Source organism: Brevundimonas sp. AVps4, from assembly GCF_058681525.1.
This window is the reverse complement of sequence record NZ_CM178741.1, coordinates 2,043,364-2,101,034: the sequence shown is the minus strand read 5'-3', so window position 1 is coordinate 2,101,034 and position 57,671 is coordinate 2,043,364. Positions and strand designations below refer to the sequence as shown.

At 67.3% G+C, this 57,671-nt stretch carries 49 protein-coding genes (2 of these 49 only partly in view); 19 read left to right on the top strand and 30 right to left on the bottom strand.

All coding sequences use genetic code 11. From position 1 onward, the window contains the following. The 3 genes in view from ACW178_RS10380 to ACW178_RS10370 are tightly spaced (at most 33 nt apart) and all read right to left on the bottom strand, a layout consistent with a single transcriptional unit that may run on beyond the window. Positions 1-1,162 carry the start of an LPS-assembly protein LptD gene (locus ACW178_RS10380; protein ID WP_492024535.1) on the bottom strand. Its footprint begins 1,289 nt before the window's first position, so 1,162 of the gene's 2,451 nt are visible here — the first part of the coding sequence; the start codon lies at positions 1,160-1,162; the stop codon falls past the left edge of the window. Positions 1,163-1,195: 33 nt separating this feature from the next. After that, positions 1,196-2,338 (bottom strand): LPS export ABC transporter permease LptG, encoded by a 1,143-nt coding sequence (gene lptG, locus ACW178_RS10375; protein ID WP_152950288.1) that lies wholly within the window; start codon positions 2,336-2,338, stop codon positions 1,196-1,198. A gap of 2 nt (positions 2,339-2,340) precedes the next feature. Next, positions 2,341-3,489, bottom strand: coding sequence for an LptF/LptG family permease (locus ACW178_RS10370; RefSeq protein ID WP_152950287.1), 1,149 nt, complete (start codon positions 3,487-3,489; stop codon positions 2,341-2,343). Positions 3,490-3,633: 144 nt separating this feature from the next. Between ACW178_RS10370 and ACW178_RS10365 the strand changes: the two genes are divergently transcribed. The 4 genes from ACW178_RS10365 (at position 3,634) to ACW178_RS10350 (ending at position 6,232) form a co-directional block, all read left to right on the top strand. Then, positions 3,634-5,109 (top strand): leucyl aminopeptidase, encoded by a 1,476-nt coding sequence (locus tag ACW178_RS10365; RefSeq protein ID WP_182714740.1) that lies wholly within the window; start codon positions 3,634-3,636, stop codon positions 5,107-5,109. A 20-nt stretch (positions 5,110-5,129) separates the two neighbouring features. Continuing rightward, complete coding sequence (locus ACW178_RS10360; RefSeq protein ID WP_191557841.1) at positions 5,130-5,588, top strand: DNA polymerase III subunit chi; 459 nt, start codon at positions 5,130-5,132, stop codon at positions 5,586-5,588. A 101-nt stretch (positions 5,589-5,689) separates the two neighbouring features. After that, the gene (locus ACW178_RS10355; protein ID WP_054766951.1) at positions 5,690-5,902 is read left to right on the top strand and encodes a hypothetical protein; all 213 of its coding nucleotides are present in this window, start codon (positions 5,690-5,692) and stop codon (positions 5,900-5,902) included. 24 nt (positions 5,903-5,926) lie between these two features. Next, positions 5,927-6,232: a hemolysin gene (locus ACW178_RS10350; RefSeq protein ID WP_287104963.1), complete on the top strand. Its 306-nt coding sequence runs from the start codon at positions 5,927-5,929 to the stop codon at positions 6,230-6,232. Positions 6,233-6,235: 3 nt separating this feature from the next. On the opposite strand, the gene ACW178_RS10345 is transcribed toward ACW178_RS10350, so the two are convergent. Beyond that, positions 6,236-7,162 (bottom strand): LysR family transcriptional regulator, encoded by a 927-nt coding sequence (locus tag ACW178_RS10345; protein ID WP_492024534.1) that lies wholly within the window; start codon positions 7,160-7,162, stop codon positions 6,236-6,238. A gap of 117 nt (positions 7,163-7,279) precedes the next feature. Between ACW178_RS10345 and ACW178_RS10340 the strand changes: the two genes are divergently transcribed. Then, positions 7,280-7,993 (top strand): pirin family protein, encoded by a 714-nt coding sequence (locus ACW178_RS10340; protein WP_054765807.1) that lies wholly within the window; start codon positions 7,280-7,282, stop codon positions 7,991-7,993. Between the two features lie 44 nt (positions 7,994-8,037). On the opposite strand, the gene pip is transcribed toward ACW178_RS10340, so the two are convergent. From pip to ACW178_RS10315, 5 genes are all read right to left on the bottom strand, one after another. Further along, positions 8,038-9,012, bottom strand: coding sequence for a prolyl aminopeptidase (pip, locus tag ACW178_RS10335; RefSeq protein WP_191557838.1), 975 nt, complete (start codon positions 9,010-9,012; stop codon positions 8,038-8,040). Between the two features lie 44 nt (positions 9,013-9,056). Beyond that, positions 9,057-9,413 (bottom strand): DUF423 domain-containing protein, encoded by a 357-nt coding sequence (locus tag ACW178_RS10330; protein WP_007445956.1) that lies wholly within the window; start codon positions 9,411-9,413, stop codon positions 9,057-9,059. Positions 9,414-9,509: 96 nt separating this feature from the next. Next, on the bottom strand, positions 9,510-10,130 hold the full coding sequence (locus ACW178_RS10325) for a C15 family peptidase (protein ID WP_224762049.1): 621 nt from the start codon (positions 10,128-10,130) through the stop codon (positions 9,510-9,512). 52 nt (positions 10,131-10,182) lie between these two features. After that, positions 10,183-12,900, bottom strand: coding sequence for a coiled-coil domain-containing protein (locus ACW178_RS10320; RefSeq protein ID WP_492024533.1), 2,718 nt, complete (start codon positions 12,898-12,900; stop codon positions 10,183-10,185). A 114-nt stretch (positions 12,901-13,014) separates the two neighbouring features. Further along, positions 13,015-13,194, bottom strand: a complete 180-nt coding sequence (locus tag ACW178_RS10315; protein ID WP_054765804.1) for a hypothetical protein — start codon at positions 13,192-13,194, stop codon at positions 13,015-13,017. Between the two features lie 155 nt (positions 13,195-13,349). Between ACW178_RS10315 and ACW178_RS10310 the strand changes: the two genes are divergently transcribed. Further along, on the top strand, positions 13,350-14,828 hold the full coding sequence (locus ACW178_RS10310; RefSeq protein ID WP_492024532.1) for a phospholipase D-like domain-containing protein: 1,479 nt from the start codon (positions 13,350-13,352) through the stop codon (positions 14,826-14,828). 56 nt (positions 14,829-14,884) lie between these two features. Here ACW178_RS10310 and ACW178_RS10305 read toward each other — a convergent pair whose 3' ends face one another. The 5 genes from ACW178_RS10305 to folD all read right to left on the bottom strand — a co-directional run bounded on the left by ACW178_RS10305 (position 14,885) and on the right by folD (position 18,871). Further along, positions 14,885-15,619, bottom strand: coding sequence for an endonuclease/exonuclease/phosphatase family protein (locus ACW178_RS10305; RefSeq protein WP_287105716.1), 735 nt, complete (start codon positions 15,617-15,619; stop codon positions 14,885-14,887). A 73-nt stretch (positions 15,620-15,692) separates the two neighbouring features. After that, a complete protein-coding gene (locus ACW178_RS10300) occupies positions 15,693-16,379 on the bottom strand; it encodes a TPM domain-containing protein (protein ID WP_492024531.1) in 687 nt (228 codons plus the stop codon). Continuing rightward, positions 16,379-17,203: a TPM domain-containing protein gene (locus tag ACW178_RS10295; protein WP_492024530.1), complete on the bottom strand. Its 825-nt coding sequence runs from the start codon at positions 17,201-17,203 to the stop codon at positions 16,379-16,381. Before ACW178_RS10295 ends, ACW178_RS10300 begins: the two co-directional genes overlap by 1 nt. A 7-nt stretch (positions 17,204-17,210) precedes the next feature. Next, complete coding sequence (locus ACW178_RS10290; protein WP_492024529.1) at positions 17,211-17,885, bottom strand: LemA family protein; 675 nt, start codon at positions 17,883-17,885, stop codon at positions 17,211-17,213. A 62-nt stretch (positions 17,886-17,947) separates the two neighbouring features. After that, positions 17,948-18,871, bottom strand: coding sequence for a bifunctional methylenetetrahydrofolate dehydrogenase/methenyltetrahydrofolate cyclohydrolase FolD (folD, locus tag ACW178_RS10285; RefSeq protein WP_287106521.1), 924 nt, complete (start codon positions 18,869-18,871; stop codon positions 17,948-17,950). Positions 18,872-18,971: 100 nt separating this feature from the next. Here folD and ACW178_RS10280 point away from each other — a divergent pair, with 100 nt between their 5' ends. After that, complete coding sequence (locus ACW178_RS10280; RefSeq protein WP_492024528.1) at positions 18,972-20,795, top strand: PPC domain-containing protein; 1,824 nt, start codon at positions 18,972-18,974, stop codon at positions 20,793-20,795. Between the two features lie 18 nt (positions 20,796-20,813). Here ACW178_RS10280 and hutH read toward each other — a convergent pair whose 3' ends face one another. The 3 genes from hutH to hutG are packed head-to-tail and all read right to left on the bottom strand — an operon-like array spanning position 20,814 to position 24,825. Further along, the gene (hutH, locus tag ACW178_RS10275; RefSeq protein ID WP_287106524.1) at positions 20,814-22,343 is read right to left on the bottom strand and encodes a histidine ammonia-lyase; all 1,530 of its coding nucleotides are present in this window, start codon (positions 22,341-22,343) and stop codon (positions 20,814-20,816) included. Between the two features lie 2 nt (positions 22,344-22,345). After that, positions 22,346-24,007, bottom strand: coding sequence for a urocanate hydratase (gene hutU, locus ACW178_RS10270; protein ID WP_191557835.1), 1,662 nt, complete (start codon positions 24,005-24,007; stop codon positions 22,346-22,348). Continuing rightward, complete coding sequence (gene hutG / locus ACW178_RS10265; protein ID WP_191557834.1) at positions 24,004-24,825, bottom strand: N-formylglutamate deformylase; 822 nt, start codon at positions 24,823-24,825, stop codon at positions 24,004-24,006. The genes hutU and hutG overlap by 4 nt, the downstream gene beginning before the upstream one ends. Positions 24,826-24,899: 74 nt before the next feature. On the opposite strand from hutG, the gene ACW178_RS10260 reads away from it, so the two are divergent. From ACW178_RS10260 to ACW178_RS10245, 4 genes are read left to right on the top strand one after another with little or no spacing between them, the layout of a single operon-like run. After that, on the top strand, positions 24,900-26,276 hold the full coding sequence (locus ACW178_RS10260; RefSeq protein ID WP_191557833.1) for a formimidoylglutamate deiminase: 1,377 nt from the start codon (positions 24,900-24,902) through the stop codon (positions 26,274-26,276). Beyond that, on the top strand, positions 26,273-27,007 hold the full coding sequence (hutC, locus tag ACW178_RS10255; protein ID WP_191557832.1) for a histidine utilization transcriptional repressor HutC: 735 nt from the start codon (positions 26,273-26,275) through the stop codon (positions 27,005-27,007). The genes ACW178_RS10260 and hutC overlap by 4 nt, the downstream gene beginning before the upstream one ends. Then, positions 27,004-28,215, top strand: coding sequence for an imidazolonepropionase (hutI, locus tag ACW178_RS10250; protein WP_191557831.1), 1,212 nt, complete (start codon positions 27,004-27,006; stop codon positions 28,213-28,215). Before hutC ends, hutI begins: the two co-directional genes overlap by 4 nt. A gap of 55 nt (positions 28,216-28,270) precedes the next feature. Next, positions 28,271-31,675 carry a class I SAM-dependent DNA methyltransferase gene (locus ACW178_RS10245; RefSeq protein WP_492024527.1) on the top strand — a complete coding sequence of 1,135 codons (3,405 nt, stop codon included), beginning with the start codon at positions 28,271-28,273 and terminating at the stop codon, positions 31,673-31,675. An 8-nt stretch (positions 31,676-31,683) separates the two neighbouring features. Here the strand turns inward: ACW178_RS10245 and ACW178_RS10240 are convergent, their stop codons facing one another. Together ACW178_RS10240 and ACW178_RS10235 are read right to left on the bottom strand one after the other, a co-directional pair. Then, complete coding sequence (locus tag ACW178_RS10240) at positions 31,684-32,061, bottom strand: response regulator (RefSeq protein WP_492024526.1); 378 nt, start codon at positions 32,059-32,061, stop codon at positions 31,684-31,686. Next, a complete protein-coding gene (locus ACW178_RS10235) occupies positions 32,058-33,566 on the bottom strand; it encodes a sensor histidine kinase (protein ID WP_492024525.1) in 1,509 nt (502 codons plus the stop codon). The genes ACW178_RS10240 and ACW178_RS10235 overlap by 4 nt, the downstream gene beginning before the upstream one ends. A gap of 114 nt (positions 33,567-33,680) precedes the next feature. Here ACW178_RS10235 and ACW178_RS10230 point away from each other — a divergent pair, with 114 nt between their 5' ends. Then, complete coding sequence (locus ACW178_RS10230; protein ID WP_287104080.1) at positions 33,681-35,270, top strand: carboxylesterase/lipase family protein; 1,590 nt, start codon at positions 33,681-33,683, stop codon at positions 35,268-35,270. Between the two features lie 25 nt (positions 35,271-35,295). On the opposite strand, the gene gor is transcribed toward ACW178_RS10230, so the two are convergent. The 7 genes from gor to metC form a co-directional block, all read right to left on the bottom strand. Next, the gene (gor, locus tag ACW178_RS10225; RefSeq protein WP_287104081.1) at positions 35,296-36,678 is read right to left on the bottom strand and encodes a glutathione-disulfide reductase; all 1,383 of its coding nucleotides are present in this window, start codon (positions 36,676-36,678) and stop codon (positions 35,296-35,298) included. Positions 36,679-36,795: 117 nt separating this feature from the next. Next, complete coding sequence (locus tag ACW178_RS10220) at positions 36,796-37,128, bottom strand: hypothetical protein (RefSeq protein ID WP_287104082.1); 333 nt, start codon at positions 37,126-37,128, stop codon at positions 36,796-36,798. Positions 37,129-37,190: 62 nt separating this feature from the next. Beyond that, entirely contained in the window at positions 37,191-37,874 is a 684-nt protein-coding gene (gene rpiA / locus ACW178_RS10215) for a ribose-5-phosphate isomerase RpiA (RefSeq protein WP_287104083.1), read from the bottom strand. Further along, positions 37,871-39,232, bottom strand: a complete 1,362-nt coding sequence (glmU, locus tag ACW178_RS10210) for a bifunctional UDP-N-acetylglucosamine diphosphorylase/glucosamine-1-phosphate N-acetyltransferase GlmU (protein ID WP_054765786.1) — start codon at positions 39,230-39,232, stop codon at positions 37,871-37,873. The genes rpiA and glmU overlap by 4 nt, the downstream gene beginning before the upstream one ends. 81 nt (positions 39,233-39,313) lie before the next feature. Continuing rightward, positions 39,314-41,377 (bottom strand): DNA topoisomerase IV subunit B, encoded by a 2,064-nt coding sequence (locus ACW178_RS10205; RefSeq protein ID WP_492024524.1) that lies wholly within the window; start codon positions 41,375-41,377, stop codon positions 39,314-39,316. Further along, positions 41,352-42,701, bottom strand: a complete 1,350-nt coding sequence (locus tag ACW178_RS10200; protein ID WP_228184157.1) for an O-antigen ligase family protein — start codon at positions 42,699-42,701, stop codon at positions 41,352-41,354. Before ACW178_RS10200 ends, ACW178_RS10205 begins: the two co-directional genes overlap by 26 nt. Positions 42,702-42,723: 22 nt before the next feature. Next, the gene (gene metC / locus ACW178_RS10195; RefSeq protein ID WP_182714450.1) at positions 42,724-43,902 is read right to left on the bottom strand and encodes a cystathionine beta-lyase; all 1,179 of its coding nucleotides are present in this window, start codon (positions 43,900-43,902) and stop codon (positions 42,724-42,726) included. Between the two features lie 86 nt (positions 43,903-43,988). Here metC and ACW178_RS10190 point away from each other — a divergent pair, with 86 nt between their 5' ends. Both ACW178_RS10190 and ACW178_RS10185 read left to right on the top strand, forming a co-directional pair. Next, positions 43,989-45,077 (top strand): amino acid ABC transporter substrate-binding protein, encoded by a 1,089-nt coding sequence (locus tag ACW178_RS10190; protein ID WP_224762040.1) that lies wholly within the window; start codon positions 43,989-43,991, stop codon positions 45,075-45,077. Positions 45,078-45,110: 33 nt separating this feature from the next. Continuing rightward, a complete protein-coding gene (locus ACW178_RS10185; protein WP_191557828.1) occupies positions 45,111-46,439 on the top strand; it encodes a dicarboxylate/amino acid:cation symporter in 1,329 nt (442 codons plus the stop codon). Between the two features lie 6 nt (positions 46,440-46,445). On the opposite strand, the gene sseA is transcribed toward ACW178_RS10185, so the two are convergent. The 3 genes from sseA to ACW178_RS10170 are packed head-to-tail and all read right to left on the bottom strand — an operon-like array spanning position 46,446 to position 49,944. Continuing rightward, a complete protein-coding gene (sseA, locus tag ACW178_RS10180; protein ID WP_492024523.1) occupies positions 46,446-47,294 on the bottom strand; it encodes a 3-mercaptopyruvate sulfurtransferase in 849 nt (282 codons plus the stop codon). Positions 47,295-47,309: 15 nt separating this feature from the next. Further along, positions 47,310-48,530 (bottom strand): class I SAM-dependent methyltransferase, encoded by a 1,221-nt coding sequence (locus ACW178_RS10175; protein WP_492024522.1) that lies wholly within the window; start codon positions 48,528-48,530, stop codon positions 47,310-47,312. Between the two features lie 22 nt (positions 48,531-48,552). Then, complete coding sequence (locus tag ACW178_RS10170) at positions 48,553-49,944, bottom strand: cryptochrome/photolyase family protein (protein ID WP_492024521.1); 1,392 nt, start codon at positions 49,942-49,944, stop codon at positions 48,553-48,555. Between the two features lie 160 nt (positions 49,945-50,104). Between ACW178_RS10170 and kdsA the strand changes: the two genes are divergently transcribed. The 5 genes from kdsA (at position 50,105) to ACW178_RS10145 (ending at position 54,605) form a co-directional block, all read left to right on the top strand. Next, positions 50,105-50,974: a 3-deoxy-8-phosphooctulonate synthase gene (gene kdsA / locus ACW178_RS10165; RefSeq protein WP_224764268.1), complete on the top strand. Its 870-nt coding sequence runs from the start codon at positions 50,105-50,107 to the stop codon at positions 50,972-50,974. A 1-nt stretch (position 50,975) separates the two neighbouring features. Next, on the top strand, positions 50,976-51,977 hold the full coding sequence (gene rfaD / locus ACW178_RS10160; RefSeq protein ID WP_287105804.1) for an ADP-glyceromanno-heptose 6-epimerase: 1,002 nt from the start codon (positions 50,976-50,978) through the stop codon (positions 51,975-51,977). Next, positions 51,974-53,071, top strand: coding sequence for a DUF3089 domain-containing protein (locus tag ACW178_RS10155; RefSeq protein ID WP_228184149.1), 1,098 nt, complete (start codon positions 51,974-51,976; stop codon positions 53,069-53,071). Before rfaD ends, ACW178_RS10155 begins: the two co-directional genes overlap by 4 nt. 77 nt (positions 53,072-53,148) lie before the next feature. Next, entirely contained in the window at positions 53,149-54,132 is a 984-nt protein-coding gene (locus ACW178_RS10150) for an SPFH domain-containing protein (RefSeq protein WP_054765777.1), read from the top strand. A 14-nt stretch (positions 54,133-54,146) separates the two neighbouring features. Then, entirely contained in the window at positions 54,147-54,605 is a 459-nt protein-coding gene (locus ACW178_RS10145) for an NfeD family protein (protein ID WP_183215529.1), read from the top strand. 15 nt (positions 54,606-54,620) lie between these two features. Here ACW178_RS10145 and ACW178_RS10140 read toward each other — a convergent pair whose 3' ends face one another. Then, a protein-coding gene (locus tag ACW178_RS10140; RefSeq protein WP_492024520.1) for a hybrid sensor histidine kinase/response regulator crosses the window boundary here: on the bottom strand, positions 54,621-57,671 show its 3' portion. Its footprint extends 324 nt past the window's final position; the window shows 3,051 of its 3,375 coding nt (coding positions 325-3,375); the start codon falls outside the window, past its right edge; the stop codon is at positions 54,621-54,623.

The window sequence follows — 57,671 nt, the reverse complement described above, 5'->3', positions numbered from 1 at the left end:
AGGAACGGTCGGTCTGACGCTCGGCGTAAACTTGGCTGATCAGACGACGACGGTCGCCGTAATAGAGGCCGTTGTCCTGATAGGGGTTCTGAATGTCATAGCGGTCGAACAGGGTCTTGTCGGACGTCCGCTCGGCCGTGAAGCCGAGGCGCCAGGGGCCCCAGAGGTCGAACTCGCCATGGGACAGCACATAGCTGCGATGTTCCTTGTCGCCGAAACGGATGTTGCTCTCATAATCCCCGTCGCCGTCCCGATCGAAGTCGCCGAAGGTCCGTTCGTAGGTGTAGCCGCCGCGGGCGACGATCGTTCCGTTGACGAAGCGGCGGCGCCACTGAAGGTTCAGCAGGGGCGACACCCGCGTGTTGAACTGCGGGCTGATCAGCCAGTCTTCCGACGGCGAAACGACATGCAGATAGGGGGTTTCGATCGAGACGCCGCGGCCTTCGTCATAGTTGACGATCGGCACCAGGAAGCCGGACGCGCGTTCGACGGTGGGATCCGGGTGGGCGAAAAAGGGGGTGTAGAAGACGGGCACCCCGCCGATGCGGAACATCGCATTGCGGTAGATGACGGCGCGCAGGGCCTCATCCTGAACCACCTTCTCGGCCTGGATCGAGAGGCTGGGGGTCTTGGGGCCCTTGTCGTCGCAGATGGGGCAGGGGGTGAAGACGGCGTAGTTCAGCTCATTGACCCGTTCGCTTCGGCGAACCGCCGTCGCGGCCATCAGGCTGGCGCCGTTGCTGAAACGGGTGGCGAAATCGACGGCGACGGCCGCCTTCAGTTCGCCGTCGGCCTCCAGATGGCTGGCGTAGACGACCGTGCCGTCCGGCGCGATCGCCTCCACCCGGCCGTCGGCCGCGGCCGCGCCGGTGGACAGATCATAGGTCAGGTTCTCGCCCCGAAGCACATGACCGTCAGCGCGCAGATAGACCCGGCGCGCGCCGTCGCTCTGGGCGACGATCGTGTCGCCGACACGGCCGGCGCTGTCGGCGTCCACATAGACGGCGCCCTGGGGCAGGACGTCGGGAACCGCCGATTGACCCGCCACTGGCTGAGCCTGGGCGAGCGCCTCGTCCGCGAAGGGCAGACACGCCAGGAGCGCCGCGCCGGCCAGAAGCTTGGCCCGTAAGGCCCTTGAACCCCGATCGCGATCACCTTGCATGAAGCATCCGTCTGTCTTGAGCGAGGCGCTCGCTTAGCCGTCTTCGGTATAGAACAGCAAGGTGAAGGCGGCGAGGGCCGTCAACAAGGGCGGCAGCCATGCCGCCACCAGGGGCGGCACCACCTCGGCCGAACCCATGGCCGAGCTGAATTGGTTCAGGAAGAAGAAGGCGAAGCCCAGGACGACGGCGGCCACGCTCATCCTCGCCAGGTCCCCAAGACGCATCAGACGTAGAGAGAAAGCCGCCGCCAGTATGGACATGGCCGCAAAGACCAGGGGCGTCGCCAGCAGCTGCTGAAGCCGAAGGCGATAGGCGGTTGAGGCGAAGCCGGCGTCCTCGATCCGCTGGATCTGATTCGGCAGGGACCAGAAGGGCGTCGATTGGGGACGGGCGAATCGCTCGAACGCCTCTTCGTCCGCCAGGCTGGAGAGCAGATCGAGGCTTGAATAGGCGACGGCCCTCTGGCCGATGCTGGCGCCGACGGCGTTGGTCAGACGCCAGCGGCCGGCGCTGAGCGCGGCCGACTGGGCGTCGATCCGTTCGGAAAAGTCGCGATTTCCTTCCGCATCCGTGACGTAGATGAAGAAGGTGACGTCCAGAAGCCGGGCGTTGGCGCGGTCCTGACGTCCCGCTCGGATGATCATCTGACGCTGATCGTCGCCTTCGCGCAGCCAAATGGGGGCGTCCGTCCGGTCATCGTTGGCGGCGCCGGAAATGCGGGCGCGTTCGCGCTGCCACAGACCGTCGCCGGCTGAGGCCAAGGGCCCCAGAACGGTCACGGTAAGAACGCCCAGGGCGAAGGCCATCCCGGCCGCCGGAAGGACGAAACGCCAGGCCGACACCCCCGCCGCCCGCATGGCGACCAGTTCGCTGCGTCGGTTCAGGCCGATATAGGCGCCCAAGGTGCCGAACAGGAAGACGAAGGGCAGCAGCTGGACGATCACCGCCGGCGACTTCAGCGCCACCAGACCCAGGATGCGCAGGGCCGAGAGATCCTGATCCGATCCTACGCCGCGCGACACCTCGACGAAGTCGATCAGCATGACCAGGGCGGAGATCACCGCCAGGGCCACGCCCAAGGCGCGCAACTGTTGAATCAGTACATAGATTTCGATGCGGCCCAGACGGGGAAGGCGCGAACGCAAGGACCGGGCGGGAAGGGACAGAGACCTCATGGTCACCCCGTCCTAGCCGGAGACAGGGGCCGCAGCCGCTCAACGATCGCCCAGGACCGGCGCTTTCGCGGCTTAAGTGCGCGAAACAGAAGCCGGAGCGCCAAGGCGGTCGCGGCGAGGGGCGCGATATATTGGAGCAGGTTCATCCAGGGGTTCCAGGCGCTGGCCGCGACCAGGCCATAGCCGATCACCCGCACGAGCAGAAACAGACCGGCCGCCTTAGCGATGCGAAGCGAATAGCCGGTGCGGCTGAAGGCGCCGCCCAGGATCGCCGCCAGGGCCATGGCCATGGCGGTCAAGGCGTAAAGCGGCGCTGATATCCGCGCATGGGCCTCCGCCAGAAGTTCTCCCCGCGAGCCCGCCGTTTCGAGCACGCGCGGGGTCGGGTTGAGCAGTTGACGCAGATAGAGGTCGGCCGGCTTGTAGCGAATCTGCTCGGTCACGGCCGAGAACTGTCCCAGCGGAAAGTCGTAGCGGTCGAAAGACAGGGTTTCGAGTACGCCGCGCGAGGAATATTTCTGCCAGGAGCCGTCGATCATGGTCAGGACCGGCTCATTGGCGGCGTCACGCCCGAAGCGGGCCTCGGCCGCGCTCCAGTTCTGGCTGGACTTGCCGTCGTCCAGATAGACGAAAAGGTTCTTCAGAAGGCCGTTCTGCTCGATCTGCTGGACATAGACGGTCAGCCCGTCCGGCCCCTGGACGAACTGGCCTTCCTCGACGAGCAGGGCCGCCAGGTCGGTGCGGATGGCGAAGGCCTGGTTGCGCGCCTCCCGCTGGGCCCAGGGCTGGGCGAACAGGGTCATGATCAGGTTCAGGATCAGGACGAGGACGGCGAGCCGGGCCGCCGGCGATATGACCTGCCAGCGGGTCATGCCCCCGGCGAAGGCGGCGGTCAGTTCCTGCTCGCGCTGCAGCCGGGTCAGGGCGATCAGGGCGCCGACGAACAGGCCTATGGGCAGGATGACGGCCAGCAACTGAGGCAGGGCCAAAAGCGTCAGCTTGACCATCACCCAGACGCTCTGACCCCGTTCCACGATCACCTCGAGCTGGTCGAGGCTCTGACTCAAAATTCCGATTCCAGCCAAGGACGCGCACGCTGCGACCACGGGTAGGGAGAGCTGGCGAAAAAGGTATCTTTGGATCAGGGTCATGGGCGGATGGACTTCGCCCGGTTGCAGGCGGCGGCGATGAGGCGCATCTAGTAGCACAGGAGGGCGCGTCCGCGACATGCAGACGCGCCGTTTGTCTTTTTCTTCTGTTGTGAGCGCCGGGTGGGGCCCGGCTGGAGTCGTTGAATGAAGATCGAGTTCGTCGCTGCCGTTGACGCCGCTGAAATCCTGGCCGTGCCTGTTCATGAAGATCGCGTCCTCGCCGGCTCCGGGTCGGAGCTGGACGAACAGTCCGGCGGCGCCCTGACCCGCGCGATGAGCAAGGGGCGGTTCGTCGGCAAGGCTGGCCAGACCCTGATGGTTGCGGCCGTCTCGGGCGCAAAGGCGGAGTCCATCCTGCTGGTCGGCGCTGGGTCGGCGGACAAAATCGACGACCTGGCGGTCGAGGCGTTCGGCGGCAACGCCTATGCGGCGGTGAAACTGTCGGGCGCCGAGGTTCTGACCATCGACGCCTCCAACCTGAGCCCCGAACAGGCCGCGCGCGTCGGCTTCGCGGTGCGACTGGCCGCCTACCGGTTCGACAAATACCGGACGACCCAGAAGCCGGACAAGATTCCGTCGATCAACACGGTGCGCGTCGTGACGTCCGACCTGCGCGCCGCCGAGGCCGCCCTGGAGCCGCTGACCGCTGTGGCTGACGGCGTGATCTTCGCCCGCGATCTGGTGTCCGAGCCCGCCAACGTCCTCTATCCCGCCGAGTTCGCGCGCCGCGTCAAGGCGCTCGAGAGCCTGGGCCTGGAGGTCGAAATCCTCGGCGAGGCCGAGATGGAGAAGCTGGGCATGCGCACCCTGCTGGGCGTCGGCCAGGGCAGCCGTCGCGAAAGCCAGCTGGCGATCATGAAGTGGAACGGCGGCGAGGCGGGCGCCCAACCCCTGGCCTTCGTCGGCAAGGGCGTCTGCTTCGACACCGGCGGCATCTCGATCAAGCCGGCCGAAGGCATGGAGGACATGAAGTGGGACATGGGCGGCGCCGCCGCCGTGACCGGAACCATGATCGCCCTGGCCGGCCGCAAGGCCAAGGTCAACGCCGTGGGCGTGCTGGGCCTGGTCGAGAACATGCCGGACGGCAACGCCCAGCGTCCGGGCGACGTGGTCGTGTCCATGTCGGGCCAGACGGTCGAGGTGATCAACACCGACGCCGAGGGCCGGCTCGTCCTGGCTGACGCCCTTTGGTACACGCAGGAGCGGTTCAAGCCGAAGTTCATGATCGACCTGGCCACCCTGACCGGCGCCATGATCGTGGCCCTGGGCCTGGACTACGCCGGCGTCTTCTCGAACTCGGACGAGGTCGCCGAGCCGATCCTGGCCGCCTCTAAGAAGGTGGGCGAGAACTTCTGGCGCATGCCGATCCCGGCCATCTACGAACAGCACATTGATTCGAAGATCGCCGATGTGAAGAACACCGGCAACGGCCGCGCCGGCGGCTCGATCACCGCGGCCCTGTTCCTGCAGCGCTTCACCAACGGCGTGCCGTGGGCGCACCTGGACATCGCCCCGACCGCCTGGGCCAATAAGAGCCCCAGCCCCACCGTGCCGGAAGGCGGCGTCGGCTTCGCCGTTCGCACCCTGGACCGGATGGTGGCCGACACCTACGAAGCCTGAGCCCTGGACGGTAGAGCCGGATGAGCGGCAAGCCCGAAATCTGGTTCTACCACCTGGAACGGTCCAGCCTGTACCAGGTGCTGCCGACCCTGCTCGAGAAGACGCTCGAGCGGGGCTGGCGCGCCCTGATCAAGTCCTCCCACGCCCATCGGCTGGATGAGCTGGACGAACGGCTGTGGACCTTCGATGAGGAGAGTTTTCTGCCGCACGGCCGGGCGGACCAGCCCCATGCGGATCGCCAGCCGGTGCTTCTGAGCGAATCGGGCGAGAACCTGAACGGCGCTCAGGCGCTGTTCATCGTCGATGACGCAGAACTGGGCGCCACGGAAGGGATCGAACGATGCTTCATCATTTTCGACGGTCGGGACGAAACGGCGCTTCAGCAGGCGCGCGCCCGCTGGAAGACGCTGAAGACGGACGGCGCCAATCTGGCCTATTGGCGCCAGACGGACGAAGGGCGCTGGGAAAAGGCGGCCTGATCGCCTTGGCGGCCTTGGCCGGCTGTTCCACGCCCGTCGCAGAAAAGCCGGCCCCGCGAACCGTGGAACAGGCGCAAGTCACGCCGCCCGTGGGCAGTCGCATGCCGACCGCCCAGACGACCGATGTTTGCAAGGCAGGGGAACTTCAGTATCTGGTGGGGCGGCCCAAGACCGAAATCCCGGTGCCTGTGGATGTCGTCAACCGGCGCGTGACCTGCACCACCTGCCCGGTCACCCATGATTTCTCGGCCTATCGGCTGAACATCTTCTACGACGCCCAGACAGGGATCATCGAACAGGTCCGCTGCGGCTGACGCTGGCTTTTAGGAGAGACGACCATGAAGACCGCCTTCATCCTGACGACCCTGATGTCGACGGGCCTGGCCCTGTCGGCCTGCGCCCCGACCGACACGCCCGCCGCCGGCGCCGCGCCGGGGGGCGACACTGCGTTCAAAGCCTGCAAGGTCGAGGACTATCAGGCCTATGTTGGCCGGAACCGTTCGACGGTGCCCAGCGCGCCGGAAGGTCAGACCTTCCGCGTCCTGTGCACGACCTGCGCGGCGACCATGGACTATCGCGAGAACCGGGTGAACTTCGTCTATGACGAGGCGACCGGCGTGATCCAGCAGGTCAAGTGCGGCTGAGGCTCAGCGACCGACCGTGTCGCCGGGCCAGAGCGGGGCGCTGAAGGTCTTCGCCAGATAATCCATCAGAGCCGACACGCGCGCCGGGCGCGGCCCGCCGCTGGGCGCGACCAGATGCAGGGCGATGGGGGGCAGGCGCCAGTCGGTCATGACCGTTTCCAGCCGGCCTTCGGCGACGTCCTTCCAATAGATGAAGTCGGGCTGGGGGAAGAGGCCCAGCCCCGCGCAGAGGGAAGCGGTCAGGGCGTCGGAATTATTGGCTCGCAACGGCCCGCGCGGCCGCACCACGACCTCTTCGCCGGCGTCATTGATGAAGCGCCAGGCGTCCGGGGTCGGCATATAGGCGTAGCCGAGGCAGGAATGCCGCTCCAGATCGTTCGGATGGATCGGCCGCCCGCGCTGGGCCAGATAGTCAGGCGAGGCCACGAGGAACCGCTCGACCGGCCGCAGACGACGCGCCGTGAGCGATGAGTCGGGCAGGGCGGCGATGCGCAGGGCGCAGTCGAAGCCGCCGCCCACCAGATCGACCACCTCGTCCGCCAGATGCAGATCGACGGAGACATCCGGATGGGTCGCCAGGAACTGCGGCAGGGCCGGGGCGACATAGGCCATGCCGAACGACATGGGCGCGGCCAGCCGCACGAGGCCGCGCGGCGTCACGGACATGTCCAGGGCCTCGGACACCGCCCCTTCCGCCTCAGCCAACATCTGGCCCGCGCGCGCCGCCAGATTGCGCCCCGCGTCGGTCAGGGCGAAACGGCGCGAGGTCCGATGGAGCAGGGTGGTCTTCAGTTGTTGTTCCAGCCGCGTCACCGCCTTGGACACCGTCGCCTTGGACAGGCCCAGGGCGTCAGCCGCGCCGGAGAAAGACTGGGCCTCCGCCACCTTGGCGAACATGGCGAGGGCCTCGAGGTCAGGCAGGCGGGACATGGCGACCTCCAAGTCGGAAACGATGAGTTTCAGGGGTTTCTATTTCTGTTCGGTCGTCGATCTCTATCTTGGCGTCAAGTCAATGACGCCGGGACGGCCCGGCCTGAGGACAGACCGATGATCGAACGCAGACCCTTTGAATCTCTCGGCGGCGCCAACCATGGCTGGCTGAACGCCAAACATCACTTCTCCTTCGCCAACTACTATGATCCCAAGCGGATGAGCTGGGGCAATCTGCGGGTTTGGAATGACGATGAGATCGCCGCCGGGACCGGCTTCCCGCCTCACCCGCACGCCGACATGGAGATCATCACCTATGTCCGCGACGGGGCCATCACCCATGAGGACAGCCTGGGCAACAAGGGCCGCACCGTCGCCGGCGATGTTCAGGTCATGAGCGCCGGCACAGGCATTCGTCACGCCGAATACAACGCCGAGCCGGAACTGACCCGAATCTTCCAGATCTGGATCGAGCCGACCAGGCGCGGCGAGGCCCCCAGCTGGGGCTCTAAGCCCTTTCCCAAGGGCGAAAGGGCGGGCCAGTTTGTGGTCCTGGCCTCGGGCTTTGAAGGCGACACGTCCGAGAGCGGCGGGGGCGCCCTGCCCATTCGCACCGATGCGCGGATCGTGGCGGCGACCCTGAACGCCGGCGACAGCGCCGACTATCCGCTGGGCGCCGACCGTCGCGGCTATCTGGTTCCGGCCAAGGGCGAGATCGAGGTCAATGGGGTTCGGCTGAACGCTAGAGACGGCGCGGCCATAGCCCAAGAGGAGCTGGTGACGGTCAAGGCCCTGTCGGACGCCGAAGTGGTCCTGGTGGACGCGGCCTGACGGTTGAAGGGCGCCGGGCGGGGTCGATCCCGCCCGGCGCCGCTTCAGAGATTCGCCGCCCAGTCCGTTGCGCGAATGAGGCTGTCGATGACGCCAGGTTCGGACGAGGCGTGGCCGGCGTCGCCGACGATGTCCAGCTTCGCCTCAGGCCAGGCGCGGTGCAGGGCCCAGGCGCCCGCGATCGGCGTCACGACGTCGAACCGGCCTTGGGCGATCCAGCAGGGAATGTGGCGCATCCGGTCCACATTCTTCAGAATCCACCCGTCTTCAGGAAAGAAGCCGGCGTTGGTGAAGAACCAGTTTTCAATCCGCGCGAAGGCGACCGCGAAGGTCGGGTCGGCGAACTTGTCCGGCTTGGCGCTGGGCCCTTCCACGCTGACGGTCTCGCCTTCCCAGCAGGACCAGGCGACGGCGCAGCGCGCCCGCTCGACCTGATCCTCGCCGATCAGTCGCTTGTGATAGGCTCCCATCAGATCGTCGCGCTCAGCGACTGGAATCGGCTCGACAAAGCGTTCCCAGGCGTCGGGGAAGATCATCGAGGCGCCGTCCTGATAGAACCAGTGCAACTCCTTCTTGGTCAGAAGGAAGATGCCGCGCAGCACCAGGGCCATGACCCGTTCAGGATGGGTGATGGCGTAGGCCATCGACAGGGTCGAGCCCCACGATCCCCCGAACACTACCCACTTGTCGACGCCGCAGCGCTCGCGCAGCCGTTCGATGTCCTCGATCAAGGTCCAGGTCGTGTTGTTTTCCAGGGACGCATGGGGTCGGGACTGGCCGCACCCCCTTTGATCGAACAGGATGATCCGGTACCGCGCCGGGTCGAAATAGCGCCGCATGCCCGGATTGACCGCCCCGCCGGGGCCGCCGTGCAGGACCAGGACCGGCCGGCCCTGGGGATTGCCGCATTCCTCATAATAGATCTCATGGACCCCGTCGGTCTGCATCCAACCGGAAGCGAAGGGCTCGATCTCGGGATAAAGGTCTCGACGCGGCTCAGAAGGCGCGGGGAAGGCCATGGGGAGGTCTTTCTGAGAGGCTGCAAGCGCGGCCGTACTGGAAACTAGGGTCGCAATGCCGCAACAGCGAGGCAAAACCAAGCCGAGATCATCAGCAGACCGCCGATTGGAGCGACCATTCCCATGGTCGATAGGCTGAGCACGCCAAGAAGGGCCAGGGCGAGCCCGAACACCAGGCCGCCCGCCGCCCCCAGCCATCCGGCGAGCCGCGCCAGCCGTCCACCTCCGGTCCAGACGGCGCAGGCCAGGGCGAAGACGGCATGGGTGAGTTGATAGGCCGCGCCGGTCGACAGCAGCGTCCGGACCTGCGGCGCCGCACCATGAGCGGCGAAGGCGCCGAGCGCCACGGCCATGGCGCCGTTGAACGCGGCGAAGACGATCAGATTGCGGTTCACCATCATGGATCGACCCTAGGGCATGATCGTTTGGGGCGGAACCGGGGAGTTTCTCCTCTTGAGCCGATCCGGCTCTACCGGTTGATCCGCCGAGGGCAAACGTCAGAAGCGCGGCAGAAGCGCCATCTGCCCCGCCATTACAGAGGCGGCGGTCTTCACCGCCTTCTTCACCGCCGCCTCGTCGGCGCCCGGCGGCGCGCGCAGCAGGCCCACGGCCGGGGTATGCGCTTCGTCGGGCAGATCGGCCAAAACCCGATAAAGGAGATAGGAGCCCACATCATCGACAGAGTCCGATGAAGCATCGGCCGCCAAACCGATTTCGTTCAAGGCGCGGACGATATCCGCCACAGGAGCCGTCGTCCGGGCGACGGCGGGGCCGGTGTCGGAGAGGCGGGATTTGCGATCCAGCGCGCGGTTTTCGGCGCGCATCTGCATGCGGAAGCCGCTCCCCTTTGGATTACGTCCGACAAGAAGAACGGCGCGGCAGTCGCCGCTGTCCAGGACGCCCCCGATCATCCGAGCCAGATGATCCGGGTCCTCGGCCGGAATGCGCAGGGTGCGGGCGCCGGCAGGGCTCCAGACCTCGCCCGAAAGATCCTCGACCAGATCCCAGCCGGGCGCGTCCGCCTCATAGGCGCATATGGCGATGCCGGGTCGACGGTCGGATGGCCCCGGCGTTTCGGTCTCAATGATCATGCCGGCCCCGATCCCCACGAATTCCATGAAGTTTCCGTGACGAAGACAGGTGAAGGAAACAGGGGGCCGACGTCAAGCCTCATCCCAGATCGCCGACCGCTGCGTCCAACAACATAAAGGCGCGGCCGCCGTCGGACGCCAGGCGGGTCTGGATGGCCTGAAGATCCCGCATGCGCGCCGCGCTCGCCAATTCCTGGGCGAAGACCCGGACATAGCGTTCCGCGTCTGCGCGGAGTTCGGGGTCGCTCAGCACGCGCCGAGACACGCTGCGAACGGCGGCCGGGGCGACGCGCCGGACGATGTGACGGGCGCCGTCAGGGTCGCCTTCGCCCAGCAGGCGCGCCGCCTCTTCCACGCGCGAGCGCGGCAACAGGGCGTTGGGATCGACACCCATGCGGCGGATGGCGGCCGAGACGCGGTCCGACAGGGCCGCCGTGTCCGGCGCGGCGGCCGTCGGGGTGTCCAGGTCCAGCGGCGGCGCTTCCGGGCCGCCCGCGACCAGTTCGGCCCAGCCCAGGCCGGCGCCGGGCGACTTGGCCTTTTCCGGCTCAGTCGGCGCCAGACGCAGCCGACCCCGCAGGCCGAAGCTCTTGTCCTCTTCGCGCTCTGGCGGCGAGGCGGGCAGGCGGGGCGAAGGCCGGGGCTCCGGCCCAAAATCAGGGTCTCGGCGACGGCCGGTCGGGGCGTCCCCGGAGACAACGCCCATCAGGCGCACAGCCTCGGTCAACATGTCGTAGTTTCGGCGAACCCTTTCCTGGAAGCCGACATCCAGCGCCTCGGTGTCCTCGGCCGCCTTGCGCGAGGCGGCGGCCAGGGCGTTCAGCCCTTCTTCCACACTGGCGCGAACGGCGTCGACGCGCGCGCGCGCCTGTTCGGGCAGGCGGGCGGCCCTTTCATCGACATCCGCTACGGCCGTGTCGATCTCGGAGAGGGCGGCGTTGAGGCGATCGATCAGGCTTTCCAGCCGCTGGACCATCCGTTCGCCGGCCTGTTCCAGCAGGCCGGAGGTTTCACCGACGATGCGTCGGGCGTCTTCGATCCGGGCATCAGCGGCTTGGTCGGCCTTCTGAGCGGCCTCGAACAGGGCTTCGCCAAGGCGGTCGGCGCGCAGCCGGGCCTGTTCGGAGGCGTCGGCGGCGGCGGCGCGGGAATCCTCGGCCGTAGCGCGCATCTGCTCCAGGGCGCGGCGTGTTTCCTCCATCAGGGTGTCGCGCGCATCGGCGGCCAAGGCTTCGAACCGATCGAGCGAGACCTTTGTGGCGGCGTCGAAGCCGTCCGCCTCGCGCTGAGACATGTCGATGAGGGCGCGGAACTGATCGCCGGCGGCTTCCAGAATTTCCCGCAAGGCCTGGATCGAGGCCTGGGAGGTTTGTCCCATTTCGTTATGGGCGGCGCGTGTCGCCGACAGATGTTCGACGAACTGGGCCCGTTGGCTCTCGACCTGGGCGGAGAAGTCCTCCTGATCGGTGCGCAGGGCGTAGGCGGCGGTAACCAGGGCTGCGCGCTGCTGGCTGAGCCCTTCCTCGACCGACTGAATCTGTTCGGCGACCCCCGAGCCCGCATTCTCCAGGCGGATCGTCTGGCGCGCCAAATCATCGGCGGCGACGCGAGCGGCGTCCTGAGCCTCTCCCGCAGCCGCCGCCATGTCGGCGGCTCGGGCGGCCAAGGCGGCTTCCGCCTCGCGAAGCTGGGCTTGAGCCAGGTCGGAGGCGTCGGCGACCATGCGCGACTGGCGCTCGACCGCGTCGAGGACCCCTGCGGCCTGGCTGTCCAGATGAAGGCCCAGGGCCTGCATCTGATCCCGCTCCCGCCCGAGGTTCTCGACCAGGCGTCGGGCCGTGCGGCCGGCGGCTTCCGCCGCCTCGTTCAGACGCTCGGTCTCCTCGGCCAGGGCCTGCCGAAGCAGGGCCATGTCGCTGCGGGCGCGCTCGGCCGCAAGGGCGGCGTGGTCGATGTCGGTCCGAAGCGAGGTCAGGACCTGCCCCGCCTGATCTGCGGCGAAAGCCGTGGGAGCCACCAGCGATTCAGCCATTCTGCGCGCGCGCCGCGTCTCGGCCGCCAGGCCGGCGCCCTGGAGAATGGCGTTGGCCAGGACCAGCGTCAGGCTGGCGGGCGCCAGGGCGAGCAGGGCGTAGACGGCGATCCTGAGCGGATCCAGGTCCGTCCCGCCTGCGCCGACCTCATAGGCCGCCCATGAGGCGACCCCTCCGATCCACACGGCCGAGGCCAGGCCGGCGAACAGATAGGCGTTGCGGCCGCTTGGGGCCGGCGTCGAGCTCCCGGGCGAGGCCGGGACGGGCGGGGAGCGTTCGAAGGGCGCCGGCGGCTGGCCCTGGGCGATCGCCATTTCCAGCGGAGCCGCCGCAGCGTCGGCGATCGTCGGTTCTGCGATGGGAGCCGACGCGGCCTCAGACGCCTGTTGTGAAACCGGCTGGTCTTGATCCGGCGTTCTGATCCGGAAACGGGAGGGGGGACGACGCTGGGAGGCGGGCTCCGGCTCAAACCCGGCAGGCGCGTGATCCGCAATCTGGGCTTCGGCGTTCAGACGCTCCGCCTCTTCTTGGGCGCGCCGCGCCTCTTCCGCCAGCCGACGACGACGACGCTCAGAGATCGGACGTTCCGGCGGCGGCGGCGGCGGAAGAGGCGCCAGCTCGGCCTGTGGCGGACCTTCGCCGCCGGATTCGTCCGCGATAGGGCCGGGTTCCCCGTCAGCGGGCAGGGCGACGTCCGGCGTCTCCTCAGGCAGGACGGCGTCTTCGTTCGTCAGGGTCAGCGGCGGCCGGTTACGGGATTTCATCAGGCGTCGAGCTCGATTCATGCGCAGGCGCGCGAGCACGCGCCGATTCGACCCTAGCGAGTTGAAACCCAAGGTCCAAGTCGAACCGGTTCAACAGGAGTGGACGGTTCGAAATCAGCAGTCCGGCCGAGCGTCTGTCTTGAGCGCGCCGGCGTCGTCCGTGCGGCAGTCCTGGACGCGGTGAACTTCGCGCTTGCCGGTCGCCGGGGCGTGGATGTCCACCCCGAATTGCGAGAGGACGAGGGCGGCCAGCAGGGCGACAAGGCCGGCGATCAGTTCGACCAGCACCTGCATTGAAAACTCCTCCCCGCCCGCTCGGCTGCGCACTTATGCGCCTTTTTGGCGAACGTCACAATCCTGCCGCCAAAGATTGACCGCGCCGAGGCTCCATGGAACGGAGACGGCAAGGGTCCCATCGCGGTGTCACGCGAATCGGGCAGGCAGGCGGAATGACCCAAGTCGCTGACGGCTATGAAGGAAGTCTGTTGGGCCCCGGCGCCGGGGTGTGGCGGAGCGCGCCCGCCGGCCGCTTCTCGATTCTGATGGAGAATGAGGCCTATTTCGACGCCCTCTCGTCCGCACTGCAAAAGGCGGAGCGGTCGATCGTCATCCTGGGTTGGCAGTTCGACCCCCGCACCCACCTGGACCCCGAAACCCGGCCCGGTGAGAAACAGCATGAGATCGGCCATCAGCTGCGGATGCTGGTGAAGCGCAAGCCCGAACTCGACGTTCGGCTTCTGATCTGGAAATCACCGCTGCTGATCGCGGCATCCCAAGGCTTTTATCCGCACCGGGCCCAGCGCTGGTTCCGCAAACGTATGGTCGAGTTCCGCATGGACGCGCCGGGCCCGATCGGCGCCTGCCATCATCAGAAGGTGATCGTGATCGATGACCGGGTCGCCTTCTGCGGCGGGGGCGACATCTCGACCGACCGCTGGGACTCAGACGAGCATCTGGACGGGGATCCGCGGCGAGCCCTGCCCAGCGGGCTCATCTGCAAGGCGCGTCACGAGGTGATGTGCGTCATGGACGGCGAAGCGGCGCGCGCCCTAGGCGACCTGGCGCGCGAGCGCTGGTTCCGTGCGACCTGGGAAAAGACCGCGCCGGACGAGGTGGAAAACGACCCCTGGCCGGACGGCGTGCCGGTTCAGATGACCAATGTCCCGATCGGCATCGCCCGGACCGAGCCGAAATGGTCAGGCCGTCACGAGGTGCGGGAAAACGAGACCCTGCATCTGGAGTCGATCCGACGCGCCAAACGGCTGATCTATTTGGAGAACCAATATTTCACCTCGCCCGTGATCGCCGCCGCCCTGGCCGAACGGCTGGCTGAGGTGGACGGGCCGGAAGTGGTGGTGGTGTCCACCGGCAAGAGCCCCAGCTGGTTCGACAGCATCACCATGGACACCGCCCGCGCCGAGGTCCTGTACCGGCTGGAGCAGGCGGACCGTTACAACCGCTTCTTCGCCTTTTCCCCCCTGACCAGAAGGGGCGACCGGATCATCGTCCACGCCAAGGTGTCCATCATTGACGATCAGCTGCTGCGGATCGGCTCTACCAATCTGAACAATCGGTCGATGGGGCTGGACACGGAATGCGACGTCGCCGCCGAACCCCGTGACGACGCCGGGCGCGCAGTTATTCGCGCCCACCGCCATCGCACCATCGCGCACTGGATCGGCGTCGCCGCCGAAGAGTTCGCCGCCGTGGAGGGAGTGATGGGGTCCACCGGGGCGGCCATCTGCAGCTTCGAAAGCGAGCGGCTGCGACCGCTGGGCGCCGAACCCCCGACGGCTATCGAGCGCCTTATCGCCGAATGGCAGTTGGGCGACCCCACCTCCACGAGCGACGCTTGGCGGCCGTGGAAACGGTTGAATCGATCCCATCGAACGCGGCCCGCCTCCGAGGGCGGCCTGGCGCCGGGCTGAGGCTCCGCGCAGCGGTTCCGTCCGGAAGGCCCCGGCTCTAAGCCGGATGAGCGAGTTCAGGCGTCCGGAACGATGTCGAAGTCGATGATCAGAGGCAGGTGATCCGACGCCACCCTCGCCAAGGGAGAAAAGTCGGATCTTACGCCCGTGACGCGGATCTCGGGGCTGACGAAGCAATGGTCGATTCGGATGGCCGGAAAGCTGGACGGGAAGGTTTTCACCGAAGGCTTCAGATCGAGGCGACGCTGACAGTCGTCGAGACGCCGCGCCAAGGTCTGATAGGGGCGGGTGATCGATGTGGCGTTGAAGTCCCCGGCCAACAGGGCCGGACCCTGACATCCGCCCAGCCAGCCTGACCCGACCAGGGCAGCGGCCTGCAGTCTTTGCTCTCGAGGCACAAGGCCCAGATGGGTGTTCAGAACATTGACGGCCGCGCCGTCGATCATGATCTCGGACCAGAGGGCGCCGCGCGGCTCCAATCCCGGAATGCCGCGGACGGTAGGCAGGGCGTCGGCTCGGATCAACCGCTCGGGGTGGGGGGTCAGGATGGCGTCGCCGTAAAGCTCGGCCTCCACCCGCATGGCGGGGTGAAAGCGCGAGGTCATGGCCAGGCCCTGAGCTATGGCCTCGGCCTGATCGACTCTGCCCGTGCGCCGCCGACCGACATCCAGCTCCTGGAGGCAGACGATGTCCGGCTCATGCTCGCCGATGACGGCGACGATCCGACCGACGTCTAGGCGCTTGTCCGTGCCGACGCAGCGGTGAACATTATAGGTCAAGAGGCGAGGCATGATTTCCCGGTAGGCGGGGGCAGGGACGCAGGGCTAGACCTTTTGGGCGCGGATTACGACGGCGGTGCGACGATCAAAGGACGATCAGCCGGTCCGAAAGCTCATTGGGATTGTCAGGGCGGGGTGGAAAATGCGCAGCCAGCACATCGCCGCACTGTCGAACTGCGGCCTCGAAACCGGCCGCAGGCGACCCGGTTTTCAGCCCCCGCACCAAGGCGGCCACGACGTCGGCCCAGACGCCCGCATCGACCTTCTGAAGGATCAACTCGTCCGTGATCAGCTCGACCTGATGTTCGGCCAGGGCGGCGAAGATCAGAACGCCGGTCCGCTCGCGCGTGACATGGACGCCGTGGGCGAGGAACTGCTGCAAGGCGGCGGCCCGAACCCGCGCACGCCGGATCGAGCGCGGCGTGACCCAACGCAGCACCGGCGGAATGCGCGTCAGCACGAAGACGAGGGCGAAGAGGAGGGCCTGGATCAGGGCGTAGACGGCCAAGGTCTGGCCCGCGACCTCTGATGTCGATGCATGCGCAGCCTGCCAGCTGCTCTCCGGCCAACCTTCGGGCCAACTCAGACCGACGCCGAAGGGAATGAGCAGGGCCGGGACCGCCAGAGCCGCCAATGCAGCCCAGACCAGGCTGACATCGACATAGGACGAAACGCGCCCCGCCAGGACGCAGAAGATCTCGCCTGAGGTGGTTTGTTCGGCCTTGGCCACCGCATCGGCGATACGGTTCCGATCGTCTTCGGTCAGTCGCATCACCACCCTCCCGAGGCGCCGCCGCCGCCGAACCCGCCGCCGCCGCCCTTGAATCCGCCGAAGCCCCCTCCACCAAAACCCCCGCCGCCGCGTCCGGCGTTCTTCAAGGCCTCGGACGCGGCCCAGATCAGAATGGGCGACACGCCGTCGCGTCGATGGCGACGACCGCCGTTCGCCAGGCTGACGCCGACGATGAAGAGGCCGAAACCGATCAGGGCGATGACAATCAAGGGCACGGCGGGTCCAGCCTCGGCCTCTTCCGTCTGGGCCGCCGCCGCCCGGGCCTCCGCCTCGGCCGGATCAAGCCGAAGCTGTTCGATCAGCCCATCCACGCCGTCGACGATCCCGCCGGAATAGTCGCCCTCGCGGAACGCCGGCAGGATTCGGTTGCGAATGAGCTGGGACGAGAAGGCGTCGGTCAAGATCGGCTCCAACCCATAGCCGACCTCGATCCGAACCTTGCGTTCCGTTGGAGCCACGATCAGCAGGGCGCCGTTGTCCTGATCCTTTTGCCCGATCCCCCAGGCGCGCCCCAAACGATAGCCGTAGTCCTCGATCTCCAGCCCATCCAGACTCGAAACAGTAACCACGACCAACTGATCGCTGGACTGAGCCTCCAGCGCCGCCAGCTTTTCCGTAAGGGCCTGCTCCGTCGCCGCGTCCAGAAGATCCGCCTGATCGACCACCCGGCCGGAAAGGGGCGGAAAAGTCGGCTCCGCCAAGGCCGCCGGCGCGACCGCCAGGGCGATGATCAAGGTCGTGAGAAGGCCCGCCAGACCGGCCGCGACCGTGCGATGTTTCACCAGGGCGAGAAAACCGCTCACGAGGACGTCACTGCGCGGGCGGGGTGGATCCCGGCGTCACCGGCGCCGCTCCGCCGCCCGGGGCAGCGGCCGGCGCTCCGAGGTTGAACTCCACCTTGGGCGCCGACTGGGCTTCGGCCGTCGCGGTGAACAGCTGCATCGGCTGCGAGCCGGAATGGACCGTCTTGGCCCAGATCACATTGGGGAAGGTCCGCAGGGTGGTGTTGTAGTCCCGCACGGCCTCATTGTAGTCGCGGCGGGCGATGGTGATCCGGTTTTCCGTCCCCTCCAGCTGAGACTGCAGGGTCAGGAAGTTCTGATTGGCCTGGAGCTGGGGATAGGCTTCGACAGAGACCAGAAGGCGCGACAGAGCGCCGGAAAGCTGTCCCTGGGCCTGCTGGTACTGCTGGAAGGCCTGGGGATTGCTGAGGTCGGCGGCCGAGACATTGACCGAAGTCGCGCGGGCGCGGGCGTTGATCACCTCCGTCAGGGTGGTGCGTTCCTGGATCGCCGCGCCCTGAACGGTGGCGACCAGATTGGGCACCAGATCCGCCCGGCGCTGATACTGGGCCTGGACGTCGGCCCAGGCGGCTTCAGCCCGTTCCTGCTTGGTCGGGATCGTATTGTAGCCGCAGGCGGACACCGCCGGAACGGCGACGAGCGTTGCGGCCAAGGCCAGAGCGCGAGCATTGGAACGAGCCATGGTTTCTCCCCTCTCGGCGATCAGCGCCGTCGCGGCGACTATCGCGCCACGGCTGCAACGCTTCAAGCGTCCAATGGCTCCGGTTCGACGCCGATGGAGCGACAGGCGGCCGAATAGGTGTTGGCCAGCAGACAGGCGATGGTCATGGGGCCGACGCCGCCGGGAACCGGGGTGATGCGACCCGCGATCTCCAGCACTTCCTTGAAGGCGACATCGCCGACCACGCGGGTCCTGCCCTCGGCCGCCTTGACCGGATCGGCGGACGGCACGCGATTGATGCCGACGTCGATCACGGTCGCGCCCGGCTTGACCCAGTCGCCCTTGATCATCTCGGGCCGGCCGACGGCGGCCACCAGTATGTCGGCCGTGCGGCAAAGGGCGGCCAGGTCGCGGGTCTTGGAATGGGCCACGGTGACGGTGCAGTTTTCGGCCAGCAGCAGCTGCGCCATCGGCTTGCCCACGATGTTCGACCGGCCCACGATGACGGCGTTCAGACCCGTCAGGTCGCCCAGCTGATCCTTCAACAGCATCAGACTGCCCAGGGGGGTGCAGGGGACCATGCCGGGCAGTCCGACCGCCAGCCGTCCCGCATTGACCACATGAAAGCCGTCGACATCCTTGTCGGGATCAATGGCGTCCAGCACGACCGAGGAGTCGATGTGTTTCGGCAGCGGCAACTGCACCAGAATGCCGTGGATGCCGGCATCGGCGTTCAAGGTCGCGATGAGGGCGAGCAGATCTTCCTGGCTGATCGTGTCGGGCAGGCGGTGGGTGTCGGACCGCATGCCGGCGCGCAGCGTGGTCTCGCCCTTGTTGCGGACGTAGATCTGGCTGGCCGGATCTTCGCCGACGATCACGACGGCCAGGCCAGGCTTCACCCCCTCATTGGCCTCCAGGCGGGCGGCGGCGGCGGCGACCCGGTCCACGAGGGCGGCCGCATAGGCCTTGCCGTCGATCAGTATGGCGTGCGCGGGCTCGGCCGACATGAGAGCTCCTGGGCGAGAAGGGACGGAAAGGGGATGGCGCGATTTACAGCCGTCCCCGTTCTGCGTCTATGATCGGGCGCAAACTCTTGGAGTGTTCTTCATGAAGCCCTCGCTTCTCGCCGCCGCCGGCGCCCTGGCCCTGATCTGGAGCGTCTCGCCCGCCCTGGCGCAGGAGGCCGCGAGCCTGAGGATCGGCGCGACCATTGACGGCGCCCTGGCGGACGGCGACGCCCGGGACGCCGACGGCGACTATGTCTATGACGACTATCGATTCGCCGCGCGCGCGGGCCAGCGGCTGGAGGCGGTGCTGAGATCCGACTCCTTCGACGCCTATTTGGCACTTTACGCCGAAGGATCGGACGAGGCCTTGGCGGAAGACGACGACGGTCTGGGTGCGGGCACGGACGCGCGGCTGCGCTTTACGCCCGAAGAGGACGGAACCTATGTGCTGCGGGCGCGGACCCTGTCGGGGACGGACGGCGGGGGCTACAGCCTGTCGCTGCGCGAACGGCCCGCCCCGGCCCGAGCGCCCCGGCCCGCGCGAATTCGACTGGGCGCCGAGGAGGCCGGCGAACTGACCGATCGCGACCCCCAGCTGGAGGACGGCGGCTCCTATGACGCCTACGGTTTCCGGGCGGAACAGGGCCAGAGAGTCATCATCACCCTGAACTCCGACGACTTCGATCCCCTGGTGCGGGTCGGGCGAATGGCGGGCGGCGACTTCGTCGAACTGGCTCACAATGACGACGGCCCCGATCAGGGGCTGAACTCCCGCCTCGTCTTCACGGCGCCGACGGCGGGGGACTATGTGATCCGCGCCACCGCCGTGCAGGACGGAACCGGCGCCTACACGATCGGACTCGCGCCCGCCCCTGAGGCCCCACCGGCGAAACCCCTCGCGATCGGAGATAAGGTGGAGGGCGAATTGAACGCCGACACGGGGGCCAATGACGACGGTCAACGCGCCCAGCTGTATCGCTTCAGCGCTGAGGCGGGTCAGCGGGTCGCTATCGAACTGTCGTCAAAGGATTTCGACACCTATCTGGTCCTGCGAAACGGTGCTGATGACAGTGTGATCGCCCAGGACGACGACGGCGCAGGCGTGGGCACGAATTCGCGCCTGACGGCGACCCTCGATGCGGCGGGAGACTATGTGGTCGAGGCGCGGGCCTTCAGCGGCGACGGGGAGGGACGATTCACCCTGACCGTCAGCGAGGTCGCGCCCCCGCCGCCGCCGACGTCGATCCAGTTCGGCGAAACGGTCGAAGGCGAGATCAAGACCGAAGATCCCCAGTCGGATGAGGGCAAACACTATCACGCCTACGCCTTCTCCGGCGCGGAGGGGCAGCGTATTCAGGCGATACTTCGATCCGGCGACTTCGACGCCTATCTGGAGGTCGGCGCCGCCGACGGCGATTTCACCGCCTTGGCCAGCGACGACGACGGCCTGGCCCAGGGCACGGATTCGCGGCTGAACTTCACCCTGCCGGAGACCGGCGACTACATCATCCGGGTCATGCCCCTGTCGGCGGAAGAGGACGGGCTCTACGCCCTCGAACTGACCGAGCGCGGCCCCGAGCCGGAGCCCGGCAGCATCCTGGTCGGCGCCACGGCGCGCGGAACCCTGAGTTCCACCGACGCCATGACCGAAGAGGGCGCCTATTACGACGCCTATCGTTTCCAAGCCAAGAAGGACGAGAAGCTGCGCATCACCCTGGTCTCGAACGCCTTTGACGCCTTCCTGGATCTGGGCGAAGGGGGCGAAGCCTTCACCAGTCTGGCGACGGACGATGACGGGCTGTCGGACACCCACGCCAAGCTGGAATGGACCGCGCCGGAAGACGGCTGGTACGTCGTGCGCGCCCAGGCGCTGGCCCCCAATGAGACCGGCGCCTATGCGCTGGCGGTGGAACGCCAGCCCTGATCAGGGGCTGGCTGCGTCTCAGGCGGAGGGCAGCAGGTCGAGGGCGAAGGGTCGGTACCGCCCCGCCCGAACCCCGTCGGTCGCGCGAGCGATGTCGGGGGCGAAATAGTGGTCGCTGGCGTAGGGGGCGGCGGCTTCGCGGACGAGCGCGTAGACCCGTTCCAAGTCCTGGGAACTGGTCAGGGGACGGTGGAACTCCAACCCCTGGGCAGCCGCCAGCAGTTCGATCGCGACCACAGTGGCGGCGTTCTCCGCCATGTCCAGCAGGCGTCGCGCGCCATGGGTCGCCATGCTGACGTGGTCTTCCTGGTTGGCGCTGGTCGGCACGGTGTCGACGCTGCACGGGTGGGCCATCATCCGGTTCTCGGCCACCAAGGCCGCAGCCGTCACCTGGGCGATCATGAAGCCGGAGTTCAGCCCGCTTTCACGAACCAGGAAGGCGGGCAGTTCGCTCATCTTCGGATCGACCAGAATGGCCGTTCGCCGCTCGGAGATATTACCGATCTCGCACAGGGTCATGGCGATCTGATCGGCTGCAAAAGCAACGGGTTCAGCGTGGAAGTTGCCGCCTGAAATCACATCCCCGTCATCGATGAAGACCAGAGGGTTGTCGGTCACTGCATTGGCCTCGCGTTCCAGCGCGTCGGCCGCGGTCGTCAGGACGTCAAGCACGGCGCCCATGATCTGGGGCTGGCAACGCAGGGAGTAGGGATCCTGAACCTTGGCGCAGTCGTCTCTATGGCTGTCGCGTATGGCCGAGCCCTGCATCAGCGCTCTCAGTCGGCCCGCGACGGCGATCTGGCCCGGCTGGCCGCGCAGGGCGTGGATTCGTGGATCGAACGGGGCGTCTGACCCCTTCAGGGCGTCGACGGACAGGGCGCCGGCCGCGATCCCTGCGGCGAACACCGCCTCTGCGGCGAACAGACCCGCCAAGGCCAGGGCGGTCGAGCATTGGGTGCCGTTCAGAAGCGCCAGGCCTTCCTTCGGCCCCAGAACCAGCGGCTCCACCCCGATCTTGGCAAGGGCCGCCTGGGCGTCCAGAACCGCGCCGCCCTGACGAGCCTCGCCGACGCCGATCAGGACGCTGCTCATATGTGCGAGGGGCGCAAGGTCGCCCGAGGCGCCCACCGATCCCTTGGATGGGACACAGGGCAGGATGTCCGCCTCGACCAGGGCGATAAGGGCCTCCAGCGTCTGGCGGCGAACGCCCGAGGCGCCGCGGGCCAGGCTGGCGATCTTCAGCACCATCATCAGCCGCGTCACTGGGTCGGGCAGGAGAGGGCCGACGCCGCAGGCATGGCTCAGCACCAGATTGCGTTGCAGGGTCTCAAGATCTTGAGGCGCGATGGAGGTGTTGGCCAGGAGACCGAAGCCGGTGTTGATCCCATAGACCGTTCGCCCTTCAGCGACGATGGCGGCCACCGTCTCGGCGCCGCGCCCGACGTCGGACCAAGCCTGGGGCGTCAGGGCTACCGTCACCGGCCCCTCCAGGACGGCGCGCAACTGGGGCAAGGTCAGGCGCGCAGCGCCGATGATCAGTTCTGTCATGATCAAGCCTCGAGGCTGGGAAGATTCAGACCGTGGGCCCGCGCCGCCGCACGGGCGATCTCGTAACCGGCGTCCGCATGGCGCATGACGCCTGTCGCGGGGTCGTTCCACAGGACCCGCTCAAGCCGGCGGGCCGCCTCCGGCGTGCCGTCGGCGACGATGACCACGCCGGAATGCTGCGAATAGCCCATGCCGACCCCGCCGCCGTGATGCAGCGACACCCAGCTGGCGCCGGAGGCCGTGTTCAGAAGGGCGTTCAGCAGGGGCCAGTCCGATACGGCGTCGGACCCGTCCGCCATCGCCTCGGTCTCGCGATTAGGACTGGCGACGGAGCCGGAATCCAGATGATCCCGCCCGATCACGATCGGCCCCGACAACTCGCCCGAGGCGACCATGTCGTTAAACATCAGCCCCGCGCGATGACGATCGCCTAGTCCGATCCAGCAGATTCGGGCCGGAAGGCCCTGAAAGGCAATCCTTTCCTGCGCCATGTCCAGCCAGCGATGCAGGCCCGCATTGTCGGGAAACAGCCGTTTCATCGCCGCATCGGTCTTGCGGATGTCCTCCGGATCGCCGGTCAGGGCCGCCCAGCGGAACGGCCCCACCCCCCGACAGAACAGGGGGCGGATATAGGCGGGTACGAAGCCGGGGAAATCGAACGCGCGCGCCACGCCCTGATCCAGGGCGACCTGGCGGATGTTGTTGCCGTAATCGACCACTGGCGCGCCGGACGCCTGAAAATCAAGCATGGCCTGGACATGGCGGGCGATGGAGGCGGCGGCGGCTGAAGAAACGGCGCCGGGATCGGACTGGCGACGGTCCTCCCATTCCGCCACAGACCAGCCGGAGGGCAGATAGCCGTTCACCAGATCGTGGGCGCTGGTCTGATCCGTCACCAGATCGGGCTTCACCCCGCGCTTGACAAGTTCAGGCAGAAGGTCCGCCGCATTGCCCAACAGGCCGACCGAGATAGGTTTTTTGCTGATCTTGGCCTGCTCGATCAGGTCGAGCGCCTCGTCCAGGCTTTCCGACATGACGTCGAGATAGCGGGTCTTCAGCCGCATCTCGATCCGGCTGCGCTGGCATTCGACGGCCAGACAGGAGGCTCCCGCCATTGTGGCCGCCAGCGGCTGCGCCCCGCCCATTCCGCCCAGGCCCGCCGTCAGTATCCATCGCCCCGACCAGTCGCCGCCGTAATGCTGGCGGCCGGCCTCCATGAAGGTCTCATAGGTGCCCTGAACAATGCCCTGGGTGCCGATGTAGATCCATGACCCAGCGGTCATTTGTCCATACATCATAAGCCCTTTACGGTCGAGTTCTGAGAAATGATCCCAGGTCGCCCACTTCGGCACGAGGTTGGAGTTGGCGATCAGCACGCGTGGCGCATCCGCATGGGTGCGGAACACGCCCACCGGCTTGCCCGACTGGACCAGAAGCGTCTCATCGGGGGCCAGATCGGTCAGGGTTTGGACGATCCGGTCGAAGGCCGGCCAATCCCGCGCCGCCTTGCCGATCCCGCCATAAACCACCAAATCCTGCGGTCGTTCAGCGACTTCCGCGTCGAGATTGTTCATCAACATCCGGATTGCGGCCTCGGCGGCCCAGGTCTTGGCGGTCCTTTCGGGACCGCGCGGGCTGCGGATCACGCGCATATTGGTCTTCATGTCCGGCTCTCGGCGAAGGTGATGCAGGCGTTCAGGACGCGGCGCAGATGACGGCGCATCGTCTCGGCCCGCTCCGGCTCATAGGGACTGGGCCAGTTTTCGGGCGTCAGAGCCTCGGCCGGTTCGCGCATATAGCCTCGGTCCGCCAGCTCCATCTGGATGGCGTGCACGCCGGCTTGGGGGCGGCCGTAGCGGCGCGTGGTCCAGCCGCCCTTGAACCGCCCATTGACGACCAGACTGTCCCCGCTGACGGCGCAGGCGGCCTCGACCGCCTGGGTCAGCCGCGGCGCACAGGTGGCGCCGTCATTGTCGCCTATGTTGAACTGGGGCAGTTCGCCGGCGAACAGCCGGGGCGCCACCGATCGGATCGAGTGGGCGTCATAGACGACCAGGGGGCCCTTCGCCTGCAACCGGTCGATCTGGGCCTGAAGCGCCGCATGATAGGGATCGAACCAGGCCGCCCGCCTTTCCTCGATCTCGGCAGCGTCGGGTGCCTGGCCGGGCCGGTAAAGAGGCTCGCCGTCGAAGGTTTCGAGCGGACAGAGGCCGGTCGTGATTTGGCCGGGATAGAGGGATGCGCCGGACGGGTCGCGGTTCACGTCGATCACACTGCGCGACAGGGCGGTGCGAACCGTGGTGGCGCCCATGTCCCGGGCGAAGTCGTAAAGCCGATCCACCCACCAGTCGGCGTCCTTGCGCGCCAGCCAGGGCGAGTTCATCCGCGCCTCGATCGCTTCAGGAATGGTCGTTCCCGTGTGGGGCAGGCCGATGATCAGGGGGGCGGCGCCCTCGTGCACGGTCAGCCAGTCGAACGTCATCTCAGCCTCCCTCGCCAAATCGGATCGTCGTGGTATGTCTAGACATATTGATCGCAACCCGATGGACCTGTCCAGTGACGCCCGAGCCCGCGCCCGTCGATCTGTCGCTCTGGTTCGAGGCGGCCCTGCTGCCCCAAGGCTGGGCGCGCGGCGTGAGGGTCGGGATCCGGGCGGGACGCATCTCTACGCTGGAAGCGGATGTCTTACGGTCGCCGCAAGACCAGGGCGGCGGCGTGGCCCTGCCGGGCGTCGCCAATCTGCACAGCCACGCCTTTCAGCGCGCCATGGCCGGTTTGACCGAGGCGCGGGGGCCGACCGATGACGACTTCTGGACGTGGCGGCGTCTGATGTACCGGTTTCTGGATCGAGGCGGGCCTGACGAGATCGAGGCCATCACGGCCCTGGCCTTCGCCGAAATGCTGGAGGGCGGCTTCACCCGGGTGGCGGAGTTCCACTACCTCCACAACGACCCGACCGGCGCGCCTTACGCCGACCGGGCGGAGATTGCGACCCGGATCGCGGCGGCGGCCGAGGCGACGGGCATCGGCCTGGCCCTGCTGCCGGTCTTCTACGCCCATTCCGGCTTCGGCGGCCTGGCGCCGGCCGAAGGTCAGAGACGGTTCATCACCGACCTCGACGGCTATGCGGCTCTTGTCGCCGATTGCCGCGCCCTGACCGCCGACCTGGCGGACGCCAGGGTGGGGGTGGCGCCTCACAGCCTGCGCGCCGTCACGCCGGAACAGTTGCAGGCGCTGCTTGCCATGGCCGGACAGGGGCCGATCCATATACATGTGGCGGAACAGACCAAGGAGGTTGAGGACTGTCTGGCCTGGTCCGGGGCGCGCCCCGTGGAATGGCTGTTGGCCAACGCTCCGGTCGATCCACGCTGGTGCCTGATCCACGCCACCCATGTGGCGGAGACCGAATGGCGGGGAGTCGCCGCGCGCGGGAGCATGGTCGGCCTGTGTCCGATCACAGAGGCCAATCTGGGCGACGGAATCTTCCCGGCGGCAGCCTATCATCACGCCGACGGCCGTTTCGGCGTGGGCACGGATTCCAATGTGCAGATCGGCCTGGCTGACGAACTGCGGATGCTGGAATACAGCCAGCGGCTGGCCCTCAGAGGCCGGGCCGTCATGGCTGACCCCGATCGTTCGACCGGACGGTTTCTGTTTGATCAGGCCCTGGCCGGGGGCGCTCAGGCGACCGGCGTGTCCGGCGGGTTGAGCCTGGACGCCGCAGCGGACATCGTCGCCCTTGACGGCGGCCACATCAGTTTCGAGGGCCGGTTCGGAGACGCGGTGCTGGACAGCTGGATTTTCGGGGCGCCCAGAGGGGGCGTCGCCTCGGTCTGGCGCGCGGGACGGCTGGTGGTCCGGCAGGGGCGCCATGTCGCGCGCGACGCCATTGAGGCGCGCTATCGCCAGGCCTTGAAGGCGGTGCTGGCGTGAGCGCCGGGCCGCTGCATCGCCGCATCTATTCCGATCTGGAGGATCGCATCCTTTCGGGCGCCCTGGCGCCGGGGCGGCGCCTGCCGTTCGAACATGAGCTCATGCAGGACTACGGCTGTTCGCGGGCGACCGTGTCCAAAGCCCTGTCGGAACTGGCGGCCCGAGGCTTGGTGGTGCGCCGACGCCGGGCGGGCACCTTTGTGGCCCAGCCCAAGGCCCACGCCGCCTTTCTGGCCATCCCCGATCTCAAGGCCGAGGTGACGGAGCGGGGACAGGTCTACGGCTATCGTCTTCTGACGCAGATCGAGCGCGGGCCGGCCGACGCCGCCGAAGCGGAGCTTGCGGCCGGGGCGCGCCTTTTGGACCTGACCTGTCTGCACAGCGCCGATTCCATTCCCCTGGCCCTTGAGCGGCGACTGATCGGACTGAAGGCCGCGCCCCAGGCGATCGCCGTCGATTTTAAACGGGTTTCGCCAGGAAGCTGGCTCCTGGAATCAGAACCCTGGACCGAGGCTGAAAATCGCATCGGGGCGATGGGGGCGGACGCCCAATCGGCGCGCCTCCTGCAGATCAAGAGGGGCGCCGCCTGCCTTTGCGTGGAACGACGGACCTGGCGCGACGGTTTGGGCGTGACCCAGGTGCGCCAGGTCTTTCCAGGCGACCGCTATGATCTGGTCGCGCTTTTTTCCTCCGCCCGTTCCGGTGGACGCGCCGGGGAGCCGAGACGATGAAGATCGACCTGCTTCTGACCGACTGCCACGCCGCAACCCTGTCCGAAGGCGAGGGGGGCTATGGGGTGATCGAGGACGCCGCTGTGGCGGCGGCGGACGGACGCATCGTCTGGATCGGACCTCGGGCGGACCTTCCGACCGTTTCGGCCCGCAGGACGGAGCGGCTCGACGGGCGATGGATCACGCCCGGTCTGATCGACTGCCATACCCATCTGATCTTCGGCGGCGATCGATCGGCCGAGTTCGAACAGAGGCTGGGCGGCGCGACCTATGAGGCGATCGCCCGGGCCGGCGGAGGGATTCTGTCTTCGGTCCGGGCCACGCGCGCGGCGTCGGAAGCCGAACTGTTCGCCTCGGCCATGGAACGGCTGGAGGGGCTGAAGGCGACGGGGGTCACCACCGTCGAGATCAAGTCCGGCTATGGTCTGGACCGAGACAGCGAGTTGAAGATGCTGCGCGTCGCCCGCCGCATCGGTCGAGAAGGCGGGGTGCGGGTTCGCACCACCTATCTGGGTCTGCACGCCCCGCCGCCGGAGCATCGCGCGAACCCCGAAGCCTATGTCGATGAGGCCGTCGAAAACATACTGCCTGCCGCCTGCGCCGAGGGACTGGTCGATGCGGTGGACGCCTATTGCGAGCCGATCGCCTTTTCCCCCGATCAGGTGTCGCGCCTGTTCGACAAGGCGAGAGGGCTGGGTCTGCCGGTCAAACTGCATGCGGACCAGTTGTCCGACAGCGGCGGGGCGGCCTTGGCGGCGCGTTACGGCGCCCTGTCCGCCGATCATATCGAATATGCGACGCAGGCCGGCGTGGCGGCCATGGCCCAGGCGGGGGTCGTCGCGGTGCTGCTGCCGGGCGCCTTTCTGATGCTGCGCGAGACCCAGCTTCCGCCGATCGACGCCTTGCGGCGGCACGGCGTGCGAATGGCGGTGGCCACTGATTGCAACCCGGGAACCTCTCCGCTCGCCTCCATGACGGCGGCGATGACTCTGGCCTGCGTTCAGTTTCGACTGACTCCCCAAGAGGCCTTGGCGGGGGCGACGCGAGAGGCGGCCCACGCCCTGGGTCTCGGCGCCGACCTGGGGCGTTTGGAGGTTGGTCTCAGAGCCGATCTGGCCGCCTGGGACATCCAAAATCCCGCAGAACTGGCCTATTGGCTGGGCAAGCCTGTGCTGCACGCCCGTTGGCTGGACGGCGTGCGCTCTTAGGTTGCAGGCGGGCGAGATTTAACTATAGGTTGCTTCCATAGCCGGGGAGCAATCTGTGGATGTCGACGCCTTTATCGCGCATTGGGCCCAGGCCCCGATCGGGGAACGGTCGCATTATCAGACCTTCATCATTCAGCTTTGCCGTCTGATCGGCGTCCCGGCGCCCGACGACGAGCGAACCGGCGACCTGGACTATTGTTTCGAGCGGCCGGTCCGCTTCCGGCATGACGACGGCCGCGCCACCCAGGGCTGGATCGACTGCGCCAAGCGCGGCTGTTTCGTGCTGGAAGCCAAACAGTCGTCGAAGCGGCGCAACGGCGGCCCCCTTGATCCGGCGGTCCAACTGTCGCTTTTCCTCAAACCCAGCGCCGGGCCCCGCGCGCCTTCGCCCGAGGCGGTGGATCGCCTGATGCGCGCGGCGAAGCGCCAGGCTGAGAACTACGCCAAGGCGCTGGATGAATGGCCGCCCTTTCTGATCATCGTCGACGTGGGCCGGTGCATCGAGGTCTGGTCGGATTTCGATCGTCAGGGGAAGGCCTATATCCCTTACCCGGATCGCGCCACTTACCGCATCGAGCTGGAGCATCTTCGCGCGCCCGAGGTCCGTGAGCGGCTGCGCCGGATCTGGCTCGACCCCCTGTCCTTGGACCCCGCCGCTGCGGTCGCCGAGGCGACGACGGACATCGCCCGGCGTCTGGCCTGGCTGGTGCGCTCGATCGGCCAGAGACGATCGACGGCGGGCGAGGACCGGGTTCAGCGGGCGGCGCGCGCCAACCAGACCGCGCTCTTCGTGATGCAGTGCATCTTCGCCATGTTCGCCGACAGCGTCGGCCTGATCGAGGAGCGGGGATTTCTGCGGTTTCTCGAAGCCTATCGGGGCAAGGCGGATCGGTTCCACGAAGGGGCGCGGGTCTTCTTCGGCCTTATGGACCAGGGCGGGCATTGTCTGGCGATTCAGCAGCGTCTTCGCCGCTTCAACGGCGGCCTGTTCCGCTCCGCCGTCCCCTTGCCGATCACGGAAGAGGAGCTTGAGGCCCTGATCGCGGCGGCCCGGTGCGACTGGGCCCTGGTCGAGCCGGCCATCTTCGGCGCCCTTTTGGAACAGGCCCTGGATCCGCAAGAGCGCGCGGAACTGGGGGCGCACTACACCCCCAGGGCCTATGTCGAACGCCTGATCGAGCCGACCATCATGGAGCCCCTGAGAGCGGACTGGGAGGCGGTCGAGGCCCAGGCCCTGGGGCTCTATCTCGAAGGCGACGTCCAGGGCGCAAGGCGGATGATCCGCACCTTTCATGATCAGCTTTGCCGGGTGCGGGTGCTGGATCCGGCCTGCGGGACGGGGAACTTTCTCTATGTCGCCATGCATATGATGAAGGCGCTTGAGGGAGAGGTTCTGGGTGTTCTGGCGGAAATGGGGGAGGAGCAGGGCCGCCTGGGTCTGGACGGCCATGTCGTCAGTCCCGAACAATTCCATGGGCTGGAAAAGAACGCCTACGCCGCCTGGATCGCCGAGATGGTGATGTGGATCGGCCATCTGCAATGGCATTTCCGCCTGTTCGGCGACGCCGCCCCTTCTGAACCGATTTTGAAGGATTTCCGCCGGGTCGTGCATGTCGACGCCCTGGTCAGTTGTTCGCGGATCGCTGGGGGGCTGGGCGAAACGGGCGGGGATCGTGCGGTCGAACACTATGTCGATCCACGGCCGACGCCCTGGCCGGAGGCGCATTTCATCATCGGCAATCCGCCGTTCATGGGCGGCAAGGATCTGCGTGCGGCCTTCGGCGACGGCTATGTGGCCGCCTTGGACCAGGTGCGCGGCGGTCGGTTTCGCTCCGCCGATCTGGTCACCGTCTGGTGGGATCGCGCGGCCGAGATTCTGACCCGGCCGGGCTCAATCCTGCGCCGCTTCGGCTTCATCACCACCAATTCCGTCACCCAGACCTTTTCGCGCCGTGTCATCGCGCACCATCTCAGCCGCCGCCCGGCGGTTCGCCTGGTATTCGCCATCCCCGACCATCCGTGGGTCGTCGGCGTCGGCCGCGCCGACGTCCGCATCGCCATGTCGGTGGCGGAAAGGGGGGAGGCGGACGGCCAGGGCCGGTGGCTGGGCGTGACCGACGAGGCCGACCTCGACACCGATCTTCCCCGTCTGACCTTTCAGGAAAGACGAGGGGTCATCGGCGCGGACCTGATGATCGACCAGGGGCTGGGCCGGGCGGTCGATCTGAGGTCCAATGCGCACCTGGCCTATCGCGGCGTCCAGCTGATGGGCGCCGGATTCCTGGTGACGCCGGAGCAGGGACGCGCCCTGCTGGCCGGTTCAGAGGTCGGAGCGCCGTCGCCGATCCGCGCCTATCGGAATGGTCGCGACCTGGCTGATCGCAGTCGCAATCTTGAGGTGATCGACCTGTTCGGATGGGACGAGGCCGACGTGCGGCGGCGCCATCCTCTGATTTATCAGCATCTGCTTGAGACGGTGAAGCCCGAACGGGAGCGCAACAACCGCGCCGCCTACAGGGACAGCTGGTGGCTCTTCGGCGAGCCGCGCCGCGAGCTTCGCGCGGCCCTGACGGGTCTTGATCGCTATATTGTGACTGTCGAGACCGCCAAACACCGCTGGTTCAGCTTTCTGAACAAGGACGTCCTGCCCGACAACAAGCTCGTCGTCATCGCCAGTGACGATCCGGCCGTGCTGGCGGTGCTGTCGTCCCGCGTCCATAGGGCCTGGTTCGCCGCGAACGGTGGAAGGATCGGGGAGTATCAGCGCGAGGCCGTCTATGTGAAAGGCGTCTGTTTCGACCGCTTTCCCTTTCCCGAACTGGACCCGGCCCAGGCGGCTGAACTGGCGGCCCTGGGGGAGGAGTTGGACCAGACGCGGGCGCGCGTCCTGGCTGAGAATCCCGACCTGACCATGACGGCGCTTTATAACGCGATGGCCCGCGCGGCCGAGACCCGTCCCCTCGAGACGTCCGAACGGGACAGACATGACCGCGGCCGCATCGGCATCCTCGATCATCTTCATCGCCGGCTGGATGAGCGGGTGACCAAGGCCTACGGCTGGCCGGCCGATGCGGATGAGGCGACGATCATGTCGGGATTGACGCAGCTGAATCGGAGAAGGGCGGAGGAGGAGGCGCAGGGACGGGTGCGCTTCGTCCGTCCCGCCTATCAGAGCGGCAAGGTACGGATCATCGCGCCCCAGCCCGTCCAGACCGAGGCGGTCCTGGTATCGCCGCCCAGCCGGCCGCAGCTTCCGGAGGAGCCGGGCCCCTTGGCCTCAGCCCTGCTGTTCCGTCTGAGACGCGCCGGCGTCCCCATGCAGCCTGAGCATCTGGCGGCGGCGTTTGAAGGCGGCGGACGGCGTAAGACCCGCACGATCGAACATACGCTGGCGGTCTTGGCCGTTTCAGGGGCGGTTCAACATTCGGAGACAGGCTGGTTCGCCCCCCATCGAGCTTGAAACCCGAATCAGACCTCGGCCACGCCCATAGCCTTCAGCAAGGCGTCGCGCACCGCCGCCTCTGTGAAGGGCTTCTGGATGGTCGGCGACCCGCGCCATTCGTCCGGCAGACCGCCTTCGCCATGGCCGGTCGAGAAGACGAAGGGCACGCCGCGGGATTTCAGGGCCTCCGCTACGGGAAAGACCTGCCGGCCGGCGACATTGACGTCCAACAGGGCTGCGTCCAGCTCGACCGTGTCGCGGGCCAGGGTCTCGCCCTCGTCGATATTGGACGCGGGACCGATGGGCACGCACTCCATGTCCTCCAGAATGGTCTCGAGCAACATGGCGACGAGGGACTCGTCCTCCACAACCAAGACACGGCGTCCACTCAGCGGCTGGTTCATAGGGCGGGTGTCCTGTCGAGGGGAACCATGAGTTCCGCAATCAATCCGTCTTTGCCGTAAACCAGATCGATCTCACCCGCCAGATCGTGACGAATGTTTCGTTCAATCAATCGGCTACCAAAGCCTCTTGTGTCCGGTGGCGTAACTTTCGGCCCGTCCAACTCTCGCCAGGTCAGCTTTAGTTTCGGCGCAGTCTGATCCGCCAGGCCCCAATCGACCAGAACCCGTCCGTCGGGCGTGGACAGGGCGCCGTATTTGCCGGCGTTCGTCGCCAGCTCATGGAAGATCATGCCCAGAGACAGGGCTGTAGCCGGCGCCAGGGCGACGGCTGGACCGTTCAGGTGGAAGCGCGTCGGACCGAACGCCTCGGTCTCGTGCTCCAGAATGGCGCGCAGATCGGCGCCCTCCCAATGGGTCCGCGTCAGAAGATCATGGGTGTGGGAGAGTGCCAGGATTCGCGCCTGGAAGGCCTGGGCGAAGGTGGAGGGGTCGCGGTGGGACCGCGCCGTCTGGATCGCGATGGACTGGACCGTCGCCAGGGTGTTCTTCACCCTGTGGTTCAGTTCGTCGATCATCGACTTCTGACGGCGGGCGGCCAGGACGTTCTCGGTCACGTCGTGACCCTGTACGAAGATGCCGACCACCTGGCCGGCCTCGTCGCGAATGGGCTGATAGATGAAGTCGAGATAGTGGTTTTCCAGCGGCGCTCCCGGCCGCCGCTGAAGTTGCGCCAGGCTTTCGCGCCCCTCATAGGCTTCGCCTGTAGCGAAGACGGAATCGAGAAACTCGTAATAGCCTTGGCCGGCCAGCTCAGGCAGCGCCTCTCGGATCGGCTTGCCGGCGATGTCGCGGTGGCCGATCAACTGCCCATAGGCGGCGTTGTACATCTGAAAACAGTGGTCCGGGCCCGACAGAATGGCGACGAAGCCCGGCGCCTGCATGAACATCTCGACCAGGCGATTGCGTTCCTTCTCCAGGCGACGGTTGTCCTCCTGCACCGACTGAGCGCGCCGCAGAACGGAACCGCCGACGATGGCATCGAGGGCCGTGGTCGGTTCGTCGCGCGGGGCGGCCGGGAACAGGTCCGTGATATCCATCGTGTGCTGAAGCAGAAGGACGACCTCGCCCTCGGCGTTGAGCAGCGGCGTATGGGTGGCGCTCCAGATCCGCTCCTCGAACACCTCCCGGCGATCATCCAGGCGTCGTGGGAGCGAATAGCGGACGAGGGCCAGATGGTCGCGCTGTCGGGTGTCGCGCGCCTTTTCAAGTGAGGCCCTGACCTGCCGGACGTTTTCGGGCGCCTCCTGCCCCGGTCCGGAATCGAAAGCCTGAAACAGCGGCCGACCCAGGAGATCGGGCCTATGCGAACGGGTGACGTCCAGATAGGCCTGATTGACGTCGAAGATCCGCAAATCCGGGGTGAGCAACAGATAGGGATTGGGCGAAGCCGCAAACGCGGTCGCCAAATCGGCGATCGACGCGCCCTGTGTCAGAAGTTCAGTCAAGCCACGCCCCAGTCGAACCGGGCCTAAACGCCCACCTGACGAAAAGGTTCACGCCAGCACAAATCATTTTCGGATCGTCATTGGCCCGTCGAGGGAATTTGCTAAGGACGGGACATGACAATCGCCAGCGCCTTGGCCACCCTCTCCCTGATGATCGCTCAACCCACAGACCGGCCCGCCGACGATCCGCCTCTGATCCGGATCGACCAGGGCGAGCTGACGGGGGTGGCGGACGGCGACATCGCCGCCTTCAAGAACATTCCCTACGCCGCCCCGCCGGTCGCAGAGATGCGGTGGCGGCCGCCCGGGACGGCCCCGCGATGGGAAGGCCGTCGCGACGCTTCCACCTATGGCCCCATCTGCATTCAGGCCACGCCGCAGGGCGACCCCGGCGTCGGCCCCCTGCCGATGAGCGAGGACTGCCTGAACCTGAACGTCTGGCGCCCCCTCGATACGTCCGCGCCGGCGCCGGTGATGGTGTGGATCCATGGCGGCGGACTGGTGAACGGCTCGGGCACGGCCGCGCTCTATGACGGGTCGCACCTGGCGCGTCAGGGCATGGTGGTGGTCACGCTCAACTATCGCCTCGGACGGCTGGGCTTCTTTGACCACCCCGCCCTGGCGGCCGAACGGCCGGCCGATGAGCCGGCGGGCAACTATGGCGTCATGGACGTGATCGCCGCCCTGAAATGGGTAAAGGCCAATATCGCCGTCTTCGGCGGCGACCCCGACAACGTCACCATATTCGGGGAATCCGCCGGCGGCGCCATGGTGACCCGCCTGATGATCTCGCCTCCGGCGCGTGATCTGTTCGCCCGGGCCGTCGTTCAGTCCGGACTCGGGCGTGAGTTGCAAACGCCCCTGGACCGACGCGGCGCCTTTGACCTGCCGTCCGCCCGCGAGAGGGGCGAGGTTTGGGCGCACGGCCATAATCTGATGACGGCGGCCGATCTGCGGTCGGCGCCGGTCGAACTGCTGCTGACGCCTGCGCCGGTCTTCGCCAACGGCGACCTGACCCTGATCGACGGCAGGATCGTGCCTTCGACCGTCGAGGCGGCCTTCCGCGCCGGGCGGCAGTCGCCGGCGCCCTTGATCATCGGGACCAACAGCGCCGAATTCTGGTGGATGAAGCCCACCGACCGCAACGGCTACGGCATGATCGACGACGACATGACCTGGCTGGAACGTGCCCAGATCATCCAGGCCTATGGCGGAGAGGCCGGGTTTGACCGCGGTTTCATCACCGACGCCGTATTCTCCGAACCCGCACGGCTGCTGGCGCGGCTGCACGCCGCCGCGGGACGACCCGCCTATCTCTATCGGTTCGACATTTCCTCGCCGGACAATCCCGAACCGCACGGCGGCGCCACCCATGCCATCGAGCGACCCTATGTCTTCGGAACGCTATCGCTTCTGCCCTATCCGGTGCGGCCGGTCGATGAGGCCGCATCCCAGGCCATGATGGGCTATTGGACCAGCTTCGCCCGCTCCGGCGACCCGAACGGGGTAGGCCGGCCCGACTGGCCGATGGCGGCCGGAAGAGGCAATCCGACGCTGCTGCTGATCCGGAACGACGGCCCCGTCGCCGTTTCGACCCCGGACGCGGGGCGTCTGGACCTGATCGAACAGTTCCGTGAGCGCCCGCGCGGGGGTTCTCGGGCGCCTCGGCCGGATGAAGACATGGCCAGGCCCTACCAACACTGAGGACCCGGCCTGGGTTGCGGAAGGTTCAGCCCGCCGAGGTGCTGCTGGACTGCTTTTCTTTCAACGTCACCAACTCCTCCGCCATCGTCGGGTGGACGGCGCAGGTTGCATCCCATTGGGCCTTGGTGAGGCCGGCCTTAACGGCAATGGCGGCGAGCTGGATCATCTCCGGACTGTCCGGCCCGACGATGTGGACGCCGACCACCCTCTGGCTTTCGGCGTCGACGACCAGCTTCATCAGAACCCGCTCCTCGGAGCCGGTGAAGGCGTATTTCATCGGCCGGAAGCGGGCGACATAGACATCGACGCCGGCCGAACAGGACCGCCGCGCCTCGGCCTCCGACAGGCCGACCACGCCGACGGGCGGCTGGCTGAACACCGCCGTCGCCACGGCCTCATAGTCGAAATGCTGAGGATTGTTCCTGAAGACAGTCTGGTGAAAGGCCACCGCTTCGCGAATGGCCACCGGAGTCAGGTTCATCCGGTCGGTGACGTCGCCGATGGCCCAGATGTTCTCGGCCGTCGTCTTTGACCAGCGGTCCACCTTGATCGCCCCGGCCTCGTTCAACTCGACCCCGGCGGCGTCCAGCCCCAAGCCCTTCACATGCGGAACCCGGCCGGTGGCGAACATGACCACGTCCGTTTCCAGCTTCATGCCGTTTTCGAGGTGGTTGATCAGTCCGGTCGGCGTCTTCTCGATCTTCTCATGCTGGCAGCCCAGGATCACCTTGATGCCGCGCTTTTCGATCTCGCCGGCCAGATGGGCGCGCACATCGTCATCGAAACCGCGCAGGATGTTCGGCCCGCGATAGATCAGGGTCGTCTCGACGCCCAGGCCGGCGAAGATTCCCGCAAACTCCACCGCAATATAGCCGCCGCCCGCAATCAGGATGCGTTTGGGCAGTTCGGGCAGGTGGAAGGCCTCTTCCGAGGTGATGGCGTGCTCGATCCCGGTCAAGCCGTCCGGCTTCCACGGGCGGCCGCCGGTGGCGATCAGGATCTTTTCAGCGGTGAAAACCTGATCCTTTCCGACGATTTCGACCGTATGGGCGTCCTTCAACACCGCCCGACCATGGACCAGCTCCACGCCGGCCTTGCCCAGATTGGCGGCGTAGATGCCCGAAAGACGCGCGATTTCGACATCCTTGGCCTCGAGAAATGTCGGCCAGTCGAACCGGGCCTGGTCGAACGACCAGCCGTAGCCCTCGGCGATCTCCAAGGCGTGGCTGACTTCGGAGGCCATGACCATGAATTTCTTGGGCACGCATCCCCGGATGACGCAGGTGCCGCCGACCCGGTATTCCTCGGCCACAGCGACCCGCTTTCCGTCCAGGGCGGTCAGCCGCGCTGCACGCACGCCTCCTGAGCCGGCGCCGATGACGAAGAGGTCGTAGTCATATTCAGCCATCTGGCGCTCCGGCGTCCCGACGCTGCACAGAGCCGGACTCATTTAAATTCGGCGGCAGACGCCGCAGCCTGAGGTTCGAATTAGGAGGGGGCGCTCGGCACGGCAAGGCTTGCGCCTTCAGCCGGCGGGGCGCCCCTTTACGATTCGGGCGTTGGCTGCGCGTGTCTTCGGTCCCTGTTCGCTCATCACTTCCGTTCGATACGGGCGATTGGTCTTGTCGCCGCCTTGCTGGAAGGGCTCGTCCAGCGCTTCGCCGTCGTCCGCATAATCGGTGACTTCTCCAGCGGCCGGAGGGGCGAGCGCTGCGTCGCGATAGTCGTCGGCGGCATAGGATTTCGCCTCGGGATGAGTTGAGACGTGCTGCTCGCGCGCCTCATCGTTCGGGACTTGCGGCTCGTTGACGGCGTTCTGCGCCGTTGCGGTCGGAGACTCTGTATTCTGGTGCGGCATGGTTCGCGTCCTTTTCGGGTGAAAAGGCATAGCGGCCGGGGCGCCAGGTCGTTCCGAGACTCCTAGGGCAGAAGCGTGTCCACTCCCTTGTCCGTGCCGATGATGGCGAGGTCGGCCAGGTCGAGGAACAGGCCGTGTTCGACGACGCCGGTGATCAGCTTCAGGTCGTCGGCCAGACGCACCGGGTCGTGGATGGCCTTGCAAGCCGCGTCATAGATCAGATTGCCGCCGTCGGTGCGGACCAGACCGCGATCCGCCTGGCGCACGCGCGCCGGCGCATGGATCTCATGATCGACCAGGACGTCGGCGATGCGATTGGCCGTGGTCTTGTGCCCGAAGGCCACGACCTCGATCGGCAGGGGAAAGGCGCCGAGCACCGGAACCACCTTGGCGGCGTCGGCGATGACGATGCAGCGGCTGGACGCCTCCCACACCAGTTTCTCACGCAACAGGGCGGCGCCGCCCCCCTTGATCAGGGCCAGGCCGGGACCGACCTCGTCCGCGCCGTCGACGGTCAGGTCGATGCGCGGCGTGTCTTCCAGCGTCGATAGGGTCAGGCCCAGCTCGCGCGCCAGATCGGCTGTCTTTTCGGATGTGGGGACGCACCGCAGACCGGACAGATTGCGGGCGGCCAGAGCCTTGACGAACCAGGCGGCCGTCGAGCCGGTGCCCAGGCCCACCACCATGCCGGGCTCGACATGCTGGGCGGCGGCTTCGCCGGCGTTCTTCTTTTGCAGATCGCTCATTTCAGCTTAGCGGCCTTGGCCGCCTCCTTCTTGGCCTTGGCCTTTTCACGGAAGTCGGCGGCGGCTTGCGGCCTGTTCGTCTGGCGGGCCCGGCCGAAGGCGAGGGCGTCGGCCGGCACGTCCTCGGTGATGACGGAGCCGGAGGCGACCAGGGCGCCCGCGCCGACCGTCACGGGGGCGACGAGACTGGAATTGGAGCCGACGAAGGCGCCGGCACCGACCTCGGTCTGCGCCTTGTTGAAGCCGTCATAGTTGCAGAAGATTGTTCCCGCCCCGATGTTGGCGCCGGCGCCGACCGATCCGTCGCCCAGATAGGCCAGGTGATTGGCCTTGGCGCCCTCGGCCATACGGACGTTCTTGACCTCGACGAAGTTGCCGACCTTGGCGCCCCTGCCCAGGTCCGCGCCTGGCCGCAGCCGGGCGTAGGGGCCGACCTCCGACCCGGCCGCGACGCGCGCGCCCTCGATATGGCTGAAGCTGCGGATGCGCGCCCCGCCCTCGATCACCGCGCCCGGCCCGAAGACCACATAGGGTTCGATCACCGTTCCGCCTCCGACCTGGGTGTCCCAGGCGAAGTGGACGGTATCCGGCGCGCTCATGGTCACGCCGGCGGCTAAGAAGGTCTCGCGCTGAACCTTCTGGAACAGGGCCTCGGCCTGGGCCAGTTCCGCCTGGGCGTTGACGCCCATGACCGCGTCCTCGTCGGCGAAGACGGCGCGGGTGGGATGGCCGGCCTTGCGCGCCAGTTCGACGACGTCAGTCAGATAGTATTCGCCCTTGGCGTTGTCGTTGCGGACCTGGGCCAACAGGGAAAAAAGCAGGGCGGCCGGCGCGGCCATGACGCCCGAGTTGCAGGCCGTGACGGCCAGCACCTCGGGCGAGGCCTCCTTGGCCTCCGTGATGGCGGTCAGGATGTCGCCCTCGAGGATCAGACGGCCATAGGCGCCCGGGTCGCGGGCTTCGAAACCGATCACGGTGACCCCCGACGCGCCGAAGACAGGCGCGATGTCGGCGGCCTTCAGCAGGGGGACGTCGCCATAGGTGACGACCACGTCTCCTTCGAACCCGGCCAGAGCCTGTTCGGCGGCGCGCACGGCGTGACCGGTGCCCAGGGGCGGGTCCTGGACAGCGATCGCAGCCTCGCCCAGGCGGTTGACGACATGGGCCCGGACCTCCGGCGAATGCTCGCCCACCACCACGACCACCCGCTCGCAGCCTAGGGCCTCGGCGGCGTCAATGGCGTGATCCAGCATGGCGCGCCCGCCGACCGGATGCAGCACCTTGGGCAGGGGCGATTTCATCCGCGTGCCCTGGCCGGCGGCGAGGATGATGGCGGCGCGGGGCGGCGTCTGGGTCATGGATCGATCCGGCTGTCGGTCTTGGTCTGTCGCCCTCTAGCGCGCCTGGGTCCAGGCGTCACGGGGGCGTGGCGGGTGGGATCAGACGTCCAGCTCTTCCTTCACGAACTGGGCGTTTTCCTGGATAAACTGGAAACGGGCCTCAGCCCGCTTGCCCATCAGCCGTTCGACCAAATCCTCGATGCTCGCCTCGGCGTCCGGCACTGTGATCCGGGCCAGGGTGCGCTTCTTCGGGTCCATGGTGGTCTCCTTCAGCTGGGAGGCCATCATTTCGCCCAGGCCCTTGAACCGGCCGATCTCGGTCTTCTTGCCCTTGAAGACGGTGGCCAGAAGCTCGTCGCGGTGGGCGTCGTCGCGGGCGTATTCGCTCAAGGGGCCGGCCGAGATCCGGTACAGCGGCGGCAGGGCCATGAAGACCCGGCCCTGACGGATGGTCTCAGGCATGACGCGATAGAAGAAGGTGATCAGCAGGGCCGCGATATGGGCGCCGTCCACGTCGGCGTCGGTCATGATGACGATCCGCTCATAGCGCAGGTCGTCGATGTTGAAGCGATTGCCGGGCTGGACGCCGAGCGCCAGGGCCAGATCGGACAGTTCGACGTTCTGGCGCAGCTTGTCCGCCGTGGCCGACGCGACGTTCAGGATTTTGCCGCGCAGGGGCAGGATGGCCTGGGTGGTGCGGTCGCGCGCCTGTTTGGCCGAGCCGCCGGCTGAATCGCCTTCGACGATGAAGAGTTCGGTGCCCTCGGCGGCCTGACGCGAGCAGTCGGAGAGTTTACCGGGCAGGCGCAGCTTGCGGGTGGCGGCGGCGCGCTGGACCTCCTTGTCCTTGCGGCGGCGCAGCCGGTCTTCGGCCCGGTCGATGACGAAGCCGAGCAGGGCGTTGGCCTGTTTGGGGCTTTCGGTCAGCCAGTGGTCCAGCGGGTCGCGCAGCAGCTGTTCGACGATCCGCGCCCCCTCGGGCGAGGACAGACGGTCCTTGGTCTGGCCCTGGAACTCGGGATTGCGGATGAAGACGCTGATCAGGGCGCCGGCGTTGGCGATGACGTCCTCGGCCGTGATGATGGCGGCGCGTTTCTCATTGGTCAGTTCGCCATAGGCCTTGAGCCCCTTGACCAGGGCCGCGCGGAAGCCGGCTTCGTGCGTGCCGCCGTCGGGGGTGGAGACGGTGTTGCAGTAGGACTGGATGAAGCCGTCCGCCTCGCCGAAACCGGCGGGCGACCAGGTGACCGCCCATTCGAAGGCGCCCGCCTCGCCCTGACGCTCGGCGCGGCCGGCGAAGGTGGGGGTGACGGTTTCCAGCTCACCGATGCGGTCGGCCAGGGCGTCGGCCAGGCCGCCGGGGAAGTGGAGCAGGGCCTGTGCCGGGGTGGCGTCGGTGATCCGTTCGGGGGCGCAGGTCCATTTGATCTCGACGCCGCGGAACAGATAGGCCTTGGAGCGCGCCATACGGAACAGGCGGGCGGGCTTGAAGGCCGCGCCGACACCGAAGATCTGCTCGTCCGGCTTGAAGCGGATCAGGGTGCCGCGCTTCTTGGACGGGCCGACCTGCTGGATCGGGGCCAGGACATGGCCGCGCGAGAAGGCCTGCCTCCACTCGAAACCGTCGCGCCAGACCGTGACCTCGACGCTTTCGCTGAGGGCGTTGACGACCGAGACGCCGACGCCGTGCAGGCCGCCCGAGGTCTCATAGGCCTTTCCCGAGAATTTGCCGCCCGAGTGGAGGACGGTCATGACCACCTCCAGCGCCGACTTGCCGGGGTGTTTGGGGTGCGGGTCGACGGGGATGCCGCGGCCGTCGTCGCGGACGGACAGATAGCCTTCGGCGTCCAGATCGACGGTGATCAGCCGTGCGTGGCGGGCCACCGCCTCGTCCATGGCGTTGTCGAGGACTTCGGCGAACAGGTGGTGCAGGGCGCGTTCGTCGGTGCCGCCGATATACATGCCGGGGCGTTTGCGGACGGGCTCCAGGCCTTCCAGCACCTCGATCGAGGAGGCGGAATAGCCGCCGGGGACCGCAGCGGCCGGGGTCGGTGCGGGCGCAGGGGCGGGCGCCGCCGCAGCGCCCGGCGTCGGGACAGGCTTGGGCGCCTCCGGCTTCGGAGGCTGGGGCGTGTCGTCAAAAGCGAAGAGATCGGCGGCCATTCACATAGTCTGAGGCGATTCGGGGCCGGTTCTGGTAGGCCCGCTGGGGCGGTCGAGCAAGCGGCGGTCGTGCCGGAACGGGATCGAAGGTCACGGCGCGGGCCAAAATCGCCAGCATCAGCACCCAGGGCAGGTTGGCGTGGGTCAGAAGCACGCTCTCCGAAAGGCTCAGGACGAAGAAGCCCGTCATATAGCCCAGGCTCCAGAAACCCTCGCGCGCGCCCATTCCGTTCAGCCGGGCCAGAATCATCACCGCCGAAACGGCCATCACCAAACCCACGAGGACGGCGCCGGGCCAGCCCAGCTGGACCAGAAGGTCGATCCAGCCGTTGTGGGCCGAGGGAACCGGCCATTGGGTCTCTATTCGGATCGCGCGCGCGGGGATGGAGTCCACGCCCCAGAAGGCGCTGAAACCGTAGCCGGTCCAGGGACGGTCGGCCACCTTGCGCATCAACGCCTCCCAAATCAGGGTCCGGCCGGTCAGGGAGGGATCCTTGCCCAGGGCTTCGAGGATGACGGCGGACTGTGTGTTCCAAAGCCAGGCGCCGCCGGCCGCCATGACGACCCCCAACCAGACCGCAACCACGGTGACGGCGGCTCCGCCTTGGCGAAGCACCCACCAGCCGCCGACCATGCCGACCCCCAGGATCAGGCACAGCAGGGAGGTCTTGGACTGGGTGGCGACCACCAAAAGCGTGGTGAGCGCCAGGGTCAGGAGGGCGATCCAGGGTTTGCGGCCATTGTCAGCCAGATGATCGGCGACAAGAACGGCGGCGGCCGAGACGGCGCCGACTACCATGACCAGGCCCATCTGGTTCTTTTCGTACCAGAGCCCGCGCCACAGGCCGGCGTTGTCCAGTTGGTGCACTCCGATCCGAGGAAACAGGAAGACCATGATCAGGCTGCCGATCGCCATCACCAGGCCCGCGCGCATCAACAGGCGGGGCAGGGCGGAGCCATTAAAGACGGCGCCCAGATAGACGGCGAAGGCGCTGTTGATCGCCAGTGCGATGACGCGCCGCTCCGTCACCTCCGCATCGATCGACCAGTACTGCGACACATAGGCCAGGCCGACGAGGGCGCCCACCGCCAGCCAGGCCGGCCAGGCGCGGATGACGCGCTCGAACCGGAAGACGATCAGCCCCGCCGTCACCGCATAGACCGGCAGCCACAGGAACCGCAGCATGGGGGTCTCGCTCTGGTCCGGCGCAAAGACGGGCGCAAAAAGGGCGCCGGTCAGCATGAAGACGACGAAGCCCGCCGCCCACTGCTCCCAGGCGGGCGGATCGGTCGGCTGATCGAATCGGTCAGGTGAGGCGCGCACGCCCAAGGGTGACGCCGCCCGCTTAAGGAAGGGTGAGCGCGGCGCGGAAGGCCGCTAGTCCCCGCTCCAGGTCCGCAATCAGGTCCGACGGGTCTTCCAGCCCCACATGCAGTCGGATCAGCTCCCCCTCCAAGGCGGGTGGGTAGACGCGATAGGCCGTCTGATGGGTTTCGTGGGTGATCAGGCTTTCGAATCCGCCCCAGGAATAGCCCATGCCGAACAGGCGGAGGGCGTCAAGCAGGGCCTGGCCGGCGGCCTCGGTTCCCCCCTTCAGAACCACCCCCATCAGGGAGGCGGCGCCGGTGAAGTCGCGTGTCCACAGCTCATGGCCGACAGAGCCGGGCAGGGGCGGATAAAGGACGCGGGACACCTCGGGCCGGGCCTGCAGCCATTCGGCGATGATCAGACCCGACCGACCCTGTTCGGCGTAGCGCAGCGGCAGGGTGCGCAGGCCACGCAGGGCCAGCCAGGCGTCGTCGGGCGAAACGTGCCAGCCCAGGTCTTCGATCGTATCTGCGATCGCCCGGCGACAGGCTGAATCCGTGACGGCGATCCCGCCCATCAGGACGTCGGAATGGCCGGAAACATATTTGGTCAGGGCCTGGACGCTGACGTCCACGCCGTGGGCCAGGGGTTTGAAGGCCAGGCCGGCGCCCCAGGTGTTGTCGATCATGCTGAGAACGCCGCGTTCTCGACAGGCCCGAGCCACCGCCTCGACGTCGATCATTTCAAACGTCAGGGAGGCGGGCGACTCCATCAGGACCAGGCGGGTGCGCGGCCCGATCGCGGCGATCACCGTTTCAGCATCCGCATCGGCCGGCAAAAATCGTGACGTGACGCCACGCGCGGCCTGGTAGCGGGACAGAAAGCGTCGCGACGGACCATAGAGGGCGTCGGTCGTGATCACCTCGTCGCCCGGCCGGGTCAGGGCCAGCAGAGGCACGGTGACGGCGGCGAGGCCGGAGGGGACGATAAAGGCGTCCTCGGCCCCTTCCAGATCGGCCAGGGCGGCGCGCAGCTGGCGCGCGGCCGCCCCGCCGTCCAGGCCGTAGGTGGGGCCATCGGCGTTATCCCGCATGACCGCCGCACGGTCGCTGAGCATGGTCGAGGCCCGCTCGACGGGCGGATTGACCGGACGGCGGCCCTGCCCCCGGCGTGTGGCGGACGAGATCAGGCGGGTGCGGTCCGAATGCGGCGACATGGCCTCTCCGATGGCTTGCGGATCAGGGTCTAAAGGCCTCTAAAGTCGGCCGGGCGCAAGCGGAGGAGACGAACGCGATGCGGATCATGGCGATCGGAGCGATGACGGTCCTGCTGTTGGCGGCGGCGGCTTGCGGCCGCGACGACACGAGACGCGCCGCCGAAGACGACGCCCCCCCGGTCCCGGCGCCAGCGGTGACGACCGATCGTCCCGAAAGTCCGACCCTGGTGGCGGTCAAGCGCCGCGGGCGGCTCAATTGCGGGGTGCATCAGGGTCTGGTGGGCTTCGCCCACACCGACAATCGCGGGCAATGGCGAGGTTTCGACGCCGACTTCTGCCGGGCCATGGCGGCGGCGATCCTGGGCGACGCCGAGGCGGTGCGCTTCGTGCCCCTGTCGGCCTCAGACCGGTTCGCCGCCTTGGATGAGGGCAGGATCGACGTCCTTTGGCGCAACTCATCCTGGACCATGAGCCGCGACGCCGGCGAAGGCTTCGTCTTCGCCGGCGTCAACTATTACGACGGCCAGGGCTTTCTGGTGCGGCGGTCACTCAGCCTGAACAGCGCGACTGAGCTGAATGGGGCGCGGGTCTGCGTCCAGGCCGGCTCGACCGCACAGGCCAACGCCGACGACTTCTTCAGGTCACGGGGGATCCCGTACCGGCCTGTCGTCTTGCCCACGGAGGAGGCGGCGCGCGACGCCTATGGCCGCGAGGACTGCGACGCCCTGAGCGCCGACATTTCGGCCCTCGCCGCCTCGCGCGCCGTCCTGGCCGACTCCCAGGCGCACACGATATTGTCAGACGTGGTGTCCAAGGAGCCCCTGGGACCGGTTGTCCGCGCGGGCGACGACCGCTGGGCCGACGTGGTCCGCTGGACGCTCAACGCCGTCATCCTGGCCGAAGAACTGGGCGTGACTCAGGGAAACGTCGAGGCCCAGGCCAAAGACGCCCGAGACCCGCGAATCCGGCGTCTGCTGGGCGCAGAGGGGGATTTCGGAGCCATGCTGGGCCTGTCGAAGACCTGGGCGAAGGACGCTGTTTCCGTAGTCGGCAACTATGGCGAAATCTTTGATCGGAACCTGGGCTCTCAATCGCCGCTCGACCTGGCCCGCGGATTGAACGCACAGTGGAACGGTCGGCCGCCCGGCTTGATCTATGGATTGCCGATCCGTTAAGCGCGACGACTTGCATCGTTTTCTGGGGGACAGATGACTGAGACCAAACGCGGGGGCTTGGCGCTCCACTGGCTGATGCTGATCGGCTTCACCGTCGGCCTGGGCGCCGGCCTTTGGGTCAATTTGACCCTCGGCGCCGACACGCCCTGGGTCGTCTGGCTGACCGACAACGTCACCGGCCCGGCCGGTCAGATCTTCCTGCGCCTGCTGTTCATGATGGTGATCCCCTTGCTGTTCTCAGCCCTGGTCATCGGGGTGGCGGAGATGGGGGATCTGAACGCCCTTGGCCGGGCGGGGATCAGGACCCTGCTTCTGACCATATTGGTGTCCGGCATCGCCGTGGTCATAGGGCTGGTGATGGTCAATCTGTTGCAGCCCGGTCGCGGCGTCGATCCGGCCATGGCTCAACAGTTGCTGGAGCAAGGGCGCGACGGCGCGGCCGGGATCGTCCAGAATGCGCCGGAGACCATCCAGCTCGGCGACTTCTTCCTAGGCCTGGTTCCGTCCAACGCGGTCACGGCGGCGGCGGAGAACCAGATCCTGCCGCTCATGGTCTTCGCCCTATTCTTCGGCATTGGCCTGGTCATGGCCAAGAGCCCCGCCACCGACCGCCTCCAGCAGGTCATCGCAGGCATTCTCGAAGTCACGATGAAGTTGATCAACCTCTTCATCAAACTGGCGCCCATCGCCATCGCCTGCCTGATGTTCAATCTGGCGGCCCTGTTCGGCTGGGATCTGCTGGTGCGTTTGGCCGCCTTCGTCGGTGTCGCCGTCGGGGCCATGGCGATCCATATGTTCGTGGTCTATCCCCTCGTCATCTGGATTCTCGGCGGGCGCTCGCCGTTCGGCTTCTTCAAGGCGGTGCGCGAGCCCATGGTGGTGGCCTTCTCCACCGCCTCGTCAAACGCCTCCCTGCCGGTGTCGCTGAAGGCGGCCGAGCACGAGTTGAAACTGCCGCGCAAGATCGCCCGTTTCGTGCTGACCGTCGGCGCCACCGCCAACCAGAACGGCACGGCCCTGTTCGAGGGAGTGACGGTGCTGTTCCTGGCCCAGTTCTTCAACGTCGAGCTGAGCCTGACCCAGCAGTTGATCGTCATGCTGGTCTGCATCCTGGGGGGAATCGGCACGGCGGGCGTTCCGGCCGGCTCACTGCCCGTGGTGGCCATGATCCTGGTCATGGTGAAGGTGCCGCCGGAAGGGATCGGTCTGATCCTGGGCGTCGATCGCTTCCTGGACATGTGCCGCACGACGCTGAACGTCACCGGCGACCTGGTGCTGGCCACCGTCGTCTCGCGCGGCGAGAAGGACGAGCCGGTCGAGCCGATCACCGAAACCCCGGCCTCGCCGCCGATCCTGGCCTGAGCGGCGTCAGGCCCCGGTGGCGACGGGGGTGTCGGTTCGAGATCCCCATTCAGCCCATGATCCGTCATACAGGCGCGACGGCCGCCCCAGGGTTTCGAGCGCCAGGCTGATGATTGCGGCCGTGACGCCGGATCCGCAGGTCGTCACGACCGGTCGGGCCGGGTCCAGTCCGGCGTCGGCCAGGACGTCATCCAGGGACGCGCCCTGTTTCAGGCGACCGTCGCTGTCGATCAGGGCGGCGTAGGGCAGGTTGATCGCGCCGGGCATATGGCCCGCACGGACGCCGGGTCGGGGTTCCGCCGCCTGGCCGGCGAAGCGGGCGGGACCACGGGCGTCGGCGACCTGAATCCCCTCCGCGAGTGCGGCGCGCACATCATCCAGACCGGCGACTGCGCCCGCGTCGAAATCCGGGGTGAAACGGGCGGGCGAGGGCGGAGGCGGGGTCCCGGCTTCGACGGGGCGTCCCTCGGACTTCCACTTCGGCAGACCGCCGTCCAGCACCTGGACATGGGCGGCGCCCATGACCTTCAGCATCCAGCGAACGCGGGCCGCCGAGAACAGGCCGACGGAATCATAGACCACCACCCGGTCCGTCTCGCCGATCCCCACGTCCGACAGGGCGGATGCGAAGGCTGCGGGCGAGGGCAGCATGTGGGGCAGGCCGCTGGAGCCGTCGGAGACGCCGTCCAGATCAAAGAAGCGGGCGCCGGGAATATGTTCGACCGCGAACTCGGCCCGGCCGTCCCGTCCGTCCAGATGCCAGCTGGCGTCCAGGATGCGCAGCGACGGATCATCCGTCAGGGCGGCGAGATCCCCTGTGGAGATCAGGGGAAAGAGGGGCGAGGGCTGGGTCATGGCCCCAGCCTAATGTCAGGCGCGGTCCAGCACCAGTTGCACCACGTCGGTCCGGCGCGAGCGGAAGCCCGCCTCGCAATAGGCCAGATAGAAGCGCCACAGCCGGCGGAACCGCTCGTCGAAACCGGTGATGCGGCGGATGTCGGACCAGGCGGCCTGGAAGCGATCGTCCCAGAGTTTCAGGGTCTCGGCATAGTCAAGACCGAAGCGTTCGATGGGGCCCCAGTTCAGGCCGGCGGCGGCCACGACCGGCTTCAGCCGCTCTTCCGACGGCAGCATGCCGCCGGGGAAGACGTATTTCTGGATGAAGTCGGTGCGGGCGTTGTATTCGTCGAACAGGGGCTCCTGGATGGTGATGATCTGGAGGCCGGCGCGGCCGCCGGGCTTCAGCACCTCGTGGATCTTGCCGAAATAGGCGGGCCAGTATTCCTTGCCGACCGCCTCGAACATCTCGATGGAGGCGACGCGGTCGAACCGACCCTGGACGTCGCGATAGTCGGTCAGTTCGATCGTCGCCCGGTCCGAAAGGCCGGCGTTGAACAGGCGCCGGCGGGCGAAGTCGTGCTGTTCCTTCGAAATGGTCAGGCCGGTGACCTGGGCGCCGATCTCGCGGGCGGCGAACTCGGCGAAGCCGCCCCAGCCGCAGCCGATCTCCAGCACCGACATGCCCGGCTTGAGGTCCATCATCCGGGCCAGGGCGGCGTATTTGGCCTGCTGGGCGGCCTCCAGCGACCGGTCGGCGCCGTCGAACCGGGCCGCGGAATAGGTCATCGAACGGTCCAGCCAGGTCGAATAGAAGGCGTTGCCCAGGTCGTAGTGGGCGTGGATGTTCTTTTTAGAGCCTGTCCGGCTGTTGCGGTTGCGCCGGTGGACCAGCCAGTTGACCGCCTTCATCAGCCAGTTGCCGTCGAACAGGCGGCGGATGTGGTCATAGTTCTCGACCAGGGTCTCCAGCAGGGCGGCCAGATGGGGGCTGTCCCATTCACCGGCCATATAGGCCTCGGCGAAGCCGATGTCGCCGGCGGCCAGGACGCGGCGGGCGAAGCGATAGTCCTTGACTTCAAGCACGCCACTGGGGCCGGGACGGGCGCCCTCCAGCACATGGACATCGCCGTTCGGCAGACGAACGGTGAGGCGGCCGAAGGTCCAGTTCGACGCCAGCAGACGCAGCAGCAGGCCGAAAACGCGTGGCGTGCGGGCGGCGGCGGCCTCTATGTCCAGAGCGGCGGCAGTCATGCAAGAACCTCTGTCTCAGTCGTCAGTCAGGATCAGCGGACGCATCGCGACCCGACACCGTCTTCAGGGCGTCGAGGGCGCGCGCACGCGCCTGGGCATGATCCAAGATAGGGTGCGGATAGTCCGTTCCAAGCCTCACTCCCGCGTCGCGCAGAACTTCGGCCGGGGCTGTCCACGGCGAATGGAGCCAACGGTCCGGCAGGCGGCGCAGCTCGGGAACCCAGCGGCGGACATAGGCGCCGTCGGGGTCGAACTTTTCGCCCTGACCTATGGGATTGAAGATGCGGAAATAGGGGGCGGCGTCGGCGCCCGAGCCCGCCACCCACTGCCAGTTCTGCGCATTGCTGGCCAGGTCGGCGTCCACGAGAGTGTCCCAGAACCAGGCCTCGCCCTCGCGCCAGTCGATCAGCAGATGTTTGACCAGGAAGGAGGCCGCGACCATCCGCACCCGGTTGTGCATCCAGCCGGTCGTCCAAAGTTGACGCATGCCGGCGTCGACCAGGGGATAGCCGGTGCGGCCCCGCTTCCACGCCTCCAGCCCCTCGGGATCGTTGCGCCAAGGCATGGCCTCATATTCCGGACGGAAGGCCCGGTCGACGATCGTCGGGAAATGGTGGAGCAGATGGGCGGAGAAGTCGCGCCAGCCCAGCTCGGAGACGAACTTGGCCGCCTCGGCGGTCGGCGCGGTCTCGCGGACCCGATGGGCCGCACGCCAGGGGCTGATCTCGCCCCAGTGAAGGTGAGGCGACAGGCGGCTGGTGGAGGACAGGCCGGGGCGGTCGCGGCCGCCCGAATAGGTCTTCGCGCCGCGCGCCAGGAAGTCGGACAGGGTCGCCGCGGCGCCGGCCTCGCCCGGCGTCCAGTCGAAGCCTTTCGACCAGTCGGGTCGGGTGGGGTGCAGACCCCAGTCGTCGGTCGCCTCGCTCGCCACCTCGGCCGGGGTCTCGATCCGACGCGGTCCGGTCGTGTGCGGCGGCGGCTCGGCGCTGGCCAGCAGGGCCTTCATGAAGGGGGTGAAGACCTTGTAGGGGGCGTCTGAGCCGTTCAGCACGGCGCCCGGCCGCGCCAGGAGCGACCCGTTGAAGCCCCGGCAGTCGACGCCGGCAGACTTCAGCTCATGGGCGATCTCGGCGTCGCGGGCGAAGGCGGCGGGCTCGAACAGGCGGTTCATGAAGACGGAGTCTGCTCCGGTTTCGTGGACCAACACCTGAAGCTGCACCAGGGTCTCGCCACGCCGCAGGATCAGCCGCGATCCTCGCTCGCGCAGCGCGGCGTCCAGGGCGCGCAGAGACTTGTCCAGCCACCACAGCGAGGCGGCGCCCGCCGGGCGGTCCGGGTCGCGGTCCAGGATGAAGACCGGCAGGACCGGACGGCCGGTCGCGGCGGCCTGGTTGAGGGCGGGATTGTCGTGCAAGCGAAGGTCGCGGCGAAACCAAAGGACGACAGGCTTGGGGGCCACGCAGGCGAACTCCATGATGATAGCTTGCGCTCACGGGAAATGAGCGCCACCTGATGGCCTCATAGCTGCGGCAAACGCCGCTCCCATAACGCCTGAACTTCGAAAGAGCCGCCTCGTGAGCCGACCCAACGCCGTCATTACGTTGTCCGAAGGTCTTCGGACGCCTGTCGTCATCGGCGGCGGCGCCCGAATCGTCTTCATCGCCGGTCCGTGCCAGATGGAGAGCCGCCAGCACGCCCTGGAGACGGCCCATGCGCTGAAGGAAATCGGCGAGCGGCTGAAGGTCGGCATCATCTACAAGACCAGTTTCGACAAGGCGAACCGGACCAGCGCGACGGCGGCGCGGGGCATCGGTCTGAAGGACTCCCTGCCGATCTTCGCCGAGATCCGCGAGGTCACCGGCCTGCCGACCTTGACCGACGTCCACTCCGAGGCCCAGTGCGGACCCGTCGGCGAGGTGGTCGACGTGCTGCAGATCCCGGCCTTTCTGAGCCGCCAGACGGACCTGCTGTTGGCCGCGGCCGCGACCGGCAAGGCGATCAACATCAAGAAGGGCCAGTTCCTGGCCCCCTGGGACATGAAGAACGTCGTGGCCAAGGTGGTCGGAGCCGGCAATCCGAACGTCATGGCCTGCGAGCGGGGCGCCAGTTTCGGCTACAACACCCTGGTCAGCGACATGCGGGCGCTTCCGGTGCTGCGCGACATCGGCTGCCCGGTCGTGTTCGACGCAACCCATAGCGTCCAGCAGCCGGGCGGGCAGGGCACGTCTTCGGGCGGTCAGCGCGAGTTCGTGCCGGTTCTGGCCCGCGCCGCCGTTTCGGTGGGCGTGGACGCGGTCTTCATGGAGACCCACCCGGACCCCGACAACGCTCCGTCGGACGGCCCGAACATGGTGCCGCTGGATCAGTTCGAGGCCCTGGCGGCCCAGCTGATCGCTTTCGACGATCTGGCCATCCAGATCGGCGCCAAGACGCCTCAGGTCTGACATGACGCCCCGGATGATCGTGGTGACCGGCGGCGCCGGCTTCATCGGCTCCAACATCGTGGCCCGGCTGACGGAGGAGACGGCCTATGACGTCGTCGTCTGTGATCGGCTGGAGACGGCCGATCTGGGCAAGTGGCGGAATCTGGCTAAACATCCGATCGCGGATTTCTGGTCTCCCGAGGAGATGTTCGACCAGCTGGAGCGCCATGCCGAACGGATCGAGGCCGTGGTCCATATGGGTGCGATCTCCTCGACGACCGAGCCCGACGCGGACCTGATCCTGCGGACCAACTTCACCCTGTCGCGCGATCTGTGGGACTGGTGCGCCATCCGCAATGTCCGCCTGATTTACGCCTCCTCCGCCGCCACCTACGGCGACGGCGAGACGGGGTTCAACGACGATGACGACGCCCTGTCCCTGGGGCAGCTGCGGCCCCTGAACGCCTATGGCTATTCCAAGCTTCTGTTCGACCAATATGCGGTTCGACAGGCGGACCGGGACCAGGCGCCGCCGCAATGGGCCGGGCTGAAATTCTTCAACGTCTATGGACCGAACGAGGGCCACAAGGGCGGGATGAAGTCGGTCGTCGCCCAGATCTGGCCCAAGGTGGCGGCGGGCGAGACCGTCAGCCTCTTCCGCTCGCACAATCCCGCCTATGCCGACGGGGGGCAGCTGAGGGACTTCGTCTATGTGGACGATGTGGTCGACGTGATCGAGTTCCTGCTGCAATCGCCTCAGGTTTCGGGGATCTTCAACGCCGGCTCGGGCCAGGCCCGCTCCTTCGCCGACCTGGCGCGCGCCACCTTCGCCGCGGCCGGCAAGCCTGAGGCGATCGCCTATATCGACATGCCCGAGGTAATCCGCGACCGATACCAGTATTTCACCCAGGCGCGGATGGATCGCATCCGGGCTGCGGGTTTCGAGGGACAGGCGACGCCTCTGGAAGAGGGAGTGCGGCGCTATGTTCAGCAATTCCTTTCTCAGCCAGATCCTTATCGATGAAACATCTGACATTGCGTCAATGGATTGGATACAGCGGTTTCGTTCTGGTCTTTCTGTTGACGGCGGCGGTGGCGGTCTGGCGGGGCGACATTCTGCGCGCCGCCCTTGATCCGCAGATTCCGTTTCAGACCTATCGCCCGCCCCCGGCGCCCGACTACGCCCAGCCCTCGGCCTGGGCTCTTCTGGACGCGAGGGTGCAAGGGTCCGGCGCGGCCAATGTCTTCTTCGTCCATTCGACGACCTTCGACGGCGGCCGCGACTGGAACGGCGCGATCGGCGACAAGAAGGCCGACGCCTATCTGGAGCGCGTGGTTCTGCCGAACTACGCCGGACCCTTCGCTCGCGCCGGCGCCGTCAGCGCGCCCCGCTATAGGCAGGCCAGCCTCTATACGCGGCTGACCCTGCGCGACGACGCGCGCGAAGCGCGCGCCTTCGCCTATGACGATATTCTGTCCGCCTTCGACGTCTGGCTGGGTCGCCATCCGACGGGCCCCATCGTCCTGGCGGGGGTGGAGCAGGGGGCCGATCTTCTGGATCGTTTGATCCGGGAACGGATCGCGCCTGATCCCGTGCTCAGAAGCCGGATGGTCGCGGCCTATCTGATGGACGCCATCATCGCCGTCGAAAACCTGCCGGCCGACACGCCGCCCTGCGCCGACCGGCGGCAGATCCACTGCGTCGTCGCCTGGTCTCAAGTCGGCGCTCCCGATGATGCGGCCGCGCATCGCCGGCTTCGACGGGCGACGGTTTGGGACGAGCGCGGACAGTTCGTCGATCTTGCGGGCCGCCGCCCGGTCTGCGTCAATCCGGTGACGGGCGGAACGGGCGAAGCGCGCGTCCCCGCACGGCTTCATCGCGGCGCCACCAACGCCACCGGCCTGGAATGGGGCGCAAGGCCGGCCCTGATGGCGCGGGAGGTCGAGACCCAGTGCCGCGACGGATTGCTGCGCCACAGCTGGCCTGATCTGGAGTCCTTCAAGGAAAGAGGGAGTTGGGCGGATCGACGAAAAGCCCGCCCTTACAACTTGTTCTATGGTGATATTGAAGAAGATGTTGCGGAGCGTCTGGCGGTTTACGCCGCTCGGGCGGGCTGAAACGGTCGTCTCGCGTCCGGTTTTTATGGCGCAGCCGCCTGCCGCGGCGTAACCTGGGGTTCTCAAGGAGGACCCCCATGGACGTGCTCACCATCTTCGCCGGCGTTCTGCTGTTCCTCGCCGTCTCGCTGCTGTTCAGCGTGATCAAGATCGTGCCCCAAGGGCGCGAATTCACAGTCGAACGGTTCGGAAAATACACCAAGACCTTGAGCCCCGGCATTGGCTTTCTGACCCCGTTCGTGGAACGAATCGGCAAGCGGATGAACATGATGGAGCAGGTTCTTGACGTACCGACTCAGGAAGTCATCACCAAGGACAACGCCATGGTCCGGGTGGATGGCATCGTCTTCATCCAGGTGATGGACGCCGCCCGCGCCGCCTATCGGGTCGACGACCTGACCTACGCCATCGCTCAACTGTGCATGACCAATCTGCGAACTGTGGTCGGCTCAATGGAGCTGGACGAGGTGTTGAGCCAGCGCGACAGCATCAACACCCGCCTGCTGCACGTCATCGACGCGGCGACCGAGCCCTGGGGCGTCAAGGTCAACAGGATCGAGATCAAGGACCTGACCCCGCCGACCGACGTCACCAACGCCATGGCCCGTCAGATGAAGGCCGAGCGCGAACGCCGCGCTGTGGTGACCGAAGCCGACGGCGAGAAACAGGCCGCCATCGCCCGCGCCGAGGGCGCCAAACAGGCAGCCATTCTGGAGGCCGAAGGCCGCAAGGAGGCCGCCTTCCGCGACGCCGAGGCGCGCGAGCGGGAAGCCGAGGCGGAAGCCCGCGCCACCGCCATGGTGTCGGAAGCCATCGCCCGAGGGGACGTCAACGCCATCAACTATTTCGTCGCCCAGAAATACGTCGAGGCCTTCGCCGACCTGGCCCGCAGCCCTCAGCAGCGGACCGTCATCGTTCCGGCGGAAATGGGCGCCCTCGTCGGCACGATCGCCGGCATCGGCGAGATGGTCGGCTTGGCCAAGGCTCAGCAGCAGGACGCGCCGCAGCCTGCTCGGCCGACGACGACCGCACGTCGTTCGTCGGTTCCGCCGACCGCCTGATCGGAGCGCGCGACATGACCCTTGTGGCCGATCTCTATGCCGCCCAGCCGTTCTGGATCTGGCTGGGCGTGGGCGTGCTCCTTCTGGCGGTGGAGGCGATGTTCTCGACCGAATGGCTGCTGTGGCCTGCGGTCTCGGCGGGACTGGTGGCGGTGATGACGGCGGTGGGTCTGCGTCTGGGCCTGCCGGGCGAGGTCGCCGTCTTCGCCGTTCTGACCGTGATCGCCACCATTCTGTCGCGGCGTCTGGTGCAGAAAGCCAATCCGCCCGGCCAGGACATCAACGATCGGGACAGTCGTCTGCTTGATCAGCGCGCCCGGGTCGTGGAGGCCTTCGTCGCCGGCCGCGGGCGGGTGTTCGTATCCGGCGCCGAATGGGCTGCCGTGATCGAGGGCGAAGCGCCCGAACCGGGGCAGGACGTGGTGGTCAAGGGCGTCAGCGGATCGGTGCTGACGGTGCGCCCTGCCGTCTGAGCCAAAGCCGGCCCTTCAGCTGGACAGGAAGGCTTTCAGCGCCGCGGGCTTGATGGGTTTGGGCAGCAGCACCGCTCCGGCGGCGGTCGCCTGATCGTTCAGGCCGTCGCGCGTATCGGCCGTGACCAGGGCGATCCGCCGCACCCCCAACGGCCTCAGCCAGTCGATCACCGCGAACCCTTCCGGCCCTTCGCCAAGATGCAGATCGATCAAGGCGGCGTCGAACGGCCCCGTCGCGGCCTTTGCGGCCTCAAGGCTGGACGCTGTCACCGGACGGGCGCCCCAGCGGGTCAGCAGGGCCGTCAAGGCGTCCAGGATCACCGGCTCATTATCGACGCAGAGCACCCGCAAACCCGACAGAGGCAGCCGCGCCTCCTTCAGCGGCGCCGGCTCAGGCGGACGACCGGCGTGACGGCGCGGCGCCGTGATGCGGAAGGCGGTCCCGGCCCCGACGCGGGACGTCAGCGTCAGCGGATGATCCAGCAGGCTGGACAATCGCCGCACGATGGCCAGACCCAGCCCCGCGCCCGGTTCATCGACCGGCGCTCCGGGCAGGCGGACGAACTCCCCGAAAACGGTCTCACGATCGGCGTCGGGGATGCCTCGACCGGTGTCGCACACCAGGATCTGCACGGTCTCGGCCTTGCGCCGCGCCCCGACCAGCACCCGTCCGGCGTCCGTATACCGAAGAGCGTTGGCGATCAGGTTCTGAAGCATCGACCGCAGCAGATCCCGGTCCGACTGCACCCACAGACCGCTCCGCACCAGAGTCAGCCGCAGCCCCTTGGCCTCCGCCACCGGCAGATATTCGCGCTCCAGCTCGTCGAACAGTCCGTCCAGCGACACCTGTGTCACGGCCGCCTTCACCCCGCCGGCCTCCAGCTTCGACAGGTTCAAAAGAGCGGTCAGAAGCCGGTGCGCGCTGTCTATGGCCCGGTCCGCATTCAGGGCCAGGGTGCGGCCGGCCGGCCCCGCCTCCGGTCCCGAGACGGCCGGCTCTTCCTTGAGGGCGGCGATGAACAGCCGCGCGGCATGCAAAGGCTGCAACAGGTCGTGGCTGGCGGCGGCCAGGAAGCGGGTCTTGGAGGCCGTCGCCTCCTCCGCCGCGCGCCGCGCTTCCTCGAGCCGAGCCGTCCGGTCGGCGACCCGAGCTTCCAGCCTTTCGTTGACCTCTTCCAACTGGCTGGCCGCCCGCCGCAGGGCGGTGATGTCCGTATAGCTGGTCACATAGCCGCCGCCGGGGATCGGCGCCCCGGACGAACGCAGCACCCGCCCGTCCGGCTGAAGCCGTTCATGGTCATGGGGAATGCGTCGGCTCAAGGCTTCCAGCCGCCGCTCCACCCAGGTGTCGATGTCGTTGGGGCTTTCACCGCGTTCGGCGTTCAGTCGATAGATGCTGGCGATCGGCAAGCCGACGTGAACGAAGCCGGCCGGGAGATCGAACATAGACACATATCGGCGATTCCAGGCCGTTACGCGCAGATCTTCGTCCACGACGATCACGCCCTGGTCGATATTGTCCAGGGTCGTCTGAAGCAGGTCCCGACTGAATTGGACGGCCTGGGACGCCTCGTCCAGCATCCGCACCACATCCTCGGGCGCGCGGCCGCCGCCGGCCAGGGCGGCGGCGATCACCCGCCGAGCCGAGGCCGCCCCGATGGCGCCGGCCAGCATCCGCTCCGCCGCCCTTGCCAAACTCGCATTGGCCGGGTCGGCGTCTCGCAACCGGACATCGGTTTCGGCGCTCCAGGCCGCAAAGGCCCGCTCGGCGCGTTCGTCCCCGATGAAGCGGGCGACGAGGGCGCGCAGATCGCCGACCGAGGCGCCGGCCGGCGACGGCCGCGCCTCGAGCCAGTCGGGCCCCAGACGATCGACGAAGGCCCGCGCCTGGACTCGGTCGATCAGCCGCGGCTGGGCGAACCGCGACACCCCGACATAGGCGGCCAGGTTCAGCCCCAGGCTGACGAAGACGCCCAACGCCAGCGGGTCCTTAACCCCCAACATGACATGCAGATGCCAGGGCGCGGCCGGCGCCAGCTGGGGCAGGGCCAGCATGGCGATCCACACCGTGATCCCGACTGTCACGCCCGCCAGGGCGCCGTGGGCGTGACCGCCGCGCCACAGTACGGAGCCGAACAGGGCGGGCGCCAGTTGCGCCATGGCGGCGAAGGACACCAGCCCCATGGCCGCCAGCCCCCGCGACTGATCAGTCGCCTGATAGTAAAGCCAGGCCAGCAGCAGCACCGCCACAATGGCCCCCCGTCGCACCTGCAATATGATGCCGGACATGTCCGAGGCGTCGCCGCGCAACCGCCATCGGTCTCGCGCCAGGAAGGGCAGGATCAGGCTGTTGGACACCATGGCCGACAGGGCCACGGCCTCGACAATGACCATGGCCGTGGCGGCGGAAAACCCCCCGACGAAGACGACGGCGGTCAGCCACGTCTCGCCCCGCCCGAACGGCAGGGCCAGAACCAGCAGGTCGGGGTTAGTCGAGGGTGCGAACAGGGCGCCGGCGGCCACCAGCGGCAGTACCGCCAGGCTTGTCAGCACCAGATAGGCCGGAAAAATCCAGCGGGCCCGGCGCACATGGCTCGGGTCGGCGCCCTCGACGAAGGCGACGTGAAACTGACGCGGCAGACAGAAGATGGCCAGGGTGGCGATCAGGGCGATGGCCAGGAATCGAGGCGTCAGCTCCGGCGGGGCGGCGAGGGCGCCCAGCCCCTCTCGGATTGTCGCGCCTGAACCGTTCTGAACCAGCAGCAACAGGGCGAAGGCCGCGACCAGAAGCAGAGCGCCCAGCTTGACCAGGGACTCCAACCCGACGGCCTGGATCAGGCCCCGATTGTGTTCGGTCAGATCCGGCCGCCGCGCCCCGAACAATATGGCGAACCCCGCCAGCACCCCCGCCAGCACCAGAACGGTCAGGCTCTCGGAACCGGCCACCGGCGTCCCCGCCGTCAACAGGGCCCCCGCCATGGACAGGGATTTCAGCTGCAGCGCGATGTAGGGCAGGGAGCCCAGTATGGCGACCAGCGTCACGACCGCGCCCAGGGTCTGGCTCTT

Bases quoted from the DNA above. Each gene is read 5' to 3' on its own strand.
- rfaD (WP_287105804.1), top strand. From the start codon at position 50,976: ATGACGCCCCGGATGATCGTGGTGACCGGCGGCGCCGGCTTCATCGGC.
- ACW178_RS10175 (WP_492024522.1), bottom strand. From the start codon at position 48,530: ATGACTGCCGCCGCTCTGGACATAGAGGCCGCCGCCGCCCGCACGCCA.
- ACW178_RS10190 (WP_224762040.1), top strand. From the start codon at position 43,989: ATGGCGATCGGAGCGATGACGGTCCTGCTGTTGGCGGCGGCGGCTTGC.
- rpiA (WP_287104083.1), bottom strand. From the start codon at position 37,874: ATGAGCGATCTGCAAAAGAAGAACGCCGGCGAAGCCGCCGCCCAGCAT.
- ACW178_RS10300 (WP_492024531.1), bottom strand. From the start codon at position 16,379: ATGCGACTGACCGAAGACGATCGGAACCGTATCGCCGATGCGGTGGCC.
- ACW178_RS10315 (WP_054765804.1), bottom strand. From the start codon at position 13,194: ATGCAGGTGCTGGTCGAACTGATCGCCGGCCTTGTCGCCCTGCTGGCC.
- ACW178_RS10305 (WP_287105716.1), bottom strand. From the start codon at position 15,619: ATGCCTCGCCTCTTGACCTATAATGTTCACCGCTGCGTCGGCACGGAC.
- ACW178_RS10325 (WP_224762049.1), bottom strand. From the start codon at position 10,130: ATGGAATTCGTGGGGATCGGGGCCGGCATGATCATTGAGACCGAAACG.
- ACW178_RS10320 (WP_492024533.1), bottom strand. From the start codon at position 12,900: ATGAAATCCCGTAACCGGCCGCCGCTGACCCTGACGAACGAAGACGCC.
- ACW178_RS10310 (WP_492024532.1), top strand. From the start codon at position 13,350: ATGACCCAAGTCGCTGACGGCTATGAAGGAAGTCTGTTGGGCCCCGGC.
- lptG (WP_152950288.1), bottom strand. From the start codon at position 2,338: ATGAGGTCTCTGTCCCTTCCCGCCCGGTCCTTGCGTTCGCGCCTTCCC.
- metC (WP_182714450.1), bottom strand. From the start codon at position 43,902: ATGTCGCCGCATTCGGACCGCACCCGCCTGATCTCGTCCGCCACACGC.
- ACW178_RS10355 (WP_054766951.1), top strand. From the start codon at position 5,690: ATGCCGACCGCCCAGACGACCGATGTTTGCAAGGCAGGGGAACTTCAG.
- ACW178_RS10155 (WP_228184149.1), top strand. From the start codon at position 51,974: ATGAAACATCTGACATTGCGTCAATGGATTGGATACAGCGGTTTCGTT.
- ACW178_RS10345 (WP_492024534.1), bottom strand. From the start codon at position 7,162: ATGTCCCGCCTGCCTGACCTCGAGGCCCTCGCCATGTTCGCCAAGGTG.
- ACW178_RS10365 (WP_182714740.1), top strand. From the start codon at position 3,634: ATGAAGATCGAGTTCGTCGCTGCCGTTGACGCCGCTGAAATCCTGGCC.
- ACW178_RS10240 (WP_492024526.1), bottom strand. From the start codon at position 32,061: ATGAACCAGCCGCTGAGTGGACGCCGTGTCTTGGTTGTGGAGGACGAG.
- ACW178_RS10205 (WP_492024524.1), bottom strand. From the start codon at position 41,377: ATGGCCGCCGATCTCTTCGCTTTTGACGACACGCCCCAGCCTCCGAAG.
- ACW178_RS10340 (WP_054765807.1), top strand. From the start codon at position 7,280: ATGATCGAACGCAGACCCTTTGAATCTCTCGGCGGCGCCAACCATGGC.
- ACW178_RS10145 (WP_183215529.1), top strand. From the start codon at position 54,147: ATGACCCTTGTGGCCGATCTCTATGCCGCCCAGCCGTTCTGGATCTGG.
- hutH (WP_287106524.1), bottom strand. From the start codon at position 22,343: ATGACAGAACTGATCATCGGCGCTGCGCGCCTGACCTTGCCCCAGTTG.
- ACW178_RS10370 (WP_152950287.1), bottom strand. From the start codon at position 3,489: ATGACCCTGATCCAAAGATACCTTTTTCGCCAGCTCTCCCTACCCGTG.
- ACW178_RS10185 (WP_191557828.1), top strand. From the start codon at position 45,111: ATGACTGAGACCAAACGCGGGGGCTTGGCGCTCCACTGGCTGATGCTG.
- ACW178_RS10360 (WP_191557841.1), top strand. From the start codon at position 5,130: ATGAGCGGCAAGCCCGAAATCTGGTTCTACCACCTGGAACGGTCCAGC.
- hutI (WP_191557831.1), top strand. From the start codon at position 27,004: ATGAAGATCGACCTGCTTCTGACCGACTGCCACGCCGCAACCCTGTCC.
- ACW178_RS10230 (WP_287104080.1), top strand. From the start codon at position 33,681: ATGACAATCGCCAGCGCCTTGGCCACCCTCTCCCTGATGATCGCTCAA.
- ACW178_RS10290 (WP_492024529.1), bottom strand. From the start codon at position 17,885: ATGGCTCGTTCCAATGCTCGCGCTCTGGCCTTGGCCGCAACGCTCGTC.
- sseA (WP_492024523.1), bottom strand. From the start codon at position 47,294: ATGACCCAGCCCTCGCCCCTCTTTCCCCTGATCTCCACAGGGGATCTC.
- ACW178_RS10150 (WP_054765777.1), top strand. From the start codon at position 53,149: ATGGACGTGCTCACCATCTTCGCCGGCGTTCTGCTGTTCCTCGCCGTC.
- folD (WP_287106521.1), bottom strand. From the start codon at position 18,871: ATGTCGGCCGAGCCCGCGCACGCCATACTGATCGACGGCAAGGCCTAT.
- glmU (WP_054765786.1), bottom strand. From the start codon at position 39,232: ATGACCCAGACGCCGCCCCGCGCCGCCATCATCCTCGCCGCCGGCCAG.
- hutU (WP_191557835.1), bottom strand. From the start codon at position 24,007: ATGAAGACCAATATGCGCGTGATCCGCAGCCCGCGCGGTCCCGAAAGG.
- ACW178_RS10350 (WP_287104963.1), top strand. From the start codon at position 5,927: ATGAAGACCGCCTTCATCCTGACGACCCTGATGTCGACGGGCCTGGCC.
- ACW178_RS10280 (WP_492024528.1), top strand. From the start codon at position 18,972: ATGAAGCCCTCGCTTCTCGCCGCCGCCGGCGCCCTGGCCCTGATCTGG.
- gor (WP_287104081.1), bottom strand. From the start codon at position 36,678: ATGGCTGAATATGACTACGACCTCTTCGTCATCGGCGCCGGCTCAGGA.
- hutG (WP_191557834.1), bottom strand. From the start codon at position 24,825: ATGACGTTCGACTGGCTGACCGTGCACGAGGGCGCCGCCCCCCTGATC.
- pip (WP_191557838.1), bottom strand. From the start codon at position 9,012: ATGGCCTTCCCCGCGCCTTCTGAGCCGCGTCGAGACCTTTATCCCGAG.
- ACW178_RS10220 (WP_287104082.1), bottom strand. From the start codon at position 37,128: ATGCCGCACCAGAATACAGAGTCTCCGACCGCAACGGCGCAGAACGCC.
- ACW178_RS10330 (WP_007445956.1), bottom strand. From the start codon at position 9,413: ATGATGGTGAACCGCAATCTGATCGTCTTCGCCGCGTTCAACGGCGCC.